Origin of the sequence: Streptomyces mangrovi (assembly GCF_900114215.1) — a bacterium.
GTDB classification, from domain to species: domain Bacteria; phylum Actinomycetota; class Actinomycetes; order Streptomycetales; family Streptomycetaceae; genus Streptomyces; species Streptomyces barkulensis.
The window spans coordinates 227459-282678 of the sequence record NZ_FOSG01000006.1 but is presented as its reverse complement, the minus strand read 5'-3'; the positions used below and the strand labels follow the sequence as shown (position 1 = coordinate 282678).

The following is a 55220-nucleotide window of genomic DNA, read 5'->3' as shown; positions in this document are numbered from 1 at the left end:
CACTCCCGTAGCCGAGGACCCGGCGCCCCGTACGCCGGAACCGGAACCGGAACCGAAGCCGGAGCCTGCCGTCGAGAAGATCGACGAGGCCGTGCCGTCCGCGCCCGCAGCCGCGGAGCCCGTCACGGTACCCGCCGGGGGCGTCGACAACACCGCCCCGGAGCCCGGGCCGGCCGCCGAGGACTCCTCCGAGGAACCTGGCCGGGCGCCCGCCGCGCGCATCGTGAAGCAGGCGGCCCCGTCGGACGAGGAGACCGAGGCCGCCGAGGCGCCTGCCGCGGCCGCCGAGCCGCCCGCCGAGCCCGGACCGGCCGAATCCGAGTCCGAATCCGGCGCCGAGTCCGCCGGCGGTCCGTTCGCCCGGCAGGCGGAGGCCGCCGGAATGGACGCCGGGACGCTCCGCGAGATCGCACAGGCCGTCGTCACCGAGCAGAACGCCAGCATGGTCTACGTGCAGCAGCGCTTCTCCCTCTCCCGTACGGCCGCCCGGCGCGCCCTGGACGCTCTCGAGGAGCTCGAAGTGGTCTCGGCTCCGGCCAAGAACGGGCGGCGCAAGGCCCTGGCCACGTCCCTGGACCACCTCGCCCCGGCGGGCAAGCACTGATCCGGACACTGATCCGCGCACTGCGGCACGACGGAATCCGCAGGCCACACGGGGTACGGCGGCTTCCATAACGCGGTGGGGGGAGGAGAGTTGACAGCTCCTCCCCCCACCGCGTCCGCGTCTACGGTTTCGGTCACCCCGACGAAACCGAGGAGAACCACATGCTCCACAGACGCGTCGCAGGCGCGTGCGCGGCCGCCGTGGCGGCCGGCGCACTCGCCCTGACCGGACTGCTGCCGGGCACCGCGACGGCCGACCCCGCCGCGTCCGCCCCGCGGAAGGCGGACGCCCACCCTGCCTCGTCCGCCCTGTCCTCCGTGCCGCCCGGCCTGCTCAAGGCCATGCAGCGCGATCTCGGCCTCACCGCCGGCGAGGCGAAGGACCGGCTGGTGAACGAGAGCAGGGCCGGAGAGGCCGCCGGGAAACTGCGCCTGGCGCTCGGCGGCGACTTCGCCGGCGCCTGGGTGGCGGGCGACGACGCCGCGACCCTCACCGTCGCCACCACCGACGCCTCCGAGACCCGCGCGATCACCGCTCAGGGCGCCCGGGCCAAGGTCGTCGAGCACACCCTGGCCGAACTCGACGCCGCCAAGGCCGCGCTGGACCGGGCCGCCGAGAAGAACGCCACCACCGCCGCGCCCGTGTGGTACGTCGACGTCAAGACCAACTCCGTGGTCGTCCGCGCCTCCGACACCGCCGAGGCCCGCGCCTTCGCCGAGGCCGCGGGCGTGGCCGGCGGCCTGGTGCGCGTGGTGAAGTCCGACGAGCGGCCCCGCCCGCTGTACGACCTGCGCGGCGGCGACGCGTACTACATGGGCGGCTCCGGCCGCTGCTCGGTCGGCTTCCCCGTCACCAAGGGAAGTCAGCAGGGCTTCGCCACCGCCGGCCACTGCGGCCGTACCGGCACCAGCGTCTCGGGCTACAACCAGGTGGCGCTGGGTACCTTCCAGGGCTCGTCCTTCCCCGGCAACGACTACGCCTGGGTCGCGGCCAACTCCAACTGGACCGCCACCCCGTACGTGAAGACCTCCAGCGGCAACGTCCAGGTCGCGGGCTCCACGCAGGCGGCGGTGGGCGCGTCCATATGCCGCTCGGGCTCCACCACCGGCTGGCACTGCGGCACCATCCAGCAGCACAACACCAGCGTCACCTACCCCGAGGGCACCATCACCGGCGTGACCCGGACCACTGTGTGCGCCGAGCCCGGCGACTCCGGCGGCTCCTACATCTCCGGCAGCCAGGCCCAGGGCGTCACCTCCGGCGGCTCCGGCAACTGCCGCACCGGCGGCACCACCTACCACCAGCCGATCAACGAGATCCTCTCCGCCTACGGCCTGACGCTGAAGACCACCGGCGGCGGCCCCGACCCCGACCCCACCGACCCGCCCACCGACCCGCCGGGCGGCACCTGGCAGGCCGGCACCGTCTACTCGGCCGGCGACCAGGTGACCTACGGGGGCGCGACCTACCGCTGCCTCCAGGGCCACCAGGCGCAGCCGGGCTGGGAGCCGCCGAACACCCCGGCTCTGTGGCAGCGGGTGTGAGCACCGCCCTGACTCGAGCCGAAGTCCGATCCCGTTCCTGACCACCGCCGCGTGCCGCCCGGGTGCGCGGGCGGCACGAGGCCGGAGGGCGTCCCATGGGGGGAGCGCCCTCCGGCCGCGGTCGTGCGCCGCGCGCCGCGCGCCGCGCGCCGTCGCGAGGCCGAGGCCCGGCCCGTCCGGAGGAATCGCACCCACCCGGAGGAGTCGCACAGGAGAACGGTTTTTGATCAAGCCCTGGGCAACGGGCGCGTTCATCGGTATTTTTCGCCCCCTGCCGCCCGGAACGCGATGCGGCAGAGGTTCGGTGATGGGGGTGCCGTGCGCGATTTCAGCCTTCCGCCCGTGGTGGAGCCGATGCGGAAGGGAGGGCTGGCGGACTCGGTCCATGAACTGGCCGAACGCGACCCGCACTTCGCGCAGCTCGCCCGCCGTGCGGCACCGGCGGGCGGTGATCCGGCCGGTGGTGTTCCGGCGGGCGGTGAGTGGGCCACCGTCACCGCCGCCGCCTTCCGCGACGAGGTGAGGACCCTGGCCAAGGGCCTGCTGGCCGACGGCATACGGTTCGACGACCGGGTCGCGGTGATGGCCCGCACCCGCTACGAATGGACGCTGCTCAGCTACGCGCTGTGGACGATCGGCGCCCAGGTCGTGCCCGTCTACCCCACCTCCTCCGCCGAACAGGTGCGCTGGATTCTGGCCGACGCGCAGGTGGCGGCGGTCGTCGTCGAGCACGAGGAGCACGCCATGACGGTGGGCTCGGTGTGCGACGCGGCGCCGTCGCTGCGCCGCATCTGGCAGCTCGACACCGGCTGCCTGCGGGAGCTGACCGAGCTGGGGCGCGGCGTCCCCGACGATCTGGTGGACCGCCACCGCCTGGCGGTGACACCGCGCTCGGTCGCCGCCGTCACCTACACCTCCGGCACCACCGGCCGCCCCAAGGGCTGCGTGATCACCCACGCCAACCTCGCGGCCGAGTGCGACATCCTGCTCGCCGGCTGGCCCGGGCTCATCGCCGCGCAGGGCGAGCGGCCCGCCATCCTCGCCTTCCTGCCGCTGTCCCACATCTACGGCCTGATGGTGCAGGTCTTCTGCATCCGCAACGGCGTACTCCTGGGCCACCAGCCCGAGATCGCGCCCGCCGAGCTGCTGCCCGCGCTCGCGTCCTTCAGGCCGACGTTCGTCTTCGCCGTGCCCTACGTCTTCGAGAAGATCTACCGCAAGGCCCGGCAGGCCGCTCTGGAGGCCGGCAAGGGCGAGGTGTTCGACCGGGCGATGGACGTCGCGGTGCGCTACGCCGAGGCCGTGGAGCAGCACAACGCCGGCACGGGCCCCGGGCCCGGCCCCGTGCTCAGGGCCTCGCACGCGCTCTTCGACCGCACCGTGTACCGGAAACTGCGGGCGGTGCTGGGCGGGCAGGTGCGGTACGCGGTCTCGGGCGGCTCCACACTGCGCCGCGAACTCGGCCTGATCTTCGCCGGCGCCGGGATCACGGTCTACGACGGCTACGGGCTGACCGAGACCACCGCGGCGGTGACCGGCCAGCCGATGGGCCGCGTCAAGTTCGGCACGGTGGGCCGCCCGATGCCGGGCCACTCGATCCACATCGCCCGCGACGGGGAGATCTGGGTGCACGGCGACGTCGTCTTCGCCGGCTACCTCAACAACCCCGAGGCGACCGCCAGGGTGCTGCGGGACGGCTGGTTCGCCACCGGGGACGTCGGCCACCTGGACGACGAGGGCTATCTGGTCATCACCGGGCGCAAGAAGGACATCATCATCACCAGCGGCGGCAAGAGCGTCGCCCCGCAGGTCCTGGAGGACCGCGTCCGCGCCCATCCGCTGATCTCCCAGTGCCTGGTCGTCGGCGACGACCGCCCCTACGTGGCGGCGCTGGTCACCCTCGACCCCGAGGCGCTGGAGCACTGGTTCCGGCTGCGCGAGCGGGAGCCGCTGTCGCCCCGGGAGGTCCTGCGCGACGAGGAGCTGCACGCGGAGGTCCAGCGGGCGGTGTCCAAGGCCAACAACGCGGTGTCGCGTGCGGAGTCCATCCGGGCCTTCCGGATCCTGCCGGCGGAGTTCAGCATGCGGGAGGGGCTGGTCACCCCGTCGCTGAAGATGCGGCGAGCGGCGATCACGAAGATGTACGAGGCGGAGATCGAGGCCCTCTACTCCTCCTGAGCCCGGCGTCGGACCCGGGCCGGGGCGCGGCGCTCAGCCCGCCCGGGCGGCGGCGAGGCGGGCGTCCACCCCCGCGACCCCGTCGATGCCCTGGCACAGGGCCACGACCACCGGCACGAGACGCGCTTCCGGCACGTCCCCCCGAAGAGTGACGACGCCGTCCCGGACGTCGACCGCGACGGCGTCCTCGTCCAGGTCGAGGATGTCCCCCAGGACGTCCTGCTCGACCTCCTCGCGGATCTCGGCATCGGAGCGGATGAAGACGTCGAGCAGGTCGCTGCGGGTGACGATGCCGGCCAGGAGCCCGTCCTCGTCGACCACCGGCAGCTGCTTGACGTGCCGCCCGCGCAGTTCCCGCGCGACCCGGGGGATCGCCCAGTCGGCGCGGGCGGTGAAGACGGGGCTGCTCATGAGCGCGCCCGCGGTCCGGGCCCGGGCCTTGCCCCAGGGGCGCTCGTCGTCCCCGTCCTGGCCCTGCGGGTCGGGCATGCCGGTCTCGTGCCGCAGCACGTCGGAGGCGGAGACGACGCCGACGGGAGCGCCGTCGGCGTCGACGACCGGGGCCGAGACGATGTCGTTGGCGTCCAGCAGGGCGGCGACCTCCGACAGCGGCGTGTCGGGGCGGAAGGTGACCACGTCCTCGGTCATCACGTCACCGACCGTGTGGCGGTACAGCATGGCATCGGCCTCCTCCGCGTCACGGCGCCGGCCGCCGCGCCCTCGCCGGCCGGTCCGCGCCGTCGCCGTCCTCCCTCCCCATGACAACACCGCGCCGCTCCGGTGGCCAGTGCCGTTCGGCCCGCCGGGGAGGCCGACGGTCCCGTGACCAGGGAAGGCTGTCCTATCCTCGGCCGATGCGCTTACACCCCATCGACCGCCCGGCCGATCTCGACACGGTCCGTGAGTCCTACGACCGGGTGGCCGACAACTACGTTCACATGGTCCGGACGACGGGATGCGGCGACATCCGCACCCATCCCTGGCTCAAGGCCTCGATCGACGCCTTCGCCGACACCGTGCACGGCCTCGGGCCCGTCCTCGACGTCGGCTGCGGCCCCGGAACGGTGACCGCCTACCTCGCCGAACGCGGACTCGAGGTGTCCGGGGTCGACCTCTCCCCCCGCATGATCGAGAACGCGCGCCGCCTCTACCCGCACTGCCGCTTCGACGTCGCCTCCGCCACCGACCTCGACCTCGGCGAGGCGTCCCTGGGCGGCGTGCTCGGGTGGTGGTCGCTGTTCAACCTCCCCCGCGACGTCCTCCCCCAGGTCCTCGCCATGTTCGCGCGCGCCCTGAAGCCGGGCGGGCACCTCATCACGGCGACACACGTCGGCGACGAGGACATCGCGCGCACCGAGGCATACGGAGGCGTGCCCGTCCGCTGGACGACGCACCAGTGGCGGCCGGAGCAGCTCGTGGAGCTGATCGAGCGGGCCGGCCTGCACCCGGTCGCCGAGCTCCGCCTCCCCGCCGAGGAGCAGACCGGCCCGGGCGTGGTCGTCATGGCCAAACGCCCCGGCTGAGGCACGGACGCTGGGCGCCGGGCCCCGCCGCCCGGCGCCTGCCGCCGCCGTCCGTCCGGGTGCTCCCCGATCCTCAGCCGAGGGCGGCGAGCAGTTCGCGCTCGCGCCGGGCGCCGAGGCCGGCGCGTCGCGCCTGTTGTGCCATGTCAGCTCGGGGACGCGGGCCTGCGACGGCCGGGGGTGCGGGTGAGCAGGTCGGCGACGCGGGCAACCATCCGGCTCTCCTCACCGGTGCGGAAAGTCGTGGGGTGATAGGCGAGCACGAAGCGGCGCCGCCGATCGCGGGTGGAGAACGCGGCGGTCTTGTAGCCGTAGGTCTCGCCGGTCTTGCCCCAGAGGGTGGTGCCGTTGACGGTGGCCCGCTGCAGCCCGGTGCTGTAACGGGCCGGGGAACCGTCCACCATGCGCACGTCTCCCGGTGGCAGGGTGAACATCAGCCGGAGCAGGTCGGGTGGGAGCAGTACGCCGGAGAACAATGCGACAAGCATCCGGTCGAGGTCGTCGGTGGTGGAGATCATGTCGCCTTCGCCCCGGCCGGCGGACTGGTCGTGGACGGTGATGTCCCGCAGGCGGCCGTCGGACATGGCCAGGTAGCCGTGCACGTGCCGGCCGTGGATGTGCGGATCGCCGCCGCCGGGCACGGCAGTGCGTGGCAGGCTCAGGGGGCGCAGGATGCGGGATGCGACGGCCTGTCCGTACGGACGGCCGGTCACCTCCTCGATGACCAGTGCGGCCAGGGTGTAGTTGATACCGCGGTACTCCTGCCGGGTGCCCGGGGCGAACCTCAGCGGACCGTGCGTCGCCGTGGCCACCCACTCCCGTGGCGTCCAGTGGTCGAAGCGGTGGCGGAACACCTCCTCCGCGGTCTGCGGCTCCGGGATGCCGACGTGGTCGGGCAGCCCGCTGGTGTGGTTCAGCAGGTGCGCCACGGTGACGGCCCCGAACCGGGCCGGCAGCAGCCCCGGCAGGACGCGCCGCACCGGCGTATCCAGGGCGATGCGTCCCTGCGCCACCAGTTGCAGCACCACCGTGGCGACGAAGACCTTGGTGACGCTGCCGATCCGGATCCTGTCGCGCGCTGTCACCGACCGCCGCGTCATGATGTCGGCCACCCCCGAGGTGCCGTACCAGGAGCCGGCCGTGCCGCCGACGCGCAGCTGGGCCGCGGTCGCCGGGGGGTGCTCCAGGTCGCCGATCGCCGCCCGCAGAGCGGCGGGACTCAGTGGCGGGAGCGGCGCGGGCGAGGCGGCGGCACGGCGTACGGGCAGCACAGCGGGGACTGCCAGCGCAGCCGCCCCTGACAGAGCAGCGCCCGCAAAGGCTCTCCGGGAGGTACGAGGTGAAATCATGTCTCCCACACTGCCGACGGATCCACGTCCGGACATCGGGGGCCACCCTGGAACGGACCCCGGTTTCACCCTGCCCCGTCCCGCACGCAGATGGCCTCCCCGGCACCTGGCGTATCGGCCACTCCATGAACCTCGGCACAGCTCAGGTCACCGGGCACCGGGCGCCGGTGAACTCGAACCGTACGCGGACTTCCCCTGGTCACGCCCTGATCCGGCCCCGTGGCAAGGGATGCGGACTTCCGGGTCGGCGACGTACTGTCCATCACCTGTCCGTTCACCGAGCCCCGGGCAACGGACTTCGGACTTCGGACTTCGGACTGGATCACCTGGCTCTGGAATGGCCGTGGTGGCAGCCCGATCCCCGTCTGGTGGTCTCGGTGCTCCCCAGAGGTCTGTCGTACCGGGAGGTTCCGGTGGACAGCCATGACGACGGCACCGGCCCCGTTTCGGGGATGATCTACGGGAGGACGTCCGAGGAGAGCCTGGAGAGAGGAAGCACATGACCACCACACCGCACGAACGCACCGTCCCGCCGGCGCGCGCCGACGAACGGACCACGCTGGAGGGCTGGCTGGACTTCCACCGCGAGACCCTGGTGCTGAAGTGCTCGGGGCTGGACGACCGCGGCCTCCGTACCGCCCCGCTGGAGCCGTCGTCGATGACGCTGCTGGGCCTGGTCCAGCACCTGGCGGAGATCGAACGCAACTGGTTCCAGCGGATCTTCGCCGGTCTCGATGTGCCCCCGGTCCACGCGGATGCGGGCCGGGACGGTTTCGGGCTCACCCCCGAGCGCGGCATCGACGAGGCGCTGGCCGCCTGGCGCGCCGAGGTCGCGCGGGGACGCGAGCTGACCGCCGGCGCCTCGCTGGATGCGACCGGCAGGCTCTCCGAGCAGGAAGCCGCGCACCTGGGCAGCGAGGAGGTATCGCTGCGCTGGATCCTGGTCCACCTGATCGAGGAGTACGCGCGCCACAACGGCCACGCGGACCTGCTGCGGGAACGCATAGACGGCACTACCGGCCCCTGAGCGGCACCCGCGCGCCGCGGAGGTGACCGGGGCGTGCGGGGGCCTGCCCGCCGATGCACTGAGGCATGAGCATCCTGTTTGTCCGATGTCCCCGGATGCCACGCAGAACCCTCCGGGGCATAGTGGTGGGTACGCCGACAGCCGATCGCGCGACAGGAGCACGGGATGCTGCTGATCGAGGTGTACGTGCCCAGGGGCTCGCTGAGTGAGGAGGAGCGGCAGGCGCTGGGGCGCCGGATCGTCGACACGCTCATGGTCGAGGACGACAGCCACGCCGTCGAGGTCATCGACGCCCAGCGCGCCATCACCCAGGTCCTCGTGCACGAGCCCGCCACCTGGGTGCTCGGCCAGAGGCCTGCATCGGATCCGGCGGACCCACCGCGCTACCTGGTACGGGTCACCGTCCCGGCATCGTGGCGCAAGGACGTGAGCGGCCACACCGTGGAGATCATCACCGACGTCCTGGCCGAGACCGAACGGGCCGCCGGCCGCGACCCCGAGCGGGTACGGCGCGAGCCGCACGCGGTCATCCTCGTGGACGGCGTCTCCGAGGGCGGCATTGGGGTCCACGGGAGGGCCGTGAGCAGCCTGGATCTCATGGAACTCGTCTCCCGGCCGTACCGTGACAGCGCCACCGGTCGCCAGGCCCAGGCTCAGGCCCCGGACCCGGGCTCCCGGCAGGGCAGGCTGGTCGACCCGGTCTGCGGCATGAGTGTGGAGCTCGACGACTCCACGCTCACACTGGTGCACGAAGGGACCCTGTACGGCTTCTGCCATGGCCTGTGCCGACGGACCTTCGCCGACGAGCACGGGATTCCGCTCAACCGGTAGTCGCCACCTCCGCCCAGACCGTCTTGCCGACGGGGTCGCGCGGGACCGCGCCCCAGCGGGTGGCGAGGATGTCCACCAGGAGCAGGCCGCGCCCCGACTCCTCGTCGGCGGACGGTGAGGGCGGGGCGGCCGGAGGCGGGATGGGGGAGGCGTCCGCGACCTCGATACGGATCGCCTCCCCTCGCACTTCGAGCGCGAGACGGAAGTCGCGTCCGGGCACGCGGCCGTGCCGCACCGCGTTGGCGGCCAGCTCGCCCACCAGCAGGGAGACGGTGCACGAGGTGTCCGACGCGGCCGGCCACCCCCACTCCTCCATGCGCCGCACGGCGAGCTTCCGGGCCAGCCGCGCCCCCTTGGCGGATGACGTGAACCGCATGGTGAACAGCCGGGGTTCGGGACCTCCCGGGTGTGCCGCGCCCGGCTGCGGTTCCTCGTCGGGCGTGGTCGTCGTCATCAGCACGAAAGCCGTCCTTCGCTTCCTCGTTCGATCCGCAACGTAGGCGGATCATTACGTTCCGTGCTTCAGGATCGACCGGCGAGCCTAGGCTCGGAAGGGGAGGAAGCCTTACCTTCCAGCACGTAAGAAACGGAAGTGATGTTTTGGCCAAGGATGTTGATCCCGGAGCGTCGATGGCAGCCCTGTTCGGCTCGCGGGTGCGCAGACTCCGCGTCGCCGCCGGGCTGACCCAGGCGGAACTGGGCGAGAAGGCGCATGTGGTCGCCAGCCGGATCACCCAGGTCGAGCGGGCCTCCGGGGCGAGACCGACGCTTGAGCTGGCGCGCACGCTGGACGACGCCCTCGGAGCGGACGACCTGCTGGTCGACCTGTGGCCGTACGTCTACCGCGAGACGTTCCCGAACTGGTCGCGCAGGTTCATGGAGTACGCGGAACGGGCCTCGGTCATCATGCAGTACGCGGCACATGTGGTGCCCGGCCTGCTCCAGACCGAGGAGTACGCGCGGGCCCTGCTGAGCGTCGGCCGGACGCTCAGCGGCAAGGAACAGTTGGAGGAACGCGTCGCGGCCCGGATCGGGCGGCAGGCAAGGCTCTGGTCACCTGGCACCCCGGAGTTGTGGGTGATCCTGGACGAGTCGGTGCTGCGGCGTCCGATCGGAGGCCGAGCCGTCATGCGGGACCAGTTGGCGAGCCTCCTCGAAGCGGCCGAGGAGCGTCACATCACCGTGCAGGTGCTGCCGTTCGACCAGGGCGAGCATGGCGCACTGGGCGGGTCCCTGACCCTGCTGACGATGCCGGACGGCTCGGAGACGGTCTACACGGAAGGCGCCGACTACGGCCAACTCGTCGAGGAACCGGCGGAGATCAGGCCGTACAGGGAGACATACGATCGACTGCGGGCGGCAGCCCTGCCCCCACTCATGTCGCTCGACATGATCCGATCCGCGCTGGAGGACAACCGTGAAGCGAGTGTCCCGTCCCGATCTCAGCGGCGCCGAGTGGCGCAAGAGCAGCTACAGCAACCAGGAGGGTGGCGACTGCGTGGAGGTGGCCGACGGCTTCCCCGGCATCGTCCCCATCCGTGACAGCAAGGCCCCGCACGGGCCGGTGCTGGCATTCCCGCCGGCGTCCTGGGCTTCCTTCATAGGCGAGTTGAAGGCCGACCGCCGCGCCTGAGCGATCCGGGGGCCGGTGTGCGTCGGCTCCCTGGTCCCGCCGGACCCTCGCCCACGAGGGTCCGGCGGGCCACGAACTCCCCTAAAGAACCGGGAGAAAGAACCTCCCACCCACCCACCCTTTCCCCTCGTCACCCGTACGGGTGGCGAGCTTGCAGGTTCGAAAAGCGGGTGGTTACGTTCACCGAGACAACCGCAAAAAGTTGCGGCCCCCGGCCGGGACTGGCATCCCGATCGAGGGCCTCACCGATCAGGAAGCAGAGACCTTCCCGATGGCTGACTCGCAGTTTAGCGCGCGTTCGCGCGCCCGCGCCGGTACGCCGACATCCGGCGTGATCCACGTACGCACCCGCCTCACCGCCAACTTCACCGTCCTCGCCAACGCGCTCGCCCAGCGGCCCGGCAGCGCGGTCACCATCGGGGTCGCGGCCTACATCGCATCCCTGCCGGACGGTGCTCCGGTGAGCATCACCGCGCTGTGCGAGCACTTCTCCGAGGGCGAGATCCTGATCTCCCGGGCCCTGCGGGAGCTGGAGGCGTCCGGGCACCTGGAGCGGCGGCGCGAGCGCGGGCCGGACGGCCGGGTCCGCACCCGCACCTACTTCCACGACGTACCGCCGGGCGACGACGACCCGGACCCGACCCCACCACCCGGCCGCCGACCCCGTCCCGCGCCCGTCCGCGTGCCCGCGCCGCGTACGGCCTCCGACCCGGCGTCTCTGCCGTCTGCTCCAGCTCCGGCCGCCGCTCCCCCGGACCCGCTCCCGGCCGTGGTGCGGTCGCCGCAGGCTCCACCTGCTCCACTCGGCGAGGCCGATCCGGACGCGGTGCGGGTCCTGGCCTCCCTCCGCGCCGCCGATCCCCGGCTGATCCTCTCCGAGAGCGAGGCCGCCCGGCTCGCCCCGGACGTGGCCCGGTGGCTCGCGGCAGGCGTGTCCCCCGCCCGGATCACCGAGACGCTCACCGCCGGCCTGCCCGAACGGCTCCTGGCCCGCCCGGCCCGCATCCTGGCCTTCCGCCTCGGCGAGCCGCCCCTGCCCGCGCCCGCCTTGGCCCCGTCGCCCGCCAAGCCCGCCGTCCTGCCCCTCCAGACCTGCGACGGCTGCGAACGCGCCATCCGCGCGGCCCGGCCCGGCCAGTTGTGCCGCGACTGCCGCATGGAGCGCGAGGAACTCCGTGCGACCGGCTGATTCACCGGGCACGAGGCCCCGCACGGCAGCCGAGAAGGTCACCGTGATGATCCCGGAAGACCTCCTGGAGGAGCTCCGGCCCAAAGCAGCCGAGCGCGGCCTGTCGGCGTACTTCACCGAGGCGCTGCGCCTGAAGCGGGAGCAGGACCGGGAGCAGGGCCGGTTCCGGAAGCTGGTCGACTGGCTGGAGGATGAACACGGGCCGGTCACCGAGGGCGAGCGCGCTGCGGCGCTGCGGGAACTGGAAGACCTCGACACCGAGCACGACCGCCGCCGCACGACCGCACGGAACCACCCCGGAGAAGCTGCGCGAGGCTGATGCACGTAACGGTGCGAGGCCTGACGACAACGGGAGGTCGATCATGGTCGACAGGTTCACGGACGGACTGCTGACGCCTGCGGAAACCTCTTCCTGCCTGGAGATTCCGTCATCGACCCTCGCGTCCTGGCTGAAGGGGAAGGCCGCCGGCGCCCCTCTGGTGCACCAGGTGGAACCGGTACGGAGGGGGCAGCCCTCGGTACCGTTCGTCGCCGTGGCCGAAGCTCACGTCCTGCGGTCCCTGCGCTCGCTCGGCCTGCGGATGAGCGGGATCAGGGAGGCCGCGGCGGCCGTGCGGAACGCCTTCGCCACCCCCTACGGCCTGGTGTCGAAGCGGATCGCCACGGACGGTGTGGACATTTTCGTCGAGCACGGTTTCGGGGATCTGCGCAGGGCTCGGGACGGGCAGGCCCCGATTCACGAGGCCGTGTCCGACCACCTCCGCTGTCTCTCGTGGGACGCCGACGACGACTTCCCCACGAGTCTGCGGCCGAGGCAGTATCCGCAGACCGTTCCCGTCGTGATCGATCCGCGATTCGGTCACGGCCGGCCTGTCGTCGCGGCGAATCGTGTCCCGGTCAAGTCCATCACCGATCTGTGGGAGGCCGGGGAGTCGGTCGAGGACATCGCCTACGACTTCGACATGTCCCCCGAGCAGGTCGACGCCCTGTGTCATGCCGTGGTGTGTCTTGCGGCCTGAGTTCTTCCTCGTGTGAGCGCGGGCCGTCCTGGCCCGCATAGGGTGACGGCCATGGCATGCCGCATCAGTGAACTCGTCGTCGACGCCACCGACCCCGAACGGCTGGCCGCGTTCTGGAGCGAGGTCCTCGGCTACGTCGAGCTCGGCCGGGACGACGACGGAAGCATCGAGATCGGCCCGCCCGGCACCGGATTCGGCGGCCCGCAACCCACCCTCGTCATCAGCCCCACCAGTGACCCCCGCCCGGGGAAGCTCCGGCTGCACATCGACGTCAACGCCACCGACCGCGACCAGGACGCCGAGCTGGAACGGCTGCTCGCCCTCGGCGCCCGGCCCGTCGACGTCGGCCAGACCGGCACCGAGAGCTGGCACGTGCTGTCCGATCCCGAGGGCAACGAGTTCTGCCTCCTGCGCACCCGCCTCAAGCCCCTGTGACGGTTGGGGCATACGTCGAGGGAGAGAGATCACCAAGCGGCCGGGGACTGACAGATCGTCGCCGGTGTGGTTACGATGCCGCCGATGAAGAACTTCTCCTCTTGTGGATTGGGGGAATCGTGTCCGCAAGGTGAGTGCTGATGGCGCATCACCTCGTGAACACGATTCCGTCCCGCCTTCTGATGTGGCGGCGCGTACGCCAGTACGCCGTGCCACCGTCCATGATCGAGACCGCGACCACGCGCCGTGCGGCCGGTGACTGGGCGGGGGCCTGCGCCGCCGCCCGCATCGACGTCGAGCTCGATCTGCGCGCCGTGCGCGAACGCCACGGCACCGAACTGACCACCCGTCTCCGTGCGGATCTGCGCCGGCTGGCGCCGGATCTGCTGCGCTGGCACATGCCCCGGATCGCCCCCGACGGGCGGCTCCGGCCCGGTCTGACCGTCTGCCTGGCCCGTTATCCGGCATCATCCGGCACCGCGTCGCCGCAACTGGTGGTGCGGACGCCTCCGGCCTGGGCGGACGCCGGGCAGCGGATGTCCCTGGCCCTGTGGGAGGGGCCCGGGAGCGAGTCTCCGGAGCACCATCCGCATCCGCACCCCGACCGGCGTTTCCGGCTCGACCTGCACCGGCATCTGTGGGATGCCGGGCGGAGTGCCGAACTGGCTTGTCGATGCGGTGTGTTGGGAGCGGGCGGGGTGCCGTCCATGGAGCCGTGCTCGCCCGGTGGGCTCGCTGTTCCCGACTCGCCCCGGGCGGTGGGACGTTGGGCCGCCGAGGCGGAGTTGCTGCTGCGGGCCGAGGGGCGCTCTCGCGGGGCGTTCACCGTGCGGCTCGGTGCGCGCAGCCGCGCCGTGCTCGAACTCTTCGCCCCCGACGACAGCCATGTTCCGGCCCTCCGGCCGCTGCGGGAGCCGTTGCCGCCGCAGGAGGTCGCGGCGCTTCCGGTGCTGCCGGAGGCGGCGGCCCGGGTCCTCCCGGACCTGGAGTTGCTGCGGGCCGGGCTGGTCGCGCCCAGTCGGCTGCATCCGCTCGTCGCCGCGGCGCTGACGGAATCCGGTGCGGCGCCCGTGGCCGACGCGGCATTCGTGCTCGGCTCGGATGCCGGGCCCGGTGATCCGCACCGGGTGGAGTGCCGGGGCGAGGTCCACCGGATCGCGCTGCGGGACGGGGTACTGACGGCGGTCGACCACGACCCGGCCCAACTGCGGCGCGAGGAGCTGCTGGTGGCGCTCGGCGGGCCGCCGCTGCCCTGCCTGCGCGCGATCGACGCGGTGCACCGCAGCCCTCAGGAGCTGCCCGCGGTGCGGGAGCGACTGCGCCACGGTGACGTGGCCGGGGCACTGGCCGTGGTCGAGGGGCTGCTCGGCCCCGGTGCGGTCCTGCGCGACGGGCCGCTGCGGGAGGAGTTGCGGTCGGCCGCGGCACGCCGCATCGACCACGGTCTCTTCCGCGCGGGACTGGTCGCCGTGCACCCCGCCGCCGGTACGGAAGCCGCCGCTGCGGAGGCGGACCGTCGCCCCCGGCTGAACCGCCACACACCTCCCGCGATCCGCCGCAAGCGGGCCGACCGAGCCCGTCCCCGCACCGTCCTGACCCGCTGACCGGCTGCTCGGCCGTTCCCGCCGAGGTCACTTCTCCGCGCAGCACACCCCAACACGTCCGGGGCGGGTCGTCCCGCCCCCTGTCCCGATTCAGGTGATGCCCATGTCCTCCAGCGCCCTCCTGCCCACCGCTGCCCCGGCCGACGGTGCCGGCGACACCGACCGCGCAAGCGGCGCCCGTCTGGCCGTCGCCGACGACCTGCTGTCCCTGCTGCGGGCGACCACCACCGAACCGCGCGCCGACGAGCAGCTCGAAGCGCTCACCCTGGCCGTCGCGGCCGATCTGCCCGTACTGCTCTGGGGCGAGCCGGGCATCGGCAAGACCGCCGCCCTCACGCAGCTCGCCGCCTCCCTCGACCTGCCGCTGACGACCGTGATCGCCAGCGTCCACGAGCCGTCCGACTTCTCCGGACTGCCCGTCGTGGGCGACGACCCGGCCGTGCAGGGCGTGCCGATGGCGCCGCCGCAGTGGGCCGTGGAACTCGTGCGGGCCGGGCGGGGGCTGCTCTTCCTGGACGAGCTCTCCACCGCCACCCCGGCGGTCCAGGCCGCGCTGCTGCGGGTCGTACTGGAACGTAAGGTCGGTGCGCTGCGGCTGCCGCCCGGGGTCCGGATCGTGGCGGCCGCCAATCCGCCCGCGTCGGCGGCGGACGGATGGGATCTGAGCGCGCCGCTGGCCAACCGTTTCGTGCATCTGCACTGGACGCACGACCGGGAGGTGGTGGTGCGCGGGCTGGGCGGGGTCTGGCCCCGGGCCGAGCTGCCCCGGCTGGCGCCGGAGCGACTGCCGGAGGCCGTCGCCTTCGCCCGGCGCGCGGTCTGCGGCTTCCTGGAGGCCCGGCCGACGCTGGTCCACCGGCTGCCGGGCAGCGAGACGCGGCGCGGCGGCGCCTGGCCATCGCCCCGGAGCTGGGAGGCTGCGCTGACCCTGCTGGCCTTCGGTACGGCGGCCTCCGCCTCGCGTGAGGTGCTGGCGCTGCTGGTGCGGGGCGCGGTGGGAGAAGGACCGGGGCTCGAACTCCTGGCCCATCTGGACCGGATGGAGCTCCCGGACCCCGAGTCGCTGCTGGCCGATCCGGCCGCCGCCGAGCTTCCGGAGCGGGGCGATCTGCGCCAGGCGGCGCTGGAGGCGGTGGTGGCGGCCGTGGGGGCGCGGCCGGAGCGCAAGCGGTGGGAGGCGGGCTGGGCGGTACTGGTGAGGGCGATGGAGACCGGCGCCCCGGATCTGCTGGTCTCCCCGGCGAAGACGCTGGCCGCGCTGCGGCGCGACGACTGGGAGGTGCCGGGGGCGGTGGAGCGGCTGGCCGGGGTGGTCGGCCTGGCCCGGCGGGCGGAGCGGTCGGTGGAGCGGGTGGCGGAACGGGCGGCGGCCGGGGCCGGGCGTACGGCGGAGGCGGGCCGATGAGGGGCGACGCGGAGCATCCGCTGCCGCGCCCGGCGCGGGCCACGGTTCCGGTGCGGCGGCCCGCGCCGGAGCCGGCCGGCCGGGCCGGACTCGCCCTGGACATGGAGAAGTTGCTGGCCGCCCGGCTGCATGCGGTGAAGGTCCGCCCCTATCTGGCCGACGCGCTGTTCGCGCTGCGGGTGGTGGAGGACCGCTCGGTGCCGACGATGGCGGTGGACGCGCACTGGCGCGTCTACGTCTCCCCCGGTTTCGTGGCGCGCACCCCGCTGGAGGAGCTGGCGGGCGTCTGGGTTCACGAGGTCTCCCATCTGCTCCGGGACCACCACTGGCGCAGCGAGGCGTACGCGCGGGAGCACGGGGAGTACGGGCCGGGCGAGTCGCTGCGGCGGAACATCGCCGCCGACTTCGAGATCAACGACGACATCTACGGTGACGGGCTGCCGCAGCCGGCCGGTACGGTGCTGCCGTCGCTGCTGGGGCTGTCCGACGGGCTGCTGATGGAGGAGTACCTGCGGACGGCCTCGATGTCGGGGCTCGCCGCCGACCTGGCCTGGTTGGACTGCGGAAGCGGCGCCGACGGGCGGAAGCGGCCGTGGGAGCTGGGGCCCGGCGGGGCGTACGGGCTGAGCAGACAGCAGCGGGACGCGGTCCGCTTCCGGGTCGCCGAGGGGATCAAAGGACGGCCGGGCGAGGCGCCGGAGGGCTGGCGCCGGTGGGCCGAGGAGGCGTTCCATCCGCCGCAGCCGTGGCGGCGGCTGCTGGGGTCGGCGATCCGCTCGGCGGCGGGCGCGCCGGGGGCGGGCGAGAACCACAGCTACCGGCGGCCCTCCCGGCGTTCGGCCGGGGTCCCCGGCGTGGTGCTGCCGAGCTTGCGCCGTACGCCGCCCCGGGTCCGCGTCGTGATCGACACCTCCGGTTCGGTGAGCGACGCCGAGCTGGGCAGCGCGCTGCTGGAGGTGGTGGCGATCTCGCGGGCGGTGGGCGGGCGGCGTGACCTGGTCTCGGTGATCTCCTGCGACGCGGCGGCCGGGGTCGCCGTACCCCTGTGCCGGGCCGAGGACGTGGAGTTGGTCGGCGGCGGCGGGACGGACCTGCGCTCCGGCTTCGAGCGGGCGCTGCGCTGCGGGCCCCGTCCGGACGTGATCGTGGCCCTGACCGACGGCCAGACGCCGTGGCCCTCCGCCCAGCCGCCCTGCCGTACCGTCGTCGGCCTCTTCCCGCGCCCCGCCCGCGCCGTGGACGAGGAAGACCCCCACTACGTCCCGGACGCCCCGCCGCCCTGGGCACGCGTGGTCACCATCGGCTGAGAGCCCGCCCGCGAGCCGGCCCGGTCCTTCCGGGCCGGACTCAGTGGCCCGAACCGGTGGCCGCGGGCGAGGAGGCGGCGTCCTGCCCGCACAAGAGGCGGTGCAGAATGCGGGACATGGCGCACCCCACAGTGGACTGGTCGCGGCTCAGGCACGCGTACGGACCGGCGGACGACGTACCCGGTCTCTTCGACCGCCTCACCGGCGGCCGGGAGGACGAGAGGGTGTGGCACGACCTCTGGTCGGCGCTGTGCCACCAGGGCACGGTGTACGAGGCGAGCTACGCCGCCCTGCCGCTCCTCGCGGACATCGCGGCCGGCCGTGCGCCCGGCGACCGGAGGCAGGCTGTGCTCATGGCGGGCCTGATCGTCGCCGAAGCCGACGCGGCGCGGCGTTCCCACCACGCCTCCCGGATCACCGAGTTGGCGTCCGTGGCCCACGCCTGTCTGTCCGATGTCCCGGCCGCAGAGCCGGAGACCTTCGTGTACCTCGCACAGAGCCTGCTGGCGTTCGAGGGCGTGCCGGTCTGGTCCAGCCGACTCGACCTGCTGCTGGAGGAGTTCGAGGTCGAATGTCCCGAGTGCGAGGCGGCCGTCTGCGTTCTGCCGGGCGAGTACGCGGACGAGTGCGACACCGAGCTGCACCCTGCGAGTCCGGACGGACTGACCGGCATCGGCGCCCGGGTCCACGCCATGGCGCTCGGTGCCGGCCGGCGTGAGGTCGCGGACTGGGCGACCCGTCTGTTCGGGCATGCGACATGCCCGGAGTGCGAGACGAGGTTCGGCATCTCCGAGAACGTCATCGGCCAGGCCGCTCCCTGACAGGTCGCGGAACCGAACAGACCTCGGTGAGGCGGTGAGACGGTGGTGGGCGGATGTTCTACGAGGATCTCAGCGAGTACACCTACCAGGAGGAGGACGCTTTCACGGACAGGGAGTCGGGCTTCCACGCCCTCTGGTACCGCCCGGCGTACACCCGCCTGAACATCGGGTGGCTGGAGGTCGGCAGACCGTACCCGTTGGGGACGGTCCCCGAGGCTTTCACGGAGCGGCTGAGAGCCGTTCAGGACGTCCAGCGGATGAACGTCTGCCTGGGAACGCACGAGTGCGACCTGTGCCCCGAGGGCGAGGCCCCGGAGGGGAACGGGGAGGTACGGATCCCGGGTGCGCCCGGCATCGCCTACGCGGCTCCGTTCCTCGTCACGCACTACGTCACCGCTCACGGCTACCGTCCGCCGCAGGTCTTCGTCGATGCCGTTCTCGCCGTCGATCTCGGCGCGTGGGCGTCCGTGCGGTGGCCGGACGTCCCCTTCCCCTGGGTCCCGGACGACGTGGAACGCCTGGCGGAGTGACCACGCACCGGCCTCGGACGGCATTGACGCCTCGCCGTGCCTGCCGCTCAGGTGGCGTCCGGCGGTTCGAGGTCACGGACCCGCCGGGCCAGCACTTGCCCCGGCCAGGAATCTGACAGAAAGCGGCTGGTGGGGGTGAAACCGTTGCGTTCGTAGAACGCAACCAGTTCACCCCCGCCGCCCGCCCAGCAGTCGACCCGCAGCAACTCCACGCCGGCCCGCCGGGTTTCCCCGACGGCATGGGCCAGCAGTGCCGCCCCGATCCCCAGACCGGCATACCGCCGGTCGGAGACCAGCAACCGGACGTACCGCTCGGGCTCCCCGGCCGGCGCGATCGGCATCTGCGGACTGGGCCCTAAGTCCAGCACCATCGCTCCGACGGGGTGTCCGTCCAACTCCGCGATGTACGGGGCGTTCTCGGTCGTGTACCGCTCGACACGCGCCACCCCGCCGGGCTTCTGCGAGTAAGGCGTCGTGCCCCACTGCTCTGTGTTGCCGCGCTCGTTCATCCAGACCACCGCGGAGTCGAGCATGTCCAGAATGGCCGGTGCGTCGGCCAGGCTGCCCGGCCTGATCCGTATGCCATGCGTGATGTCGTTCACGGCGGAAGCCTAGAGCTCCTGACGCGATGCGGTTCGGAGACGGCACCGGCAGATCAGCGCACGGCCGGGCCATGTGAGGGCCTCGTGCCCGGTACTCCAGGCGGAGCCGGTGCGGAGGGGGGAGCCCTCGGGGGCGTGGCTGGGGCTGGGAAAAGGGCTGGAGGCGGCGCGGGCGCGGGTGGAAGCGTGGGCCCGTGAACACGATCGACGACGTCATAGCCCTGGCCGCCGTCCACGGCCTGCACCTGTCCGCGCGGGACGCCACCGTGAACGAGGCGGGCCTGGACTACCGGGTCGTCATGGCCTTCGACACGAGCGGCCGCAGGTGGGTGCTGCGCGTGCCGCGCCGCGCCGATGTCTCCGAGGGCATGGCCGCCGAGAGGCACATCCTCGACCTGGTCGCCCCCGTCCTGGCCGAGGACGGCGTCGCGGTCCCCGACTGGCAGGTCCGCTCCCCCGAACTGATCGCGTACCCGGCCCTGCCCGGCGTCCCGGGCCTGACCCTGACCGACGCCGGGGAGCCCGACTGGCACATGGACCCCGCCGACCCGGGCTACGCCGAGCGTCTGGGGCGCCTGCTGGCCCGTCTGCACTCCATCGCCCCGGAGCGGGCCGGGGCCGCGGGTGTCGAGGTCCGCACCCCGGCCCGGGTACGTCAGGCGTGGCGGGACGACATCGCCCGCGTGAGCGAGGCCTTCACCGTCTCCCCCGCCCTGGCCGAGGCCTGGCGGGCCTGGCTCGACGACGACACCTGCTGGCCCGAGCGGACCGTGATGACCCACGGCGAGATCTACCCCGCGCACGTGCTGCTGGACGAGGAGGGCACGATCACCGGAGTCCTGGACTGGACCACCGCCCGCGTGGACGACCCCGCCCGTGACCTGTCCTTCCAGTACGGCGCCGCGGGCGAGGAGATGCTGCAAGCCACCCTCACCGCGTACGAGAGGGCGGGCGGGCACGTCCACCCCGGCCTGGCGGCCCAGGCGAAGCACCTGTGGGACTCCTCCCCGATCGGGTACGCCCTGTACGCGCTGACCACCGGCGCCGAGACCGACCGGGCCACCGCGGCGGCGATGCTGAACCCCGAGGCCTGAGGCCCCGCCCGGTCCTGCGGCGGTGCTCCCGGAGAACCGTGGGCCGATCGGCGCCGGGTCCGGCTGAGGAACTCAGCCGGACCCGGCGCCGATCGGCCATCCCAACACTTAGCCCTTGCGCTAACTATCACCCCGCGCAATACTTAGCCACATGGCTAAGTATTCGGCGGAGCTGGACGGCGTGTTCGTCGCCCTCGCCGACCCGACCCGGCGTGCGGTCGTCCGGCACCTCGGCCACGGGCCCAGAAGCGTCGGCGACCTCGCCCGCGAGTTCCCGATGACCCTCCCCTCGTTCATGAAGCACGTGCGGACGCTCGAGTCGAGCGGGCTCATACACACGGTCAAGTCCGGCCGGGTGCGCAGCTGCGTGCTCAACCGCGAGCGGCTCGCCCTCGTCGACGACTGGCTCGCACAGCAGCGCCGGATCTGGGAGGAGCGCACCGACCGACTCGAGCAGTTCGTCACCGACCCGGAGGAGAACAGGCAGTGAACCCCGACCCCGGCCCCGGCTTCGACCCCGGCCCCCGCTTCGACCCCGACCTCGATCTCGCCCTGGAGCGGATCATCCGCGCGCCGCGCGAGACCGTCTGGCGCGCCTGGACCGACCCCTCCCGGCTCGAACGGTGGTGGGTCCCCGCCCCGGCCCGCTGCCGGGTGGACCATCTGGAGCCCAGGCCCGGCGGTGCGTTCGTGACGCGGCTGAGCGAGGACGGCGCCGGGTTCGTCCCGCACCTGGACGCGTGCTTCCTCGCCGTCGACGAGCTCCACCGGATCGTGTTCACCAACGCGGTCGACAGCGCCTGGCGCCCCGCCGATCCCGCCCCGGTCGCGATGACCGCCACGATCACACTGGCCGACCACCCGGAGGGCACGGACTACCGGATGGTCGTGCGGCACGGCGACCCGGAGGCCCGCGCCCGCCACGCCAAGCTCGGCTTCGCCGAGGGCTGGGGTTCGGTCGCCGACCAGCTGGCCGCCCTCGCCGAGAGCACGGCCACGCGACGGGCTGCGCGATGAGGATCGCCATCACCGCCTTCACCACGCTCGACGGGGTCAGCCAGGGGCCCGGCTCGCCGGAGGAGGACACCAGCGGCGGTTTCGGCCGCGGCGGCTGGCTCGTGCCCCACATGGACGGGACGTTCGTGCGGCGCGCCTCCGCGTGGCTCGACCTCGCCGACGGCCTGCTGCTGGGCCGGCGCACCTACGAGGCGTTCGCACGCGACTGGCCGGCGATCACCGACCCGGCCGACCCATTCGCCGAGCGGATGAACACACTGCCGAAGTACGTCGTCTCCAACACCCTCACCGAGGGGTCCTGGCACCCCACGACCGTGCTCGGGGGCGATCCGGTCGGCGCGGTCGCCGAGCTCAGGGCTCGGCCGGGGCGGGAGATCCAGATCCACGGCAGCGCCCGCCTGGGGGACGCGCTGTTGGCCGCCGGCCTGGTCGACACGCTCCGCCTCGTGGTCGCGCCCACGGTGCTCAGGGCCGGCCGCCGCCTGATGTCCGGCCCCGGCGCCCCCTGCGGTCTCCGGCTGGTCCGCCACGAGGCGACGCCGAACGGACTGCTGCTCCTGGAGTACGAGACGACGGGCGAGGCGTCACAGGGCACGTACGAGGGCGTCACCGCCTTCGTCCGGTAGCCCGGCGGGCCGCCCGGATCCACTCCATGGCGTGTGACGCCGGCCGGGGTGAGGTCGTGGACTGGGCGACCCACCTCTTCGGGCATGCGGCATACCCGGAGATGGCCAAGCGTTCCGTTTCCCTGGGTTCCGGACGACGCGGAACGCATGGCGCAGTGATCGGGTGCCCGTCTCGGACGGTGGGCGATGCCCTGCCGTGCCTGCCGCCCGGGACTTGTCCGGCCGGTCATGCGACGGAGGCAGATGGAGACGGCGGTCTTGCGCCGCCGGTCAGTGAGCTGTCGCAAGCCGCTGGTACACCGTCACCCGGCGGCCACGAATCTGCTCGCCGGCCACCGGCGTGAAGTACTCCTTCAGCACGGTGGTTTTCATGTTGTCCCGCTCGGCCGTCACCGGTTTCGCCACCCGCGTCGCGTCCGTCACCAGCAGTATCCGTTGCTGGGCCAGCATCGCAGCACGTATGTGATCCGGGCTCGCCTCCACGCCTTTCAGGGTCCCGGACCTCTCCGGGCTCTCCGCGAGAGCTATGTCCCGCAGTCCGGCAAAGGCGTTTGGTGAGACGGACTTGGTGTCCCTGCGCGCTGACGGGACGAAGAGCACCGCACTCCCGGTTTCTTTCATCCGCCGCACCTCCGACGCCACCGCCAGGACATCGTCCACCCTGCTTGCCGGGGACCGCTTGGCCAGTGTCTGCGGCAGCAGTGCCACCACCGCCACGGCAACCACTGCAGGGAGAATCCACTTCGATGCTCTTGGGAGCCGGGGCCTGACCGCCTGGATCGCCGAGCCGACGGCAGTGCCGATCAGCAGTGCCAGCCCCAGCATGCTGTAGAGGATGTACCGGTCCAGGAACAACGGCTGAATCAGGGAAAGGGCGATGAGGCCGATCTGCGGCACCGCCAGCAGCGGTAACCCGACGGCTGCCACCGACAGCCGGCCTGCTCGGGGCCGGTCCAGTAGCGCGCCGACGCCACCGATGGCCAGCAGAACCGCTGGGCCGATCAACATGTGCCAGGACAGCGGCGGTATCCATGACACCTGTGCGGACTGGCCCCGGCTGAAGAGGATCAACGGCAGCACACAGGCCGTGGCGGCCGCGGAGGCTGTCATCCAGCGTGTCCAAACTTCGCGCCCGGCTCGTGTCCACAGGAGAGTTCCCAGGTGTGCCGCGCAGATCACAAGTGAGAGCCAGTTCAGCAGCCCCATCAGACAAACGGTGCCGCCGTATGCGGCCCAGCACAGCCTCCGGCCACGCCCGCGAAGCGCAGTCACGAGGAGCAGTGTGGAGATCCCGGCACCGGCGGCGACCATCGCGTAGGGCCGCCCCTCCTGGAGGTAGAACTGCACAGCGGGCAGCAGCCCGAACGCCATACCCCCTGCCAAGCCCACCCACACGCCGGCCAGCCTGTGACCGATGACCGCCACGCAGGCCGCCGCGACTCCCATGGCCAGCACCGAGGGCAGCCGCAGGGTTGTGGTGCCGGCCCCGAAGCAGTCGAACAGCACGTGCATCAGCAGGTAGTAACACCCGTGCACGACGTCGACGTTACCCAGCATGTGCCAAATCTCGGCTGTGGAGCGTTCGGCCACCTGCCAGGTCGCGGCCTCGTCCCGCCACACGCTGTCCTGCCGCGACAGCCCCCACAGGCCGAGGGAGACAGTCCACAGCACCGGAAGCAGCCAGATGAGAACGGCGCGACGCAGGGGGGCGGCTTCTGCCGCGAACGTCGCCTCGGCCTCCAGGTGGCGAGGCGACAAACGTAACTTGCGGTCAATCGACATCGAGGAGGGCTTCCGGATCGGTCGTTGAAGAGGGCGGGCGGTCAGGCGTCACTCATTGATCACGAACGTATGCACCCTAGTACTCCAGTACGAGCGTGGGGCCGCACGGCCGGATCACGGTGAACCGGGGGTGGACCACGCCGACATCACCGCCGCGTTGAGCCTCGTCCCGCTGGTCCGCGGGGAAATGGCCCGGAGTCGCGGCACGACCTGGCAGGAGATCGCCTTCGGGCTCGGGCTCGGCACCCCGCAGGCGGCCAGGCAGCGATACGAACGTCCGGCCGGCCGCGTCGCGGCCGATGCGGCCGACGCGGAAGGCCCGCAGTAGGAGGCCCCGTACCGGATGCGCCTACCGGTCAGGGGCCGATCGTCCGGGGCTGCGGCCTCCAGACGCATGCCGGTCTTCCACGCCTTGGAAGAGATCTCCGGGAATCCGGCCGACGACGACTACAGCGGGGCCGCGTCGCGCGAGGGGGCGGCGGTGCTGGCGCGGACGGTGAGGGTGGGGTCGGGGGCGCGGCGGTGTTCGACGCGGTGGCCGGCTACGACGTCCCGGAGCCGGCGGGCGGCCAGGGCGCCGTAGGCGGCGATGTCGCGGTGCAGCGCGGTCAGCCCGGGGTGGACCAGCCGGCACAGCGGTGAGTCGTCCCAGGCCACCAGGGAGACGTCGGCGGGGACGCGGACGCCCAGGCTCTGCGCGGCGCTCAGGCCGGAGACGGCCATCACGTCGTTGTCGTAGAGGATCGCGGTGGGGCGGTCCTCGCCCTCCAGCAGGGCGCGGGTGGCGGAGCAGCCCTGTTCGCCGCTGTAGTCGGCCTCCACGCTCCGGCCGGTGACGCCCCGCTCGGCGGTGGCGGCGGCGAACGCCTCGGTGCGCAGGAGGGTGTGCCGCAGGGCGGCGGGCCCGGTGACGTGGGCGATGGAGCGGTGCCCGAGGTCGGCGAGGTGGGTGACGGCGGTGCGCACCCCCGCCGCGTCGTCGCTCCACACCGCGGGCAGGCTTCCGGTGCCGACGGGTGCGCCGATCACCACGGCGGGCAGGCGCAGCTCCTCCAGGGCGCGTATCCGGGGGTCGTCCACCCGCAGGTCGACCAGGAAGACGCCGTCGACCTTGCGCTGCGCCCACCAGGCCCGGTAGGTGGCCGTCTCGGCGTCCGCGTCGGGCGCGACGGTGAACAGCAGGGAGGTGCCGTCCCCGGACAACTCGCTCTGGATACCGGAGACCAGCTGCATGAAGAACGGCTCGATGCCCAGGGAGCGGGCCGGGCGGTCCACCACCAGTCCGAAGGCCCCGGCCCGGCCGTCCGAGAGGGCCCTGGCGGCGCTGTTGGGCTGCCAGCCCAGCTCCTGCGCGATGGCGAGCACTCTGGCGCGGGTCGCCTCCGACACCCCCGGGCGGCCGTTGAGCGCGAAGGACACCGCGCTCTTGGTGACCCCCGCACGGCGGGCGATGTCCACCATCGTGGGACGCTTCACCGCTTCTCCCTCCCGCCCGCGGTCGCCGGCGAACCGGGGCTCATCCTAGAGCGGACCGCTCACGCCCGGAACACGCGTTCCGAAGGCCACCCGAAGGCCACCCGAAGGCCGCGGCCCGGCCCCGGGGAGGGCCCGTACATCACCCGCGCCCGCCGGGGTAGGAGGCGAAGAGGACAACCGAGCGCAAAGGGTGCGGCTCGCCGCGGCGGGCACCCGTGAACAGCTGGAGGAACCGTGCCGGGCATTCTGAGCAAGATCGCCATGTTCGCCCGAACCCCGCAGGGTCGCCGTCTGACCCGGCAGGCCAAGAGGGCGGCCTCCGACCCCAGGAAGCGGGCCCAGGCCAAGCAGGCCCTGAGCAGGCTGCGCGGCCGGGGGCAGGGGCGCCACTGAGGCGCGCCGCCCCTGCCCGGCCCGCCGGCCCCGGGTACGGCTTCACCCCCGAGCACCCCCGAGCACCGCCGCCCGCCGCCGTGGAGAGACGGCGGCGGGCGGCGGTGTGCTGCCAGGATGGGCGCATGACCGGTATCAGGATCGGGGACGGCGGTGGTTTCGGCGGGATCACCCTCGTCCACACGGCGGATCTGGACGCCTCCGTACGCGCTGCGGCCCGGTCCCTGCTCGACGAGGTGTTCGAGGGGGACATGACCGACCAGGACTGGGAGCACGCCCTGGGCGGTGTGCACGCGCTGGCCTGGGACGGTCCGGAGCTGGTGGGCCACGCCTCGCTGGTGCAGCGGCGGCTGCTGCACGGCGGCCGGGCGCTGCGCGCCGGCTATGTGGAGGGTGTGGGGGTCCGCTCCGACCGGCGCGGGCGCGGGTACGGGGCGGCGCTGATGGGGTCACTGGAGCGGGTGGTGCGCGGCGCGTACGACCTGGGGGCGCTGGCCTCCACCGACGAGGCGCTGGGTTTCTACGCGGCGCGCGGCTGGCTGCTGTGGCGGGGGCCCGTCTCGGCGCTCACTCCCTCGGGCGCCGTGCGTACGGAGGAGGACGACGGGTGCGTCCACGTGCTGCCGGTGGCGGGCGGTGCGGAGCTGGACGCCTCCGGTGAGCTGGTCTGCGACTGGCGCGAGGGCGATCTCTGGTAGTCGGCCGGCTCCGCCGGCGGGGCCGGGCGCCCGGCGTGGCGCGGTGTCGGGGCGGGCCCGCAGGAGGCGCGGCGGCCTCCCGCCGGGGCGCTCGGGGGCGTCGCGGCCGTTTCGGCGGCGATCCCGCGCAGACGGATTGTCTGCGGATGCCATGGGTGTCATGCTCACAACGCCTGTCGGTAAACCGGCGGTAACCCCCTACTGCACCGTGAGGAGCCGCACGTGAGCGATCCCCGAACCCAGCGGCGCACACCGCCCGGCACCACCTCGGACGCACCGGCCGCCCAGGACGCCTCGGACGCCCCCGCCCGCGCACCGGGCAGCAGCCGCCGCGGCGTCCTGCGCGCCGCCGCCGCGACGGCCGGGCTCGGCATCGCCGGGCTCCCCACGGCCGCGGCCCACGCCGCCGATGACACCACCGCCGCCCGTACCGCCGCCGGGCAGGCCGATGCCGCGGGGACCGGCTCCTATCTGGTGGGGCGCGGCATCGCGGACGCCACCGGCGAGGTGGCCGAGGTCGGCATGATGGGCTACGGGCGCACCGACCAGCAGGCCCAGGGCCTGCACAACCGGCTGCGGGCCCGCGCCTTCGTCATCGCCGACCGGGCCGGGGACGGGAGCGCCGGGGAGCGGGTGGCCCTCGTCGTGGTCGACTCCCCCATGATCTTCTCCAGCGTGCACCAGGCGGTGCTGCGCGCCCTGGACGAGCGGTACGGCGGCCTCTACAACGCCCGCAACACCATGATCACCGCCACCCACACCCACGCCGGTCCGGGCGGCTACTCCCACCACCTGCTCTACAACATCACCACGCTCGGCTTCCACGCCAAGACCTTCGACGCGGTCGTGCGCGGCATCGTGGAGGCCGTGGGCCGGGCCCACGCCGATCTGGCGCCTTCCGAACTGTCGCTCTCCCGGGGGGAGTTGCGCGGAGCCAGCGTCAACCGCTCCCGTACCGCCTTCGACCGCAACCCGGCCGACGTCAAAGCCCACTTCCCCGACGCGATCGACCCGCTCACCACGCTGCTGCGGATCGAGCGGCAGGGGCGGCTGGTGGGCGCGGTCAACTGGTTCGCCACCCACTGCACCAGCATGTCCGGCGACAACCGGCTCATCAGCGCGGACAACAAGGGATACGCCGCCTACCACTGGGAGCGGGAGGTGGCGGGCGCGGACTACCTGGCCGACGGCGCGCCCGAGGTGATCGCCGCCTTCGCGCAGACCAACGCCGGTGACATGTCCCCCAACCTCGACCTGGAGCCGCCGACCACGCCGGAGGACTTCGAGCACACCCGGGCCAACGGTCTGCGCCAGTACCGGGCCGCCGCACGGCAGTTGGAGCGGCCCGGCACCCGGCTGTCGGGCGGCGTGGACTCCCGGCTGGTGTACGTGGACCTCTCGGACGTCACCGTGGGGCCGGAGTTCACCGGCGACGGGCGCACCCACAGGACGGCCAAACCGGCCGTCGGCGCGGCCATGGCGGCGGGCAGCACGGAGGACGGGCCGGCCTTCCCCGGCTTCTCCGAGGGCGAGAACCCCTTCTGGGACGCCATCTCCCACTCAGTGGTCTACACCGTCTCGCCGGAGCTGCGCGACGCCCACGCGCCCAAGGCGATCGCCGTGCCCATCGGGGAGATGAACCGGGTCTACCCCTGGGTGCAGGAGATCGTCCCCGTGCAGCTGGTGCGGATCGGCCGGCTGTACCTGATCGGCGTCCCCGGCGAGGTCACCATCGCGGCGGGGCTGCGGCTGCGGCGCACCGTCGCGCAGGCCACCGGCGCGGATCTGGACGACGTGCTGGTGGCGGGCTACGCCAACTCCTACTTCCACTACCTGACCACCCCCGAGGAGTACGACGCCCAGCACTACGAGGGCGGCAGCACCCTCTTCGGCCGCTGGCAACTGCCCGCGATCCAGCAGGTCTCGGCACAGCTGGCCCGTGCGATGCGCGAGGGGCGGGCGCTGCCGACCGGCCCGGAGCCGCCCGACCTGTCCGCCGCGCCGCTCGCCCTCCAGCCGCCGATCGTGCTGGACGCCCCGCAGATCGGGCGCTCCTTCGGGGACGTGCTGAGCCAGCCGCGCGAGGGCTACCGGGCCGGCGAGCGGGTCACGGCGGTGTTCGCCGGCGCCCATCCCGGCAACGACCTGCACCGGGGCAGCACCTATCTGCGGGTGGAGCGGTACGAGGGCGGGGTGTGGCGCACGGTCGCCGACGACGGTGACTGGTCGACGGCCCTCCGCTGGGAGCGCGACGGGATCGCCGCCTCGAAGGTGACCGTCACCTGGGACGTGCCCGCCGACGCCACCCCCGGCCGCTACCGCGTCCGCTACCACGGCGACGCCAAGCCCCTGGTGGGCGGCGCCCGTTCCTTCTCCGGCACCACGCGCACGTTCACCGTGTCGGCCTGATCCTTCCCGGCGGCCGGGCGTCCCGCACTATGCTCCACCGGGCCGCCCGGCCCGCCGGGGAGGTGGGGTGAGTGACGTACGAGCCGGTACCGCTGCACCGGCTGGAGGTGCCCGCGCCGAACGCGCTGCCGTTCGCCATCGGCTCCTTCGACACCATCGGGCCGCTGTCGCGCGCCGGCTTCCCGCACCGGCACGTCTTCCACGAGGTCGTGTACGTCACCAGCGGCAGCGGCACGCACGTGGTGGACGCGGTGCCGTGGCCGCTGAGCCCGCCGAACCTCTGCGCGGTCGCTCCCGGTCAGGTGCACCACTGGCGCGGGGTCTCGGGCCTGAACGGCTGGGTGGTGCTGTTCACCGACGACTTCCTGCTGGAGCACCCGGAGGACCGCGAGACGCTGCGGGGGCTGCGGGAGCGGCCGTGGCTGCGGCCGCCGCGCGACGAGGCGGTGCGGCTCTCGGCGCTGCTGCGGGAGATGGACCGGGAGTACCGCGCCCGGGGCGAGGGATTCGCCTCCGTCCTCCAGTCCTATCTGCACGTCCTCCTCGTCCGCGCGAGCCGGCTGTCCGGCGGCGGCCCGCCCGCCGCCGCGGCCGGGCCGGAGGGCGGACGGGTGTCCAAGGCGGCCCGGGACTTCGGACGGCTGCTGGAGGAACCGGAGGCCGGACGGCTGTCGGTGCGCGAGTGCGCGGCACGGCTGGGGGTGTCGGCCGGCCATCTGAACGAGACGGTCAGGCGGGCCACCGGGCGCACCCCGGGACAGCTCCTGCGCCGGGCGCGGGTACTGGAGGCCAAGCGGCTGCTGACGGGGACGGGGATGACGGTGGGCCAGGTGGCCCGGCAGGCGGGCTTCTCCGATCCGGCGTACTTCTGCCGCTTCTTCCGCCGGGAGACCGGTGTCACCCCGGGCGCCTTCCGCAGCGGTGCCCGGGAGGGCGGCGGAACGGGCGCGGACGGCGGGACGGAGCGGGGCGGGACGGAGCGGGGCGGGACCGGAACGAATCACCACGACCGCTGAATCCTGTCCATCGCCTCCGCCCGGGCACCCGCATAGGTTCAGACCTGCTCGCGAAAGGTCCATACCACCTTCCCCGACAGCAGGAGAAACCGTGGAAGACCACACCACCCCCCGCCCCGGAGCCGGCTCCGAACCGGCCTCCGGGACCGGCTCCGGGCCGCGCCCCATCAGCCGCAAGAGCCTGCTCAAGGGGGCGCTGCTGGCCGCTCCCCTGCCGCTGCTCGTCGGCGGTGCGCCGGCCCTGGCCCGCAACCTGCGGCCGTCGTCCGCCGGCGAGCAGCTCCCGCTCACCCCGTACTGCGACGACGGGGACGACCCCACACCACCGCAGATGGAGGGCCCGTACTTCAAGCCGAACTCGCCGCGCCGCACCTCACTGGTCGACGCGGGCACCCAGGGCACACGGCTGACCGTCAGCGGGTACGTGTTCGGCCGGGCCTGCCAGCCGATCGCGGACGTACTGCTGGACTTCTGGCAGGCGGACGCGGGTGGCGCCTACGACAACACCGGCTACCGGTTCCGCGGCCACCAGTACACCGACGCACAGGGGGCGTTCGAACTCACCACGATCGTCCCCGGCCTGTATCCGGGCCGCACCCGGCACATCCACGTCAAGGCGCAGGCGCCGGGCCGTCCCGTGCTGACCACCCAGCTCTACTTCCCGGGCGAGCCGCGCAACGGCACCGACGCGATCTTCGACCCCGCGCTGCTGATGAACGTGCGGACGGTCGGCTCGGCGAAGGAGGCGACGTTCGACTTCGTCCTCGACGTCTCCCAGACGCCGCCGCCCACCCCGCCCCCGGACGGCCCCGGCGGCACCTGGCGCGCGGGGGTGAACTACGGGGCCGGTGACCGGGTTGAGTACGGCGGAGCCTCCTACACCTGCCTCCAGGCGCATCTGTCCCAGGCCGGCTGGGAGCCGCCGAACACCCCGGCCCTGTGGCGGCGGGCCTGACACCCGCCGCCTGATCCCCGCCTGCCGGGTCTCGTCGCCCGGGCCACGCCACCCGGGCCCGCCATCGAAATACGGTGGCGGGCCCGGGCGGGGTCAGTCGGCCGCCGCGGCCCCGGCCTGCGGGCCCCGGTGGGAGCCGAGGCAGGCCAGGAGTCCGTCGCGGTGCAGCCCGGCGACCGGCGCCATCAGGTCGGGGTGCCGCAGCAGGGGCGCGGCCTGCCGGTCGAGCCCGTCGGGCGCGGCCAGCCTGCGGAAGTCCACCGCCAGCCCCCGCGCGTGCTCGCTGCGCAGGGCACCGGCCACCGCCTCCTCCACCAGGTCCGGCGAGGTCAGCAGGCAGGCCGCCCAGCTGGCGAGGACCTCGTCCACCCAGGTGCGCCAGGCGCTCCCCGTCTCGCCGGGTTCGCGGGGCACGGGGATCCACGGCAGTCCGGCGGACGCGCCGTCGGGACCGTCGTGGCTGCCGGAGCTGTCGGGTTCGCCCGGGCCGGCCGGCTCCGGGGCCGCCGCGCCGGTGATCCGGTCCAGCCGCAGGGCGCCCCCCGGCCCGGCGACCGCCACCAGCGCGGCGTCCAGCGGCGTCGGATAGCGCAGCCAGGCCGCGACCGTGACCGCCTGGCGCGCCTGCGCCTCGGCCAGGGAGGCGCTGAGCACGCCGCCGGCGGTCGGGTAGGAGCGGACCAGCCACCGGGTGGTGGCGGCTATGACGGAGGAGAGATCAGCAGACACCTTGGTCCCGCATTTCGGAAGAGCGGATTCCGGTATTCGGTACCTCGATGGTAACGAGACCCGCCCGGACCGCCGGGGTGAGTTGCGCCACCGGACGTCCGCGGGATCCCGGCGCGGCGCGATCGCCGCACGGCGGGGTGTCAGACCTTCCCGATGCCGAGCGTGTTCTCGCGGGGCAGCATTCCCGAGCCGAGCACCTCCAGCCAGAGGGGGCCGAGGAGTTCGGCGAGGCGCGCGGTGTCCTCGGCTCCGAGGGCGCGCCAGGGTGCGGCGGCCAGTTCGTCGGTGCGGCGCTCGACCTCGGCGCGCAGGGCGCGGCCCGCATCGGTCGCGGCGCCGCCGGCGTCCAGCAGTCCCCGCGCGCGGAGCCGTTCGCGGGCATCCGCCCACTCGCGCTCGCTCCAGCCTCGGCTCGCGAAGACCCCGGCCGGCGCCGCGCCGATCGCGGCGAAGGAGACCAGCGCCTCCACCGGGTCGAGGTCCGCGGTCAGGAGGGCGGCGACATGGCCGTCACCGCGGTGCTCGCGCAGGATCGTCGCGGCCTGCCAGAGCACCAGATGCGGCTTCCGCGGCCAGGGCAGCTCGGCGTTGGCGGCGGCGAGCGGACGGCCCTCGGTGCGCGCGGCCTCGGCCGCCCGGCGGGCGAGCGCGGCGGCCTCGGCGAGATCGGGGGCGTTTGTCCGCTCGCCGACGAGCGCGCGGTACGTCCGGTCGACGCCGCGCATCCGGGCCGCGACCACCTCCTCCGGTGCGGCGACCTCCCAGGCGGCGGGGACGTGGACGGCGACCGCGCGCGGACTGAAGCTGTAGAACGCGGAGGCCACCTGTCGGGGGCCGGGGGCCCCCAGCGGTGCCGCCCGCAGGGCGAAGTAGCCCGGCCAGCGCTCGCCGGTGTCGTAACCGAGCGCCCCGACCTCCTCGAACACCTGCGGCGCGTAGTACAGGACGGCGTGCAGGGGCTCCAGGAGGTGCCACATCTGCCGTACGCGCCCGCCGTCTTCGCCCATGACCGCCCTCTTCCCACAACCCACGACCCAGCATCTTGACAGTGACTAGATTGCCTCCGGCGACCGGGCCTGTCAACGCGCGGACCGCGCTAGCCTGCCTGTCATGACCACCGGACGCGCCTACCACCACGGGGACCTGCGGCGGACCGTGCTCACCGCCGCCCTCGACGTCATCACCACCGAGGGACCGGCGGCCCTGTCCCTGCGCGACCTCGCCCGCCGCGCGGGCGTGTCCCACGCCGCGCCCGCACACCACTTCGGGGACCGCGCCGGCCTCCTCACCGCCATCGCGACCGAAGGCTACGGTCTGCTGGCCGCCGCCCTCGGCGAGACGGGGGACCTGCGGGACCTGGGCGTCCGGTACGTGCGCTTCGCCACCTCCCACCCGGCGCACTTCCAGACCATGTTCCGACCCGAACTCCTGCGCCCGGACGCCCCGGAACTCCTCGCGGCGCGCGAGCGGACGCGGAGCCGGCTGCGCACGGCGGTGGAGGGCTACGGGGAGGACCCGGCCATCGGCTTCATGGCGGCCTGGTCGCTGGCCCACGGCTTCGCGACGCTGCTGCTCTCCCGCAACCTGGACGACCCGCTGGACGGGCGGGACCCCGAGGAGGCCTTCCGGGCGCTGACGGGCGAGATGTTCCGGGCGACCGGAAGCCCGCCGCGGCGGACCGGCCGGTGAGCGCGGGGCGGGAGGCGTCACCGGGGCCCCGGGCGGCGCCCCGGATCCCGCGGGGGCGACGCCGGTTCGCGTGCCGCTCCGTCAACCGCGCCGCACGGCCGGGGACATGGGCGTGAAGATCCACGGTGCCCGGCGCGGCGCGCGGGAACGGACGCCGCGCCGGAAGGAGGAGGGCGGACGCGGGCACGGGGTCTCGCCACCGCTCCGCACGCCGGGCTACGGTGACGTGTGACAGCCGCGCCTTCGGTGGTGACCGCACCGGCGGCGCGGGCGGACCCGGCGGGACACGGCGGAAGGGGAACTGCCGTTGAACTGCACCACATGTGGAGCCACCGTCATCCAGGGCCCCGACGGGCGCTGGTCCTGCGGCAACTGCGGAGCGACCGGATGACCCCATCACACTCCGACGTCCCGGCGCCCGACGTGGCCGTGATGCACTGCGCGCAGTGCGGCTGGGCGGTCCAGGAGGGGCCGCGCGGCGGCTATGTGTGCACCCAGTGCTTCCACACCGTCGAGCCGCCGCTGGACTTCGGCAGGGGCTGATCCGGGGCCGCCCGCCCGCGTCCCGCCCGTGTACGCCTCAGCCGCCCCCGCGCGCCCGGGGCACGCCCGGCGCGGTGGTGTGCGGAGCGGGCCGCCGTGCGGCGCGGAGCCGGCCGGGCACCGCGGCCAGGACGTGCTCCGGCGGTCCGTCCGCGCCGGACGGCGCGGGGCCGCCCTCCGGCGGGGGGAGCAGCGGACTACCGTGACGCAGCAACCACCAGCGGTAGGCGGGGCTGGCCCAGGCGACCTCGGCGTAGGCGGCCATGAGGTCGGCGTGGAGACCGCCGACCTCCGCCGCCGACGGGCTGTCCGACCGGCAGGCCAGTAACAGCCGTACCGCCAGCGGGTCGTCGCGCAGCGGGCGGATGACCATTCCCTGGCGCTGCTGGGAGACGGGCTGGCACACGCTCACCGCCTCGCCCCCGGCGATCAGCGCCGCGGCGGTGGTGTTGTCGGGCACGTGGACCATGCGCGGGTTCAGTCCGGCGGTCGCGAAGGCGCGGCGCGTGGCGGCCCACTCCCCGTCCGCCGTGAAGTCGACGATCCACTGGTCGTCGGCGAGGTCGGCCATGTCGACCACCCGTCGGCCGGCCTGGGGGTGGGTCTGGGGCAGGGCGATGAACTGCGGTTCCCTGTCGATCAGGACGTGCTGTTCCACCCCCGGGGGGAAACGCAGCGGAAAGCCCTCCGGCTCGTGGACGAACGCCACGTCCACCTGCCCGTCGGCGACCGTCTGGAGCAGCGAGTTGGCCGAGACGTCGATATGGATCCCGGTCTCGGCACCGGGGTAGCGCTCCCGGAGCCTGCGCACCCATCCGGCCACGGCGCGGCTGGCCGTGCTGCCGATCCGCAGCCGCGCCCCTCCGGCCAGGGCCGCCGCGCTCCTCGCCTCGCTCACCAGGGCCGCCATCTCGGCGACGATCGGACGTGCGCGGCAGAGCACGGACCGCCCCAGGGCCGTGGGGCGGCTGCCCGTACGCTCCCGGGTGAACAGCCGTCCGCCGATGGCGTTCTCGATACGGCGCAGCTGCGTGGTCAGGGAGGGCTGGCTCATGCCCAGGCGCAGCGCCGCCTTGCGGACACTGCCGGCGTCGGCGATGGCGCACAGCACACGCAGATGCCTCACGTCGAGCTCCACCCCTGGAGGATAACGACGCCCCAACAGGCGGCACCAGCCGTCCAAACGGCACCGAAACGGCATGCCCGGCGTTCCCGGCGCACGACTTGGGCCGTCCCCGGCCGTTCCGGTGGTCCTCGGCGCGCCTCTTCCGGCCGGGGCCGAGCGGTGCGATCACGGGCGATAGCCCGGCACTATCGCCTGTTGGCATCATCCCGGCGGCGCGGAGGTCGAACACAATCCTGACTGACCGAAGTTCCTCCGCCGGACCCGGCCCCCACAGGTTCCGCATCAGGTTCCGCACCCGGGTTCACCGACGAGAAGGAGACCCCCCACATGAAGTTCTCCAGAGCCGCCCTGGCCGCGGCGCTCGGTCTGGGCACGGCCCTGAGCCTGACCGCGGTTCCGGCCTCCGCGGCCCCCTCCCAGGCCGACCGGCTCCCCGCCTCGGTCGCCGCCTACTCCGGCTCCGCCGCCGACCAGGCCAACACCAGGGCCTTCTTCGAGGCCGTGATGGAGTCCGCGCTGTCCAAGCAGCGGGCCACGGGCGCGCAGGCCGTCACGGTCGTCTACGACGCCAGCCGGGCGCCCTCGTTCGCCACCGAGATATCCCGCAGCGCACAGATCTGGAACTCCTCGGTCAGCAACGTGCGCCTGGTCTCGGGCAGCAACGCCGACTTCCGGTACTACGAGGGCAACGACTCGCGCGGCTCCTACGCCAGCACCGACGGCCGCGGCAACGGCTACATCTTCCTGGACTACCGGCAGAACCAGGTCTACAACTCCACCCGCGTCACCTCGCACGAGACCGGCCATGTGCTGGGCCTGCGGGACAACTACTCCGGGCCGTGCAGCGAGCTGATGTCCGGCGGCGGCCCCGGCCCGTCCTGCACCAACGCCTACCCCAACTCCGCCGAGCGCAGCCGGGTCAACCAGATCTGGGCGTACGGCCTGAGCGCCTTCCAGAAGGAGTCCACCGCCAAGGCCCGCTGACGACAGGGCGGTTCTTCGGTGAGCCGGCTCACCGGAGGGCCGCCGACCGGCGCGGCCGCCCGCCGGCCCGGCGTTTTCTCCCCCCACGGACGCCGGTCCGGCGGCCCCACTCCGGCGCCGGGCAGGAGAGACGAGACCCTGCCCGGCGCCGGCGCCCATCTTTCGCACGACCCGTGCCGCCGCCCCGCCGCCGCCTCAACGACGCCTCAACGGTGCCGCGTCACGGGCGCAGGATCAGCCGGACCGGGTTGCCCTCCTTGCGCAGCAGCCGGTCCACCGCCTCCCGCGCCTCCGCCAGCGGCAGCACCCCGCTGACCGACCGCGAGAAGTCCAGCCGGTGCCGCCGCACCAGTTCGACGAGCTGCACCACATGCTCGTCGGACGAGCCGTAGTGGCCCAGCACCTGCTGCTGGAAGTAGCTGAAGGCGGTGCCGTCGGTGATGGTCAGCGGCTGGTCGGTGAGCCCCACCAGCACCAGCCTGCCGCCCGGTCCCAGGCAACGCACCGCCTGCTCCCGCACCGCCGGCACCCCGGCGAAGTCGAAGGCGAAGGCCAGCCCGGCCCCGCCGGTCTCCCCCCGCACCCGGGCCGGCAGCTCGGGGTCGTCCGGGGGGAAGACCAGGTCGGCACCGAAGGCCAGGGCCCGCTCGCGCGCCTCGGGCAGGGGGTCGACCGCGATGATCGGCGCGGCGCCCACCAGGCGCAGCAGTTGCACACCGTGCACGCCCAGACCGCCCGCGCCCCAGACGCCGGCCGGGCGCGCGGGCTCGGTGCGGGCGGTGGCGGTGATGGCGGCCCACGGGGTGGACACCGCGTCCGGGATGATCGCGGCCTGCTCGAAGGGCAGCTCGTCCGGGATCTCCACCAGCGTCGACCCGGTCGCCACCGCGTACTCGGCCCAGCCGCCGTCGTAGTCCACGCCGCGGGTCCACACCACCCCGTCCCGCTCCTCCCCGGCCTGGAGCAGGACGCGCTGCCCCGGCCGCCACCGGGTCACGCCCGCGCCCGGTTCGGCGACGACGCCCGCGACCTCGTGGCCGAGGGTGACGGTGTCCCCGGACAGGTACAGCGGGGTGAGCGTGCCGTCGATCAGGTGCACGTCCGACAGGCAGACCCCCGCGGCCTCCACCTTGACCAGCGCCTCCCCCGGCCCCGGGCGCGGGGTGGGCACCTCCTCCACCGAGAAGGCGCGCGTCTTCACGTCCAGCCGTCCGGCGAGCACGGTGACCACCCGTTTCCCACATCGGTGCCTGCGATCGTCCTGAGTCCCCGCCGCAGTACCCGCACAGGCCCCGGGGAACCCGGCCAGGCGCCCGGTTTCACGCCCCGCCGACGCCACTTCCGGATCCGGCGCCGGTCCGGCCCGGGGCGGGGATCTCCTCCGCCGCGGGCGGCGGGCCGGGCGGGGTCCCGTCGCCGAAGGGCCGCCCGCCCAGCTCCTCGCGGTGGTGCGGGGTCAGCCACCCGGACGGGTCCGGGCCCAGCGGCACGATCTGGGTGGGGTTGATGTCGGTGTGCACCTGGTAGTAGTGGCGCTTGATGTGGTCGAAGTCGACCGTGTCGCCGAAGCCGGGGGTCTGGAAGAGGTCGCGGGCGTAGGCCCACAGCACCGGGTCCTCGGTCAGCTTGTTGCGGTTGCACTTGAAGTGGTTGTGGTAGACCGCGTCGAAGCGCACCAGGGTGGTGAACAGCCGCACGTCGGCCTCGGTGATGGTGTCCCCCACCAGGTAACGGCGGCCGGCCAGGCGCTCGGAGAGCCGGTCCCAGCAGGCGAAGAGGTCGCGGTAGGCGCGTTCGTAGGCCCGCTCGCTCTTGGCGAACCCGGCCAGGTACACGCCGTTGTTCAGATTGCGGTAGACGTCCTCCATCACCGCGTCGATCTCGTCGCGCAGCGGCTCGGGGTACAGGTCGGGCGCGCCGTCGCGGTGCAGCGCGGTCCACTCGGTGGCCAGGTCGAGCGTGATGCGCGGATAGTCGTTGGTGACGAGCGCGCCGCTGGGGACGTCGACGACCGCCGGAACGCTGATGCCGCCGTCGTAGCCGGGCTCGCGGGCGGCGTACGCCTCGCCGAGGAAGGCGATGCCCAGCACCGGGTCCCGGCCGTCCGGGTCCAGGGTGAAGCGCCAGCTCCGCTCGTCCTGCAGGGGGTCGGTGACCGCCAGGGAGATCGCGTCCTCCAGGCCGAGCAGCCGCCGCACCACCAGGGCCCGGCTCGCCCAGGGACAGGCCCGGCTGACCACCAGCCGGTACCGTCCGGCCTCGACCGGCCAGCCGTCGGCGCCGTCGGCCGTGATGCGGTCGGTGAAGTGGCTCGGGGACCTCTTGTACTCGGCTGTCGTGCTGCCGGGGTTGCCGACGCTGGTCGTCATGGGGGCTGTCTTCCTCTCGGGCGCCTGGGGCTCGGGCACCCCGGCCGTCCGGTTCGCCGACTCGCCGGCTCTCGGTTCACCGGCTCCCGGGCGACGGGGCGCGGGAACCGGACGCCTACCCGCTTCCGCGCCCCGGCACCCGTACGCCCGGCGGCCCCGCCCGCCTCCTCGGGGCCGCCGGGGCGCGGGCGGATCAGTCCAGACCGAGGGCGGCCAGGTGCCGGGCGAAGGGGACGACGGTCTCCGTCCGCCCGCTCCCGTCGGCCACGCCGGCCGTCTCGGTCGCGTCGGTCGCGTCGTTGACGTCGTCCGTACCCGCCGCGGCGGCCCTCGCGGCGGGCCTCGGCCGGACCCCGGCCAATTCCGCCAGCTCCTCCCCCGCCCGCTCGATGCGGGCCGACAGCTCGCCCACCCTCTCGTCCACACCGCCCCAGTCCTCGGAGGCGGCGTAGACGGCGGTGGGGACGGTGACCGCCCGCAGGTAGGCGAACATCGGGCGCATGGCGTGCTCGATGACCAGGGAGTGCCGCGGCGTGCCGCCGGTCGCGGCCATCAGGACCGGCTTGCCGTGCAGCGCGGTGTTGTCGATGACGTCGAAGAAGGACTTGAACAGGCCGCTGTAGGAGGCGGTGAAGACGGGGGTGACCGCTATCAGGCCGTCCGCCCCCGTCACCGCCCCGACCGCCTCGGCCAGGGCGGGACCGGGGAAGCCGGTGACCAGGTTGTGGGCGATGTCGGTGGCCAGGTCGCGCAGTTCCACCACCCGTACCTCCACCGGGCGCTCCCCGCCCTCCAGATGCCGCCGGACCGCCTGCGCCAGCCGGTCGGCGAGCAGGCGGGTGGAGGAGGGGCGGCCGAGACCGGCGGAGACGGCCGTGATCCGGATGGGTTCCATGGTTGTGCTCCTACGAGTCCTGTACGGGGGCGTCCGGTGTGCCCGGCGGGGTCCGGAAGGGGTGCGGTGGCCGTGCCAGGCCGTGTCAGGCCGTGGCGCCGGGGGCCGCGGCTTCCGCTCCCGCCTCGGCCCCCGTCTCACGGCGGGCGAGGAGGGAGGCGTGCGTGGGGGCGTCCGGCACCTGCGCGGGACGCCTGGCGGCGAACTCCTCGCGCAGCACGGGCACGACCTCCTCGCCGAGCATGTCGATCTGCTCCAGCACCGTCTTCAGCGGCAGCCCGGCGTGGTCCATCAGGAAGAGCTGGCGCTGGTAGTCGCCGGCGTAGTCGCGGAAGGCGAGGGTCTTCTCGACGACCTGCTGCGGGCTGCCCACCGTCAGCGGGGTCTGCTCGGTGAACTCCTCCAGCGACGGCCCGTGTCCGTAGACGGGCGCGTTGTCGAAGTAGGGGCGGAACTCGCGGACGGCGTCCTGGGAGTTGCGCCGCATGAACACCTGGCCGCCGAGGCCGACGATCGCCTGCTCGGCGGTGCCGTGGCCGTAGTGGGCGTAGCGCTCCCGGTACAGGGAGACCATGCGCTGGGTGTGCTCCTTGTTCCAGAAGATGTTGTTGTGGAAGAAGCCGTCGCCGTAGTAGGCGGCCTGCTCGGCGATCTCCGGGGAGCGGATGGAGCCGTGCCAGACGAACGGCGGGGCGCCGTCGAGCGGACGCGGGGTGGAGGTGAAGCCCTGCAGGGGGGTGCGGAAGCGGCCCTGCCAGTCCACCACGTCCTCGCGCCACAGCTTGTGCAGCAGCGCGTAGTTCTCGATCGCCAGCGGGATGCCCTGACGGATGTCCTGCCCGAACCAGGGATAGACCGGTCCGGTGTTGCCCCGTCCCAGCATCACGTCCACGCGCCCGTCGGCCAGGTGCTGGAGCATCGCGAAGTCCTCCGCGATCTTGACCGGGTCGTTGGTGGTGATCAGGGTGGTGGAGGTGGACAGGATCAGGCGCTCGGTGCGGGCGGCGATCCAGCCGAGCATGGTCGTCGGCGAGGAGGGCACGAAGGGCGGGTTGTGGTGCTCGCCGGTGGCGAAGACGTCCAGGCCCACCTCCTCGGCCTTGAGCGCGATGGCGACCATGGCCTTGATGCGTTCGTGCTCGGTGGGCGTCCGGCCCGTGGTCGGGTCCGGGGTGACGTCGCCCACGGTGAAGATTCCGAACTGCACTGCGCTCACATCCCGATGGTTGATTGTTCAATTACTTTACCGAACAGCCGGGCTTCCCTCCCTATTCCGGCTCCCCCCTCCCGCTGCTCCCCACCCGGCAGGCATGGACACCCGGGAGCGGGGAACCGCGTAGCGCGCAAAGCCCACAACGGGCTGCTCGTACAGCCCACACGTACGGCCCGCACGGGCAGCCCGTACGAGGCAGGGAGCGAGGCACCATGTTCAAACGCCGCCACAAGGAAGAGCAGCACGAGAAGGACAGGCGACTCAGGCAGGTCGCCAGGGAGCACGTCCGCCATCTGTCCGGCGAGACCGCCAAGGGGCGGGTCGATCCGGCCACGACCGGGCGCGCCGGGCGCACCTGGCGGAAGAAGGGCTCCACCGGCAAGGACGACACATCCCGCTGAGGACCGCTCCGGACCGTCGCGGTGGGTCCCGGCCCGCCCGGCCGGGACCCACCGCGCTCACTCCAGGATCTTCAGGCCCACGACACCGGCGACGATCAGCACCAGGCAGAGCACACGCCCGGCGGAGACGGGATCGCCCAGCGCGACCATCCCGTACAGCGCCGTGCACACGGCCCCGATCCCGACCCACACCGCGTACCCGGTGCCGATGGGGATGCCGCGCATCGCGTAGGCCAGGCCGCCCATGCTGAGGGCGAGGGCGACGACGAACAGCACACTGGGCCTGAGCCGGGTCAGGCCCTGCGACGCCGAGAGCGCCGCGGCCCACACCGCCTCCAGGAGCCCCGATACGACCAGTACGACCCACGCCATGACGTGACCTCCGCAGATGATGCCGCTTTGCTGCGTATGACCTGCGCCGTCTTGTCCTGCCGGGTACGACGCGCTCGTCCGGGGCGCGGGGGCGCCACGGCCAACCTAGCACCGGCCCGCACCGCGCCCGGCCCGCGGCCCCGTCCGCGCCCCTGCGCACCCCCTGGGCGCCTTCCGTCATGCCGCCGCGCTTCCCGGGCACGCGTGGATACATGCGCTACTACGCCGACCTGCACGTGCACTCCCGGTACAGCAGGGCGTGCAGCCGCAACAGCGATCTGCCTCACCTGGCCTGGTGGGCGCGGCGCAAGGGCATCACCGTGCTGGGCACCGGCGACTTCCTCCACCCCGTGTGGGCAAAGGCGCTGCGCGAGTCGCTGGTGCCCGCGGAGCCGGGACTGTTCCGGCTGCGCGACGACCTCGACCGCGAGGTGCTGGAGGACCTGCCACCGGTCTGCCGCGGCCCGCTGCGCTTCCTGCTCCAGGTGGAGGTCGCCACCAACTACCGGCGCGGCGGCCGGGGCCGCAGGATCCACCACCTGTGCTACGCGCCGGACTTCGACGCGGCCGGGCGCCTGGCCCGCACCCTGTCCCCGTACGGCGACCTCGCCTCGGACGGGCGGCCGGCCCTGGCGGTGGACTCCCGCGACCTGCTGGAGGCCGTCCTGTCCTGCGGCGAGGGCGCCTACCTGGTCCCCGCGCACGCCTGGACGCCCTGGTTCGGCGTCCTCGGCTCGAAGTCCGGCTTCGACGGCGTGGACGAGTGCTACGGCGACCTGGCCGGCCACGTCTTCGCCCTGGAGACGGGTCTGTCCTCGGATCCGGAGATGAACTGGCGGGTCTCCTCGCTGGACCGCCTGCGGCTGGTCAGCCACTCGGACGCGCACTCCCCGCCCGTCCTGGGCCGCAACGCCACCGTGTTCAACACCGAGGTGGACTACTTCGCGATCCGCCGCGCCCTGGAGACCGGCCAGGGGTACGCCGGCACCGTGGACCTGTACCCGGAGGCGGGCAAGTACCACCTGGACGGGCACCGCGCCTGCGGGGTGCGGCTGGAACCGGCCGAGACCAGGGCGCGCGGCGGCAGGTGCCCGGTGTGCGGCAGGAAACCGACCGTCGGTGTGCTCCACCGGGTCGAGGAGCTGGCCGACCGCACCCCCGGGCGGAGGCCGTCCACCGGCGGCGAGGCCCTGAAGATCGTCCCGCTGCCGGAGATCGCGGGCGAGGTCCTCGGGGTCGGGCCGAAGACCAGGACCGTCGAACGCGCCCTGGAGAGCCTGACCGCCGCACTGGGACCCGAGCTGCCGCTGCTGCTCCAGATGCCGGTGGACCGGGTGCGCCAGGCGGGCGAGCCGGAGACGGCCGAGGCGATCGAGCGGCTGCGCGCCCACCGGGTACGGCGCGAGTCCGGCTACGACGGCCGGTACGGCTCGATCTCGCTGTTCGGCCCCGAGGACGCCGGGGAGACCGGGCAGCCGCGAGAAGAACGGGAGCCGGCGGGCGGAGCGCGCCGGTAGGGCGCGGGGACCCGCCGGGGGCGCGCCGCCCCGCTCCCGGACGCATACCGCCGCGGCCGGCGGGTACCCCGGCGGCGCACCGATCCCCACAGCACGGGAGGCGGCCGATGATTCCCCGGACACCGAGGATCCCGACCGACGCAGGAGCCGCCCTGACCGGGGACCTCACCGTGCCCGACGGGGCCCGCGGCGTCGTGGCCTTCGCCCACGGCAGCGGCAGCTCCCGGCACAGCCCGCGCAACCGGGCGGTGGCCGGGGTCCTGCGGGACGCCGGACTGGGCACGCTGCTGTTCGACCTGCTCACCGAGGACGAGGAGCGGACGGACACGGTCACCGCCGAGTACCGCTTCGACATCCCCCTCCTCGCGCGTCGCCTGGCGGCGGCCGTCGACTGGCTCGGCGGCCGCCCGGACACCGCCCGGCTGCCGATCGGCCTGTTCGGGGCCAGCACCGGCGCCGCCGCGGCCCTGGTGGCCGCGGCCGAGCAGCCCGGTCGGGTGCGGGCCGTGGTCTCCCGGGGCGGCAGGCCCGACCTCGCGGGCGGTGCCCTGGACCGGGTCTCCGCGCCCGTCCTGCTGATCGTCGGCGGCGAGGACCACGAGGTGCTGCGGCTGAACGAGCAGGCGGCCTCACGGCTGTCGGCCCCGTGCACGGTGCACGTGGTGCCCGACGCCACCCATCTGTTCGAGGAGCCCGGCACCCTCGACCGGGCCGCCGCCGCGGCCCGCGACTGGTTCGTCCGGATGACCCGGGAGACGGTGCCCCGGTGACCCCTCCCGCCGCCGCCGTACCGCTGCCGCACCGGCCTCCGGTCTCCGCGCGGCAGGGACGCAGGGAAGCGAAGGGAGACGGATCATGCGCTTCCACGACCGCACGCAGGCGGGCCGGATGCTCGCCGAGCCGCTGCGGGACCTCCGGCGCGCCGGGGAGATCGGCGACCCGCTGGTGCTGGCCCTCCCCCGGGGCGGCGTCCCCGTCGGCGAGGAGGTCGCCCGCGCGCTGCACGCGCCGCTGGACGTACTGGTCGCCCGCAAGATCGGCGCGCCGTTCAACCCGGAGTTCGGCATCGGGGCGATAGCGGGCGAGGGACCACCGCTGTTCGACGAGCAGTCCCTGCGGATGCTCGGCCTGACGCCTGGGGACCTGACCGGGCAGGTCGAGCGGGAGCGGGCGGAGCTGCGCCGCCGCGAGCACCTGTACCGCGGCGGCCGTCCCGCCCTGGAGCTGCGGGGCCGCACGGTGATCGTCGTCGACGACGGGCTGGCCACCGGCGTCACCGCGCGCGCCGCGCTGCACGCCGCCCGCATCCTGGAGCCGAAGCTGCTGATCCTGGCCGTCCCGGTCTCCTCCGTGCAGGCGGCAGCGGCGCTGGAGCAGGTGACCGACCGCCTGGTGTGCCTGGAGACGCCGCCGTCCTTCCAGGGGGTCGGGCAGTGGTACGAGGACTTCCACCAGGTCGGCGACGAGGAGGTGATCGCCGCCCTGAGGTCCTCGGCCGCCGCGCGCTGAGGGCGCGGCGGCCCGGGCCGGAAGCGCGGGGGCCGGGGCGCCGAGTCGCGTTCACCGACTGGCGGCCAGTACTGCCGCGAGGCCTTCTCGCGGGTCTTCGACGAAATACCCGGGAACCTCCGGCGACGGGAAATGCCCGCCGTTTCCGGGCGACCTCCATCGGACGATCCGCCGGTACCGCTCCTGCGCCCAGGGACGCGGGCACTTCTCGATGTCACGGGGATACATGGTCAGCGCCTACCGCGCCCGCCGCGCAGCGGGGTGTGATCCGGCTCGCCCGCCCCGGGGGCGGGCGAGCCGGGCGGCAGGGGCTCAGGCGTCGAGGCCCAGGTCGGGTCCGAAGGACTCGTAGTGGATGCGGGAGGCGGGGACGCCGCTCTCCAGCAGCTGGGTGCGCACCGAGCGCATGAACGGCACCGGCCCGCACAGGTAGGCGCGGACTCCCTCGGGGATCTCGACGCCCGACAGGTCCACCAGTCCGGTGCGCTCGGCCGGCCACCGGCCCTCGGGGCGCTCGTACCAGACGTGGAGGGCGGCGTCGGGCAGCTTGGCGGTCAGCAGTCGCGTCTGCTCGCGGAAGGCGTGGGAGGACTCGGTGCGGTCGCCGTGCACCACGGTGGTGCGGCGCGGGGAGCCGGTGGCGGCCAGATGGGCCAGCATGCTGACCATCGGGGTGCAGCCGATGCCCGCCGAGGCGAGCAGGACCGGGCCGTCGCCGTCCTCCAGCGCCACGTCGCCGAAGGGCGCGCCGACGGTGAGCACATCGCCCTCGCGGACGTTCTCGTGCAGCCAGTTGGAGACCTCGCCGGCCGGGTCGCCGCCGACGCGCTTGACCGATATCCAGCGGTCGTCGCCGTCGGGGGCACAGGAGAGGCTGTACTGGCGGATCTGCCGCGCCCCGTCGGGCAGGGTGACCTGGACGGAGACGTACTGCCCCGGCCGGAAGGGCGGCACCGGGCCGTCGTCGGCCGGGCGGAGCATGAAGGTCGCCACCTCGGCGGTCTCCTCCATGCGGCCGACCACCTTCCAGGGCCGCCACACGTCCCCGTCGCCGAGGCCGCTCGCGGCGTACAGCCGCGCCTCCATGGCGATCAGGGCACCGGCCATCAGCCAGTACACCTCGTCCCACGCCTCGGCCACCTCGGGGGTGACCGCCTCGCCCAGGACCTCGGCGATGGCGGCGAACAGATGGCGGTGGACGATCGTGTACTGGTCGGCGGTGATGCCCAGGGCCGCGTGCTTGTGGGCGATGCGGGCCAGCATCGCGTCGGGGCGCCGGTCGGGGTTCTCCAGCAGCATGGTGGCGAAGACGGCGATGGAGCCGGCCAGTGCGCGGCTCTGGGTGCCGTTGGCCTGGTTGCCCCGGTTGAACAGGTCGCGCAGCAGCTCGGGGTGGGCGGCGAACATCCTGCGGTAGAAGACCGGGGTGATGTCGTCGATGGCGGCTCCGATGACCGGCAGGGTGGCGCGTACGACGGCGGTGGACTTCTCGGACAGCATCACTGTCTCCTTAATTCGCATTGCATATGCGAGTTTTAGGGCGCGCGGAACCACTCCACGGCACCTCGGTCGGTTCGCGGCCGGCTCGGATACGGGTCGGGCCGGGCGGCTACGTGGGGGACGGCGGGCCGGTGAGCAGGCGGAGCATCACGGGCCCCGCCGATCCGCCCACCAGATCCCGCACCGTCAGCGGGTCGAGCGTCGCGTAGAACGCCTCCTGGGCCTCGTGCAGCGCGGACCGCAGGCGGCACGCGCCGCGCAGCGGGCACGGCGCGGACGGGTCCTCGCAGCCCACCACGTCACCGGCGCCCTCCAGCTGGCGGACGAGCCGGCCGACGGATGCCTCCCGGCCGCGGGAGGTCAGCTCCAGCCCGCCACCCCTGCCCCGCCGGGCCTCCAGCACACCCATGTGCTGGAGGCGGCTCACCACCTTGGACACGTGCGTGTAAGGCGCGGCCACCGATTCGGCGACCTCCCGGGAGGTGGGGACCTCGCCCTCGTCCATCACCGCCAGGCGCATCACCACACGCAGCGCCAGATCGGTGAACTTCGTCAGCCGCATGCCATGACGGTATCAATGCGCATCTCGGATGCGAATTTGGGGGTCGTGTGAAGGTCCGGTCCCGGCCACGTGGAGCCGTACGGGCGCCGGGCCGCCCCAGGGCCGCGGCAGAGGTCCGCCCAGACCCGGTGTGATCGATCCCAGCACCCGGGCGTGGCGCGCGCCGGTGCAGGCCGGGACCGTGCCGGGCAGGCCGAGGACCGTGAGGAAGCCCAGCAGCGCGAAGGCGTACGCCTCCTTGGCGCCGGAGGGCAGACCGAGCCCGTCGGACACGCGAACCGGGATCCCGTCCAGGGCACGGGCCAGCCGGGTCAGCAGCGCGGGGTTGCGGGTGCCGCCGCCCGAGGCGATCACCTCGGTGCCGCCGGCCGCCCGTACGGCGTCGGCGACGGTGCGGGCCGTCAGCTCGGTGAGGGTGGCCAGCACGTCCTCGGCCGGAAGATGCCCGAAACCGGCCAGGGCGGTGCGCAGATAGGCGGCGTCGAACAGCTCCCGGCCGGTGGTCTTCGGCGCGCTCCGGGCGTAGTACGGCTCGGCCAGCAGTCTGTCCAGCAGCGGCCGGCGGACGGCGCCCGCGGCGGCCAGCGCGCCGTCCGCGTCGTGGTCGGCGCGCCCCCCGGTCAGCTCCCGCACGGCCGTGTCCAGCAGCACGTTGGCGGGCCCGGTGTCGTACGCCAGTGGACCGTCCGCCCCGTGCGCCACCGTGATGTTGGCGATGCCGCCCAGGTTGAGCGCGACGGGCGTCCCCGGCCGGTCGCGCAGCCACATCACGTCCAGGGCGCTCACCAGCGGCGCGCCCTGCCCGCCGGCGGCCACGTCGCGCGGGCGCAGGTCGGAGACGACCGCGCGGCCGGTGCGCTCGGCGATCCAGGCGGGCCGGCCGAGCTGGAGGGTGCCGCGCACCCGGCCGCCCTCCGTCCAGTGGTAGACGGTCTGCCCGTGGGAGACGACCAACTCCGCTGCTCCGGAACACAGTTCGTGGTCGGCGCGGTCGGCCGCCGCCGCGAGGGCCTGCCCGAGGAGGGTGTCGAGCCGGCAGACCGCGGCCATGGTGGTGGACGACGGCGGGAGCGCCGCGAGCAGTTCGCGGCGCAGCCCGCCGGGGAAGGCGCACTCCAGGTCGCCCAGCGGGGTCAGGACGACCGTGTCGCCCTCGATCTCCAGATCGGCGGCCGCCGCGTCGATCGCGTCGCAGGACGTTCCCGACATCAGTCCGATCACCCTCATGCCCGTGCCCTCCTCGTTCTTCGCGTCGTCCTCGCCGGTGCGCGCCGTTCGTGCCGTTCGTGCCGTCGCGCCGTCGTGCCGTCCGTGTCCGGTCAGTCCCGCAGCGCGCGCCGGTGGTCGTCGCCGCGCAGCGCGAGCAGCGCGGGCAGGCCCACCGCGCAGACGGCCACCACGTACACCGCGGGGATGTCGGCGTCGCCGGTGCGCTTGATCAGTTCGGTGATGATGAGCCCGGCCGAGCCGGAGAACACCGCGTTGGACAGCGAGTACGCCAGCCCCAGCCCGGTGTAGCGGACGGTGGTGGGGAACATCTCGGCGAGCATCGCCGGGCCGGGCCCGGCCAGCAGCCCCACCGCCGCGCCGGCCGCGAACACCGCCGCCGCCCTGGCCGCCCGGGAGGCGTCCGGGTCCTGGAGGAGGCCGAGCAGGGGGAAGGCGAGGACGATCAGCGCGACCGTGCCCGCGACCATCACGGCCCGCCGTCCGATCCGGTCGCTGAGCGCCCCGGCGGGGAGGATGGCCAGCGCGAAGCCCGCGTTGGCCACGACCGTGGCCAGCAGCGCCTGCTGGAAGGAGGCCCCCAGGGTGCTCTGGAGGTAGGAGGGCATCACGACGAGGAAGGTGTATCCGGCCGCGGACCAGCCCATCAGGCGGCCGACCCCCAGCCCGATGGCACGCCAGGTCGCGGTGGCGGGCGGCGGGGAGGCCACGGCGGGGGCGGCCTTCGCGCCGGAGGCGCGGCGGAAGGAGGGCGTCTCCTCCAGCCGCAGCCGCAGCCACAGCGCGGCCAGCCCCATCGGCACGGCCAGCAGGAACGGCAGCCGCCACCCCCACCCCTGGAGGTCGGCCTCGTCCAGCACCGTGGCCAGCAGGGCGGCCAGGCCGGCGCCGGCGAGCAGGCCGAGCGCCACCGTGAACGACTGCCAGGCCCCGTACAGCCCGCGCCGGCCGGGCGGCGCGAACTCCGTCATCACCGACACCGCACCGCCGAACTCCCCGCCCGCCGACAGCCCCTGGAGGACACGAGCGAGGGTGAGCAGCCACGGCGCGGCGGCGCCCACGGTGGCGTACGTCGGCAGCAGGCCGATGGCCGCCGTGGCGGCGGTCATCAGCGAGACCACCAGGATCAGGGTGGGGCGGCGGCCGATCCGGTCGCCGATCCGGCCGAACAGGGCCGCGCCCACCGGACGGAAGAAGAAGGCCAGCGCGAAGGAGGCGTAGGTCTTCACCAGGGCCTCGACGTCGCTCGCGCCCTCGGGGGTGAAGAACCGTGCGGCGATGATCGTCGCGAAGTACCCGTAGACCCCGAACTCGTACCACTCGATGAAGTTGCCGACCGATCCCGCCACCAGCGCGCGCCGTGACGCGGGCGGCGTGCCTTTCCCGTTTCCGGCCTCGCCGTCCCCGGACTCTCCGCCCCTGGCCTCCGCGGTCGCCGTCATCGTCTCGTCCTCCCGGTCCGCCGGTGCGCGCCCTGCCGGGCCCCGCCGTGGGTGTCACGGCCAGTCATGCCCCGCCGGCGGAGAAGAGATGTCCGGAACCCGGGTCGCATTGTCGGGGGCACGTCATATCGATCACGTCGCGACGCCCCGGCACGTCGGCCGGGCGGGTGGTGGCGGTGCGCCGGTCGGAGCCCGGCCGCCGCGTCGCGGAGGGGTCCGGCGGGCGCCCGACGCCATCCTTGCCGCTGACCCACCCAGCGGACGACCGGCGGAAGGAGCACATGTCATGAGCGTGTGCGAGGTGTGCGGCAACGACTACGAGATGGCCTTCGAGGTGCGCGCGGCGGGCGCCGTCCATGTCTTCGACAGCCTGGAGTGCGCGGCGCACCGGATGGCGCCCATCTGCGAGAACTGCCAGTGCCGCATCCTGGGCCACGGTTCGCAGTCGGCGGACGGACGCTTCTTCTGCTCCGCCCACTGCGCGCGGACGCAGGGGCACGTGGAACTGGTCGACCACGGCTGAGCGGCCGGACGGCCGGGCAGCCGGGCAGCCGGGCAGCCGGGCAGCCGGGCAGCCGGGCCGTAGTACCCCGGCGCGGGGCCGGTGTGAGACCGTGGCGGCGTGAGACATGACGTCGTGACGACCGTGCCGCGGACCGTGTCGGGAGCGGCTGCCGGAGGTGGCCGGGCATGAGGCTCACCGTGCTGGGCGGCGGCGGATTCCGGGTGCCGCTGGTGCACCGGGCGCTGCTGGAGGACCCCGGGGACCGGGCCGGCCGCGTCACCGAACTCGTCCTGTACGACACCGACCGCGACCGGCTGGACGCGATCGGCGCGGTCCTCGCCCACCAGCGCGCACGGCACACCGGCCCGGCCCCCGCGCTGCGCGCCGCCACCGACCTCGACGACGCGCTGCGCGGCGCCGACTTCGTCTTCTCCGCCATCCGGGTCGGAGGCCTGGCCGGCCGGGTGCGCGACGAGCGGATCCCCCTGGCCGAGCGGGTGCTGGGCCAGGAGACGGTGGGCGCGGGAGGCGTGCTGTACGGCCTGCGCACCCTGCCGGTGGCCGTACGCGTCGCCGAGCGGATCGCCGAGCTCGCCCCCGAGGCGTGGACCATCAACTTCACCAACCCCGCGGGGATGGTGACCGAGGCGATGGCCGCCGTCCTGCGCGAACGCGGCCTGGGCGAGCGTGTCATCGGCATCTGCGACTCGCCCGTCGGCCTGTGCCGCCGCGCCGCGCGCGCCCTGGGCGCCGACCCGGACCGCGCCGGCTACGACTACGTGGGCCTGAACCACCTGGGCTGGCTGCGCCGCCTCACGGTGGACGGCCGCGACCGGCTGCCCGAACTGCTGGCCGACCCCGCCGCGCTCGCCTCCTTCGAAGAGGGCAGGCTGTTCGGCGCAGACTGGCTGCGGACGCTGGGCGCGCTGCCCAACGAGTACCTGCACTACTACTACTTCAACCGCGAGGCGGTGGCCGCCGTCCGCGGAGCCCGGGAGACGCGCGGCGAGTTCCTGCGCGGCCAGCAGTCCCGCTTCTACGAGCTGGCGCGGCCGGACGACCCCGCGCAGGCGTACGGCGAGTGGGAGCGCACCCGCCGCGAGCGCGAGGAGACCTATCTGGCCGAGAGCCGCGAGGCCTCCGGCGGCTGGGAGCGCGACAGCTGCGACCTGGAGGGCGGGGGCTACGACCGGGTGGCGCTGGCCCTGATGCGGGCGATCGCCCGGGACGAGCGCACCACTTTGATCCTGAACGTCCCCGGCCGCGGCGCCGTCCCCGGACTGGACGGCGACGCGGTGGTCGAGGTGCCGTGCCTGGTCGACGCCTCCGGCGCGCATCCGCTGGCGGCCGGCGCCGTGGCGGCCGACCAGCTCGGGCTGATGCTCACGCTCAAGGCCGTCGAGCGGGCCGCGATCGAGGCGGCGCGCACCGGTTCGCGCGGGGCGGCGCTGCGGGCGCTGGCGCTGCACCCGCTGGTGGACTCGGTCGGGGTCGCCGGACGGATCCTGGACGCGGCGGGCGGATTCGGCTGACCGGACCGGCGGGGGACGCGGGGGATTCCCGGTCCGGACGGGGGTACCCGGCACCGGGTCCGATGCCGTTCGACCCGAAGGTGAGATCCGGTGAGCGAGTACGAGCGTTCCCGCACCATGCCCGCCCTGCCCGAGCTGGTCTTCGACCAGATCAGCGACCTGGAGCGGCTGGACCGCTGGCTTCCGTCGGACCTCCACGCCCACGTGGGGGACCCCCCGGCCGTGACCGTGCACGAGGACCGCACCGGGCACGACGTGCGGGCCCTGTTCCGCACCCGGCCCGAGCAGCTGCGGGCGGAGTGGGGCACCCGTGACGAGGGCGCGTACGCCGGCTGGCTCCAGGTGGCGGGCATCGGCAGCGGAGCCAGCGAGGTGACCGTGCACCTGTCCTTCTTCGACGAGAGCCACGCGCCCTCCCGGGAGGAGATCGACACCTCCCTCGACCGGAGCCTGGAGAGGCTGGCCGAGGAGGTGCGGATGCGCACCGAGGACGCGGGCTGACGCGAGGCCCCGGCGCGAAGGCCCGGCGCGAGGACCCGGCGAGAGAGCCCGCGGGAAGCGGGCCGGCGCCCGCGAGGCGTCACGCGTTCGGGGGCGCCTCCCGCCGGAGCGCGCGGGTAGACCTTCCCCCATGGCCCCAACCCAACAGGATCTGTACACCGCCCAGGCCCGCTCCCTGCACGGCACCGGCCGGGTGGACGTCTCCGGGAGGGCCGGCCTCCCGGTCGGCGCCCCCAGCGAGCTGGGCGGCAGCGGGCACGGGTACGACCCCGAGCAGCTGTACGCGGCCGCGCTGGCCACCTGTCTGCACCAGGCGCTGGTCATCGCGGCCACCGAGACCGGTGTGGACCCCTCCGGCAGCGAGGTGACCGCCCGCGTCCGGCTCAGCAACGGCGGCGCCCAGCACTACCGCTTCGACGCCACCGCCGACGTCTCGCTGCCCTCCGCCGAGGGGGACCGGCGCAGCCGTGTCATCGAGCAGGCCCTGCGCCTCTGCCCGATCAGCGACCAGCTCGATCCCCCTCCGGCCTGACGGGCCGGGCCCGGACCGCTTCTCCCGCGTCACTTCCCCGGAGCGCCTCCCACCCCGCGCCACCCCTCGCCTCAGCCGCGGGGCGAGAGGACCGTGACGAAGACCGGGTCGCCGTTGGAGGCGAGCTTCAGGATCGGCACCGCCTTGTCGTGCGCGTCGCCGTTCTCCTCGAACGTCAGCGTGCCGCTCGCCCCCCTGACCTGGGCGCTGTCCTCCATGAGCTGGAACATCCTGCCGACCGCCCGGCCGGTGACGCGCGTCCCCCTGCTCGCCATCTGCGCGCCACGGGCCGCGGTCAGCACCGCGTCGTGCGCCATCATCGCCTGGCCGTCGATGTGCCGCTCCCTGCCGAACCACTGCTCCAGCACGCCGCCCTTGCGGAAGGCCGCCTGCACCGCCCCGGGCGCGCCGTCCGGTTCGTCCTTCCACATCTCCGGGTGGGCCAGCCCGGTGTAGAAGACCTGCACTCCGCTGTCGGCGGCCTTTCTGACCTGGTCGTCGGTGAGGTTGGTGGTGTCGTCGCCGGTCATCACGGTGAAGTCCCACTCGGTGCAGAACCGCTCGGCCAGCGCGTCGAGGAAGTGGGTGAGATGCCGTCCCCTCCCGGCGAAGTAGACGGCCTCGGGCCGGTGGAAGCACAACTGGTTCGACAGGATCTGCAGTTCGTTCCTCCAGCTGTCCTCCAGGGAGGAGTCGAACTGCTTGCGTTCGGCGACCAGTTCGTACTCCTTCCCGCCCCGGGGGAACTCCGCGGTGAAGGCGTCGCCCAGGGTGTCGGCGTACAGGTTTCCCTCCGCCACGTCCTGGACCACCATGGCCGTGCGGATCTTCTTCTGTCTGAGGTACCGGGCCGCCACCCTGGCCTCGTCGACATTGGTGGGGGCGACGCGGACGAAGCCCTCCATGCCGCCGATGCCGGTGGCGGTCATCGTGCTGGCCACCGTCGCCAGGCCCGCGTCGGACAGCCTCCTGAGGGCGGCCAGGTTGCGGTCCGTGCTCGGCCCCAGGCCGGTGACCGCCACCAGCGGCTCGCCGCCGTCCCTGAGCCCGATCAACCCGTCGACGGTGTGCCGCCAGTGCGCGGAGCCGCTGCCGGTGTTGGCGATCAGCAGCCTGATCTTCGGGGTGAAGCGCTCGTTGTGCCGCTGCTGCGCCAGATGGGCGCCCTGGAGCTCGTGCCGCACCGACTCCTCGGGGTTGCTGTCGTTCTCACCGACCGTGACGGAGGTCATGTACGCCACGGTGACGTACTTCCCGTCCCCCGCGGTGACCTCCCGGTTCGCCTGCTCGATCCTCCCGCTCACCGCGGCCAGGTGCTCGGCGAAGACGTACGAGCCGTCGGTGGTCCCGACGCACTCCGCTCTCGGCTCCTCCATCCTCGTCACGCCCTGCGCGCACAGGTCGTCGCGGTGGACGTACCAGTCGTGGACGAACAGCGACACCCCGGCCAGGACCGCCAGCACCACGGCGGCGGTGACGGAGCGCTTGACGGTCAGCAGGGAGATCCGGTGTCCGGCCACGACCATCACCCCTCGTCCGCGAGCGTCAGCGGATGGCGCCAGTGCCGGTAGCGCTCGGCCTCGTCGTACAGGGCCACGATCTCACTCCCCCTCAGTTCGGACAGCCGGTCGTACTTGGCCGCTATCACGCTGTTCAGCCGCAGCCCGGGGTCGCCGAGCGGGTCGCTCCACAGCCAGCGCGCGCAGACCAGCCCCCGGATCACCGAGACGTCGGTGATCGAGTGGGTGGGCGCCTCGGGGGCGAGTTCTCCCAGCAGTTCCAGCGGCGAGCGGTCGGCGGGCAGCCGGTTGGGCGCGGAGGTGACCGCGTTGAACAGCCGGATCCAGCGTGCGGCACTCAACTCGCGGAAGTGGCCCGCCATCTGTTCCACCACGTCCTCGACACGGTGCGCCGCCAGCCGGTGGTACATCGTCTCCTCAAACCGGCCCTCCGCCTCGAAGTGGTCCGCCATCAGCTCGTGGACGGCATCCCACTCGCCGGGGTCGGCGGCCAGCCGCCACAGCAGCAGCCTGCGCAGCCACGGGTGCAGGCGCGGCTGCGCGTGCCCGGGTTCCAGCAGCCAGCGCGAGCGCACCTCGTTGAACAGCGACTCCCCGGCGCCGCCCGGGCTCACCGCACCGAGGACCCTGCTGCCCATGGACAGGTCGCGGGCCGCCGCGCACCGCACCAGCGCTTCGCGCTGAGTCTGCGGGAAGTCCTCCAGAAGGTGGTCCAGCGCCACGTCGGCCAGGGTGCCGTGCGGTGCGCGGCGCATCCTCCGGCCGGGCAGGGAGCGCAGCCACAGGTCGAACTCGCCGCTGCCCCGACGGGGCGTGTTGGTCAGGTCCAGGACGTCCATCACCTGCCGTACCGCCACCGGCAGGCCGCGCGTCAGCCGGTACACGAAGGGGGCGAGGCCGGAGTGGCGGGGCGAGGCCAGCTCGATGCCGGTACGCACCTCGTCGAGCGTCAGATCGCGCAGCCGCAGCGGGTACCACCAGGAGTCGTCGCTGTCGTGGGCCGGACGGCGCTCGCGCCAGTCGGCGAGACGGGCCCGGTCCGGGCCGCGCAGCCGCCAGGGCCACTGGTCCCCGGCGGACGAACCCCAGTTCTCCAGCCAGCGGTTGGAGCTGCCCACCACCGTCAGGGGGTCGCAGACGGCCCCGGTCAGGGCGGCGTCGCGGCGGGCGCCGGTGAGCAGCTCCAGGAACAGCCGGCCCTGGTCGGTGTGGCAGTTGTCCAGCAGCAGTAGATAGGAGCCGGGGGCGAACCAGCGGGTGGTGTCGTGGCGGAGGTCGTCGAGGAAAGCGGCGAACAGGACGCGGTCGAGGATCCGCTTCTCCTGCTCGCTGCCGCTGTGCCGCCACATGTTGAGTTCCAGCAGGGCGTCCCAGGCGTCCCGGGAGGGCACCAGCGGGTGGTCGCCGAACCACTGCGGGGCGCCGGCGAAGACCCTCCCCGGCAGTCTGCGACCACCGCGCGCGGCGGCGTCCCGCAGGAGGGCC

The 55220-nt window shown here is 73.6% G+C and carries 57 protein-coding genes, 2 pseudogenes and 1 riboswitch (2 of these 60 running past the window's edge); of the genes and pseudogenes, 38 read left to right on the top strand and 21 right to left on the bottom strand.

The window, feature by feature from the left end; genetic code table 11:
- The 3 genes from BM237_RS11395 to BM237_RS11385 all read left to right on the top strand — a co-directional run.
- Positions 1 to 604, top strand: partial view of a DNA translocase FtsK gene (locus BM237_RS11395; RefSeq protein ID WP_139238091.1) — the final stretch only. 1028 nt of this gene lie to the left of the window's left edge; the window shows 604 of its 1632 coding nt (coding positions 1029–1632); its start codon lies off the left edge, out of view; its stop codon occupies positions 602 to 604.
- Between the two features lie 161 nt (positions 605 to 765).
- Entirely contained in the window at positions 766 to 2148 is a 1383-nt protein-coding gene (locus BM237_RS11390; RefSeq protein ID WP_175540970.1) for an alpha-lytic protease prodomain-containing protein, read from the top strand.
- A 318-nt stretch (positions 2149 to 2466) separates the two neighbouring features.
- Positions 2467 to 4326, top strand: coding sequence for an AMP-dependent synthetase/ligase (locus BM237_RS11385; protein WP_093849450.1), 1860 nt, complete (start codon positions 2467 to 2469; stop codon positions 4324 to 4326).
- Positions 4327 to 4359: 33 nt separating this feature from the next.
- Here BM237_RS11385 and BM237_RS11380 read toward each other — a convergent pair whose 3' ends face one another.
- Complete coding sequence (locus BM237_RS11380) at positions 4360 to 5004, bottom strand: CBS domain-containing protein (RefSeq protein WP_093849449.1); 645 nt, start codon at positions 5002 to 5004, stop codon at positions 4360 to 4362.
- A gap of 176 nt (positions 5005 to 5180) precedes the next feature.
- Between BM237_RS11380 and BM237_RS11375 the strand changes: the two genes are divergently transcribed.
- Positions 5181 to 5849, top strand: a complete 669-nt coding sequence (locus BM237_RS11375) for a class I SAM-dependent methyltransferase (protein WP_093849448.1) — start codon at positions 5181 to 5183, stop codon at positions 5847 to 5849.
- A gap of 146 nt (positions 5850 to 5995) precedes the next feature.
- Here BM237_RS11375 and BM237_RS11370 read toward each other — a convergent pair whose 3' ends face one another.
- Entirely contained in the window at positions 5996 to 7198 is a 1203-nt protein-coding gene (locus BM237_RS11370) for a serine hydrolase domain-containing protein (protein WP_093849447.1), read from the bottom strand.
- Between the two features lie 499 nt (positions 7199 to 7697).
- On the opposite strand from BM237_RS11370, the gene BM237_RS11365 reads away from it, so the two are divergent.
- Both BM237_RS11365 and BM237_RS11360 read left to right on the top strand, forming a co-directional pair.
- Entirely contained in the window at positions 7698 to 8225 is a 528-nt protein-coding gene (locus tag BM237_RS11365; protein WP_093849446.1) for a DinB family protein, read from the top strand.
- 165 nt (positions 8226 to 8390) lie between these two features.
- Complete coding sequence (locus BM237_RS11360) at positions 8391 to 9056, top strand: YHS domain-containing protein (protein ID WP_093849445.1); 666 nt, start codon at positions 8391 to 8393, stop codon at positions 9054 to 9056.
- Here the strand turns inward: BM237_RS11360 and BM237_RS11355 are convergent.
- Positions 9046 to 9510: an ATP-binding protein gene (locus tag BM237_RS11355; RefSeq protein WP_093849512.1), complete on the bottom strand. Its 465-nt coding sequence runs from the start codon at positions 9508 to 9510 to the stop codon at positions 9046 to 9048. The two genes, BM237_RS11360 and BM237_RS11355, sit on opposite strands and share 11 nt — an antisense overlap.
- 176 nt (positions 9511 to 9686) lie before the next feature.
- Between BM237_RS11355 and BM237_RS11350 the strand changes: the two genes are divergently transcribed.
- The 11 genes from BM237_RS11350 (at position 9687) to BM237_RS11300 (ending at position 18999) form a co-directional block, all read left to right on the top strand.
- Positions 9687 to 10598 carry a helix-turn-helix domain-containing protein gene (locus BM237_RS11350; protein ID WP_093849444.1) on the top strand — a complete coding sequence of 304 codons (912 nt, stop codon included), beginning with the start codon at positions 9687 to 9689 and terminating at the stop codon, positions 10596 to 10598.
- Positions 10555 to 10689 carry a DUF397 domain-containing protein gene (locus tag BM237_RS29860; RefSeq protein WP_093849443.1) on the top strand — a complete coding sequence of 45 codons (135 nt, stop codon included), beginning with the start codon at positions 10555 to 10557 and terminating at the stop codon, positions 10687 to 10689. Before BM237_RS11350 ends, BM237_RS29860 begins: the two co-directional genes overlap by 44 nt.
- Before the next feature lie 271 nt (positions 10690 to 10960).
- The gene (locus BM237_RS11340; RefSeq protein ID WP_093849442.1) at positions 10961 to 11878 is read left to right on the top strand and encodes a hypothetical protein; all 918 of its coding nucleotides are present in this window, start codon (positions 10961 to 10963) and stop codon (positions 11876 to 11878) included.
- 46 nt (positions 11879 to 11924) lie between these two features.
- Positions 11925 to 12197 (top strand): CopG family transcriptional regulator, encoded by a 273-nt coding sequence (locus BM237_RS11335; protein ID WP_093849441.1) that lies wholly within the window; start codon positions 11925 to 11927, stop codon positions 12195 to 12197.
- 43 nt (positions 12198 to 12240) lie between these two features.
- Positions 12241 to 12897: a DUF433 domain-containing protein gene (locus BM237_RS11330; protein WP_093849440.1), complete on the top strand. Its 657-nt coding sequence runs from the start codon at positions 12241 to 12243 to the stop codon at positions 12895 to 12897.
- Positions 12898 to 12948: 51 nt separating this feature from the next.
- Positions 12949 to 13332, top strand: a complete 384-nt coding sequence (locus tag BM237_RS11325; protein ID WP_093849439.1) for a VOC family protein — start codon at positions 12949 to 12951, stop codon at positions 13330 to 13332.
- A gap of 140 nt (positions 13333 to 13472) precedes the next feature.
- Complete coding sequence (locus BM237_RS11320) at positions 13473 to 14936, top strand: hypothetical protein (RefSeq protein WP_093849438.1); 1464 nt, start codon at positions 13473 to 13475, stop codon at positions 14934 to 14936.
- 97 nt (positions 14937 to 15033) lie between these two features.
- The gene (locus BM237_RS11315; RefSeq protein ID WP_425443679.1) at positions 15034 to 16341 is read left to right on the top strand and encodes an AAA family ATPase; all 1308 of its coding nucleotides are present in this window, start codon (positions 15034 to 15036) and stop codon (positions 16339 to 16341) included.
- Between the two features lie 101 nt (positions 16342 to 16442).
- The gene (locus BM237_RS11310; protein WP_093849511.1) at positions 16443 to 17648 is read left to right on the top strand and encodes a vWA domain-containing protein; all 1206 of its coding nucleotides are present in this window, start codon (positions 16443 to 16445) and stop codon (positions 17646 to 17648) included.
- 116 nt (positions 17649 to 17764) lie between these two features.
- The gene (locus BM237_RS11305) at positions 17765 to 18469 is read left to right on the top strand and encodes a hypothetical protein (RefSeq protein ID WP_139238089.1); all 705 of its coding nucleotides are present in this window, start codon (positions 17765 to 17767) and stop codon (positions 18467 to 18469) included.
- A gap of 53 nt (positions 18470 to 18522) precedes the next feature.
- Positions 18523 to 18999, top strand: coding sequence for a DUF7919 family protein (locus tag BM237_RS11300; protein WP_093849435.1), 477 nt, complete (start codon positions 18523 to 18525; stop codon positions 18997 to 18999).
- 47 nt (positions 19000 to 19046) lie between these two features.
- On the opposite strand, the gene BM237_RS11295 is transcribed toward BM237_RS11300, so the two are convergent.
- The gene (locus BM237_RS11295) at positions 19047 to 19601 is read right to left on the bottom strand and encodes a GNAT family N-acetyltransferase (protein WP_093849434.1); all 555 of its coding nucleotides are present in this window, start codon (positions 19599 to 19601) and stop codon (positions 19047 to 19049) included.
- A 194-nt stretch (positions 19602 to 19795) separates the two neighbouring features.
- Between BM237_RS11295 and BM237_RS11290 the strand changes: the two genes are divergently transcribed.
- From BM237_RS11290 to BM237_RS11275, 4 genes are all read left to right on the top strand, one after another.
- Complete coding sequence (locus BM237_RS11290; RefSeq protein WP_093849433.1) at positions 19796 to 20695, top strand: macrolide 2'-phosphotransferase; 900 nt, start codon at positions 19796 to 19798, stop codon at positions 20693 to 20695.
- A gap of 151 nt (positions 20696 to 20846) precedes the next feature.
- The gene (locus BM237_RS11285) at positions 20847 to 21185 is read left to right on the top strand and encodes an ArsR/SmtB family transcription factor (protein ID WP_093849432.1); all 339 of its coding nucleotides are present in this window, start codon (positions 20847 to 20849) and stop codon (positions 21183 to 21185) included.
- Complete coding sequence (locus BM237_RS11280; protein ID WP_093849431.1) at positions 21182 to 21712, top strand: SRPBCC domain-containing protein; 531 nt, start codon at positions 21182 to 21184, stop codon at positions 21710 to 21712. Before BM237_RS11285 ends, BM237_RS11280 begins: the two co-directional genes overlap by 4 nt.
- A complete protein-coding gene (locus tag BM237_RS11275) occupies positions 21709 to 22338 on the top strand; it encodes a dihydrofolate reductase family protein (protein WP_093849430.1) in 630 nt (209 codons plus the stop codon). Before BM237_RS11280 ends, BM237_RS11275 begins: the two co-directional genes overlap by 4 nt.
- A gap of 270 nt (positions 22339 to 22608) precedes the next feature.
- Here BM237_RS11275 and BM237_RS11270 read toward each other — a convergent pair whose 3' ends face one another.
- Positions 22609 to 24120, bottom strand: a complete 1512-nt coding sequence (locus BM237_RS11270) for a glycosyltransferase family 39 protein (RefSeq protein ID WP_240957878.1) — start codon at positions 24118 to 24120, stop codon at positions 22609 to 22611.
- 97 nt (positions 24121 to 24217) lie between these two features.
- On the opposite strand from BM237_RS11270, the pseudogene BM237_RS11265 reads away from it, so the two are divergent.
- Positions 24218 to 24448: pseudogene (locus BM237_RS11265) on the top strand (DNA-binding protein); the annotation flags it as partial.
- A gap of 119 nt (positions 24449 to 24567) precedes the next feature.
- On the opposite strand, the gene BM237_RS11260 reads toward BM237_RS11265, so the two are convergent.
- Positions 24568 to 25596 carry a LacI family DNA-binding transcriptional regulator gene (locus tag BM237_RS11260; RefSeq protein ID WP_093849429.1) on the bottom strand — a complete coding sequence of 343 codons (1029 nt, stop codon included), beginning with the start codon at positions 25594 to 25596 and terminating at the stop codon, positions 24568 to 24570.
- A 234-nt stretch (positions 25597 to 25830) separates the two neighbouring features.
- On the opposite strand from BM237_RS11260, the gene BM237_RS29260 reads away from it, so the two are divergent.
- The 5 genes from BM237_RS29260 to BM237_RS11240 all read left to right on the top strand — a co-directional run bounded on the left by BM237_RS29260 (position 25831) and on the right by BM237_RS11240 (position 31067).
- Positions 25831 to 25989, top strand: a complete 159-nt coding sequence (locus BM237_RS29260; RefSeq protein WP_165869445.1) for a hypothetical protein — start codon at positions 25831 to 25833, stop codon at positions 25987 to 25989.
- 125 nt (positions 25990 to 26114) lie between these two features.
- Complete coding sequence (locus BM237_RS11255; RefSeq protein WP_093849428.1) at positions 26115 to 26687, top strand: GNAT family N-acetyltransferase; 573 nt, start codon at positions 26115 to 26117, stop codon at positions 26685 to 26687.
- Positions 26688 to 27026: 339 nt separating this feature from the next.
- Positions 27027 to 29096, top strand: a complete 2070-nt coding sequence (locus tag BM237_RS11250; RefSeq protein ID WP_093849509.1) for a neutral/alkaline ceramidase — start codon at positions 27027 to 27029, stop codon at positions 29094 to 29096.
- A gap of 71 nt (positions 29097 to 29167) precedes the next feature.
- Positions 29168 to 30112 carry an AraC family transcriptional regulator gene (locus tag BM237_RS11245; RefSeq protein ID WP_245793548.1) on the top strand — a complete coding sequence of 315 codons (945 nt, stop codon included), beginning with the start codon at positions 29168 to 29170 and terminating at the stop codon, positions 30110 to 30112.
- Positions 30113 to 30203: 91 nt separating this feature from the next.
- Positions 30204 to 31067, top strand: a complete 864-nt coding sequence (locus tag BM237_RS11240) for a dioxygenase family protein (RefSeq protein ID WP_093849427.1) — start codon at positions 30204 to 30206, stop codon at positions 31065 to 31067.
- A 93-nt stretch (positions 31068 to 31160) separates the two neighbouring features.
- Here BM237_RS11240 and BM237_RS11235 read toward each other — a convergent pair whose 3' ends face one another.
- Together BM237_RS11235 and BM237_RS11230 are read right to left on the bottom strand one after the other, a co-directional pair.
- A complete protein-coding gene (locus BM237_RS11235; protein ID WP_093849426.1) occupies positions 31161 to 31796 on the bottom strand; it encodes a hypothetical protein in 636 nt (211 codons plus the stop codon).
- 140 nt (positions 31797 to 31936) lie between these two features.
- Positions 31937 to 32803, bottom strand: a complete 867-nt coding sequence (locus BM237_RS11230; RefSeq protein ID WP_093849425.1) for an SCO6745 family protein — start codon at positions 32801 to 32803, stop codon at positions 31937 to 31939.
- Positions 32804 to 32906: 103 nt separating this feature from the next.
- Here BM237_RS11230 and BM237_RS11225 point away from each other — a divergent pair, with 103 nt between their 5' ends.
- Together BM237_RS11225 and BM237_RS29255 are read left to right on the top strand one after the other, a co-directional pair.
- Entirely contained in the window at positions 32907 to 33485 is a 579-nt protein-coding gene (locus tag BM237_RS11225) for a TetR/AcrR family transcriptional regulator (protein ID WP_093849424.1), read from the top strand.
- 387 nt (positions 33486 to 33872) lie between these two features.
- Entirely contained in the window at positions 33873 to 34028 is a 156-nt protein-coding gene (locus BM237_RS29255; RefSeq protein WP_158238998.1) for a hypothetical protein, read from the top strand.
- A 37-nt stretch (positions 34029 to 34065) separates the two neighbouring features.
- On the opposite strand, the gene BM237_RS11220 is transcribed toward BM237_RS29255, so the two are convergent.
- Positions 34066 to 35166: a LysR family transcriptional regulator gene (locus BM237_RS11220; RefSeq protein ID WP_245793547.1), complete on the bottom strand. Its 1101-nt coding sequence runs from the start codon at positions 35164 to 35166 to the stop codon at positions 34066 to 34068.
- 315 nt (positions 35167 to 35481) lie between these two features.
- Here BM237_RS11220 and snpA point away from each other — a divergent pair, with 315 nt between their 5' ends.
- The gene (gene snpA / locus BM237_RS11215; protein WP_093849422.1) at positions 35482 to 36138 is read left to right on the top strand and encodes a snapalysin; all 657 of its coding nucleotides are present in this window, start codon (positions 35482 to 35484) and stop codon (positions 36136 to 36138) included.
- Positions 36139 to 36358: 220 nt separating this feature from the next.
- Here snpA and BM237_RS11210 read toward each other — a convergent pair whose 3' ends face one another.
- From BM237_RS11210 to BM237_RS11195, 4 genes are all read right to left on the bottom strand, one after another.
- On the bottom strand, positions 36359 to 37369 hold the full coding sequence (locus BM237_RS11210) for a zinc-binding dehydrogenase (RefSeq protein WP_093849421.1): 1011 nt from the start codon (positions 37367 to 37369) through the stop codon (positions 36359 to 36361).
- Positions 37370 to 37457: 88 nt separating this feature from the next.
- Positions 37458 to 38507: a glutathione S-transferase family protein gene (locus tag BM237_RS11205; RefSeq protein WP_093849420.1), complete on the bottom strand. Its 1050-nt coding sequence runs from the start codon at positions 38505 to 38507 to the stop codon at positions 37458 to 37460.
- 193 nt (positions 38508 to 38700) lie between these two features.
- Positions 38701 to 39402, bottom strand: a complete 702-nt coding sequence (locus tag BM237_RS11200) for an FMN reductase (protein WP_093849419.1) — start codon at positions 39400 to 39402, stop codon at positions 38701 to 38703.
- An 85-nt stretch (positions 39403 to 39487) separates the two neighbouring features.
- Positions 39488 to 40609 carry an LLM class flavin-dependent oxidoreductase gene (locus tag BM237_RS11195; protein ID WP_093849418.1) on the bottom strand — a complete coding sequence of 374 codons (1122 nt, stop codon included), beginning with the start codon at positions 40607 to 40609 and terminating at the stop codon, positions 39488 to 39490.
- Positions 40610 to 40827: 218 nt separating this feature from the next.
- On the opposite strand from BM237_RS11195, the gene BM237_RS11190 reads away from it, so the two are divergent.
- The gene (locus tag BM237_RS11190) at positions 40828 to 41016 is read left to right on the top strand and encodes a hypothetical protein (protein WP_093849417.1); all 189 of its coding nucleotides are present in this window, start codon (positions 40828 to 40830) and stop codon (positions 41014 to 41016) included.
- Between the two features lie 57 nt (positions 41017 to 41073).
- Here BM237_RS11190 and BM237_RS11185 read toward each other — a convergent pair whose 3' ends face one another.
- Positions 41074 to 41388: a DMT family transporter gene (locus BM237_RS11185; protein ID WP_093849416.1), complete on the bottom strand. Its 315-nt coding sequence runs from the start codon at positions 41386 to 41388 to the stop codon at positions 41074 to 41076.
- Positions 41389 to 41428: 40 nt separating this feature from the next.
- Positions 41429 to 41492: riboswitch (guanidine-III (ykkC-III) riboswitch) on the bottom strand.
- Between the two features lie 108 nt (positions 41493 to 41600).
- Between BM237_RS11185 and BM237_RS11180 the strand changes: the two genes are divergently transcribed.
- The 3 genes from BM237_RS11180 (at position 41601) to BM237_RS11170 (ending at position 44414) form a co-directional block, all read left to right on the top strand.
- On the top strand, positions 41601 to 42905 hold the full coding sequence (locus tag BM237_RS11180) for an endonuclease Q family protein (protein WP_175540969.1): 1305 nt from the start codon (positions 41601 to 41603) through the stop codon (positions 42903 to 42905).
- A 107-nt stretch (positions 42906 to 43012) separates the two neighbouring features.
- Positions 43013 to 43675: a dienelactone hydrolase family protein gene (locus BM237_RS11175; protein WP_093849415.1), complete on the top strand. Its 663-nt coding sequence runs from the start codon at positions 43013 to 43015 to the stop codon at positions 43673 to 43675.
- Positions 43676 to 43760: 85 nt separating this feature from the next.
- The gene (locus tag BM237_RS11170) at positions 43761 to 44414 is read left to right on the top strand and encodes a phosphoribosyltransferase (RefSeq protein ID WP_093849414.1); all 654 of its coding nucleotides are present in this window, start codon (positions 43761 to 43763) and stop codon (positions 44412 to 44414) included.
- 51 nt (positions 44415 to 44465) lie between these two features.
- On the opposite strand, the pseudogene BM237_RS29570 reads toward BM237_RS11170, so the two are convergent.
- The 5 genes and pseudogenes from BM237_RS29570 to BM237_RS11145 all read right to left on the bottom strand — a co-directional run.
- A pseudogene (locus tag BM237_RS29570) lies at positions 44466 to 44651 on the bottom strand (epoxide hydrolase); the annotation flags it as partial.
- 75 nt (positions 44652 to 44726) lie between these two features.
- The gene (locus tag BM237_RS11160; RefSeq protein WP_093849413.1) at positions 44727 to 45914 is read right to left on the bottom strand and encodes a globin domain-containing protein; all 1188 of its coding nucleotides are present in this window, start codon (positions 45912 to 45914) and stop codon (positions 44727 to 44729) included.
- Between the two features lie 109 nt (positions 45915 to 46023).
- The gene (locus tag BM237_RS11155) at positions 46024 to 46476 is read right to left on the bottom strand and encodes an RrF2 family transcriptional regulator (RefSeq protein ID WP_093849412.1); all 453 of its coding nucleotides are present in this window, start codon (positions 46474 to 46476) and stop codon (positions 46024 to 46026) included.
- A gap of 12 nt (positions 46477 to 46488) precedes the next feature.
- The gene (locus BM237_RS11150; protein WP_093849411.1) at positions 46489 to 47703 is read right to left on the bottom strand and encodes an anhydro-N-acetylmuramic acid kinase; all 1215 of its coding nucleotides are present in this window, start codon (positions 47701 to 47703) and stop codon (positions 46489 to 46491) included.
- Positions 47704 to 47795: 92 nt separating this feature from the next.
- On the bottom strand, positions 47796 to 49145 hold the full coding sequence (locus tag BM237_RS11145; RefSeq protein ID WP_093849410.1) for an MFS transporter: 1350 nt from the start codon (positions 49143 to 49145) through the stop codon (positions 47796 to 47798).
- A gap of 286 nt (positions 49146 to 49431) precedes the next feature.
- Here BM237_RS11145 and BM237_RS11140 point away from each other — a divergent pair, with 286 nt between their 5' ends.
- The 4 genes from BM237_RS11140 (at position 49432) to BM237_RS11125 (ending at position 52215) form a co-directional block, all read left to right on the top strand.
- Entirely contained in the window at positions 49432 to 49668 is a 237-nt protein-coding gene (locus BM237_RS11140; protein WP_093849409.1) for a hypothetical protein, read from the top strand.
- Between the two features lie 167 nt (positions 49669 to 49835).
- Positions 49836 to 51182, top strand: coding sequence for a 6-phospho-beta-glucosidase (locus BM237_RS11135; RefSeq protein ID WP_093849408.1), 1347 nt, complete (start codon positions 49836 to 49838; stop codon positions 51180 to 51182).
- Positions 51183 to 51272: 90 nt separating this feature from the next.
- Entirely contained in the window at positions 51273 to 51683 is a 411-nt protein-coding gene (locus tag BM237_RS11130; RefSeq protein WP_093849407.1) for an SRPBCC family protein, read from the top strand.
- Between the two features lie 130 nt (positions 51684 to 51813).
- Positions 51814 to 52215 carry an OsmC family protein gene (locus tag BM237_RS11125; RefSeq protein ID WP_093849406.1) on the top strand — a complete coding sequence of 134 codons (402 nt, stop codon included), beginning with the start codon at positions 51814 to 51816 and terminating at the stop codon, positions 52213 to 52215.
- A 71-nt stretch (positions 52216 to 52286) separates the two neighbouring features.
- On the opposite strand, the gene BM237_RS11120 is transcribed toward BM237_RS11125, so the two are convergent.
- Together BM237_RS11120 and BM237_RS11115 are read right to left on the bottom strand one after the other, a co-directional pair.
- Positions 52287 to 53735 carry a type 1 periplasmic-binding domain-containing protein gene (locus BM237_RS11120; RefSeq protein WP_245793546.1) on the bottom strand — a complete coding sequence of 483 codons (1449 nt, stop codon included), beginning with the start codon at positions 53733 to 53735 and terminating at the stop codon, positions 52287 to 52289.
- 5 nt (positions 53736 to 53740) lie between these two features.
- Positions 53741 to 55220, bottom strand: the 3' portion of a protein-coding gene (locus BM237_RS11115) for a hypothetical protein (RefSeq protein ID WP_093849404.1). The gene runs 494 nt beyond the window's last position; 1480 of the gene's 1974 nt are visible here — the last part of the coding sequence; its start codon lies off the right edge, out of view; it ends in the stop codon at positions 53741 to 53743.

Bases quoted from the DNA above. Each gene is read 5' to 3' on its own strand.
- BM237_RS11390 (WP_175540970.1), top strand. From the start codon at position 766: ATGCTCCACAGACGCGTCGCAGGCGCGTGCGCGGCCGCCGTGGCGGCC.
- BM237_RS11380 (WP_093849449.1), bottom strand. From the start codon at position 5,004: ATGCTGTACCGCCACACGGTCGGTGACGTGATGACCGAGGACGTGGTC.
- BM237_RS11375 (WP_093849448.1), top strand. From the start codon at position 5,181: ATGCGCTTACACCCCATCGACCGCCCGGCCGATCTCGACACGGTCCGT.
- BM237_RS11370 (WP_093849447.1), bottom strand. From the start codon at position 7,198: ATGATTTCACCTCGTACCTCCCGGAGAGCCTTTGCGGGCGCTGCTCTG.
- BM237_RS11365 (WP_093849446.1), top strand. From the start codon at position 7,698: ATGACCACCACACCGCACGAACGCACCGTCCCGCCGGCGCGCGCCGAC.
- BM237_RS11360 (WP_093849445.1), top strand. From the start codon at position 8,391: ATGCTGCTGATCGAGGTGTACGTGCCCAGGGGCTCGCTGAGTGAGGAG.
- BM237_RS11355 (WP_093849512.1), bottom strand. From the start codon at position 9,510: ATGACGACGACCACGCCCGACGAGGAACCGCAGCCGGGCGCGGCACAC.
- BM237_RS11350 (WP_093849444.1), top strand. From the start codon at position 9,687: ATGGCAGCCCTGTTCGGCTCGCGGGTGCGCAGACTCCGCGTCGCCGCC.
- BM237_RS11340 (WP_093849442.1), top strand. From the start codon at position 10,961: ATGGCTGACTCGCAGTTTAGCGCGCGTTCGCGCGCCCGCGCCGGTACG.
- BM237_RS11335 (WP_093849441.1), top strand. From the start codon at position 11,925: ATGATCCCGGAAGACCTCCTGGAGGAGCTCCGGCCCAAAGCAGCCGAG.
- BM237_RS11330 (WP_093849440.1), top strand. From the start codon at position 12,241: ATGGTCGACAGGTTCACGGACGGACTGCTGACGCCTGCGGAAACCTCT.
- BM237_RS11325 (WP_093849439.1), top strand. From the start codon at position 12,949: ATGGCATGCCGCATCAGTGAACTCGTCGTCGACGCCACCGACCCCGAA.
- BM237_RS11320 (WP_093849438.1), top strand. From the start codon at position 13,473: ATGGCGCATCACCTCGTGAACACGATTCCGTCCCGCCTTCTGATGTGG.
- BM237_RS11315 (WP_425443679.1), top strand. From the start codon at position 15,034: ATGCCCATGTCCTCCAGCGCCCTCCTGCCCACCGCTGCCCCGGCCGAC.
- BM237_RS11310 (WP_093849511.1), top strand. From the start codon at position 16,443: ATGGAGAAGTTGCTGGCCGCCCGGCTGCATGCGGTGAAGGTCCGCCCC.
- BM237_RS11305 (WP_139238089.1), top strand. From the start codon at position 17,765: ATGGCGCACCCCACAGTGGACTGGTCGCGGCTCAGGCACGCGTACGGA.
- BM237_RS11300 (WP_093849435.1), top strand. From the start codon at position 18,523: ATGTTCTACGAGGATCTCAGCGAGTACACCTACCAGGAGGAGGACGCT.
- BM237_RS11285 (WP_093849432.1), top strand. From the start codon at position 20,847: ATGGCTAAGTATTCGGCGGAGCTGGACGGCGTGTTCGTCGCCCTCGCC.
- BM237_RS11275 (WP_093849430.1), top strand. From the start codon at position 21,709: ATGAGGATCGCCATCACCGCCTTCACCACGCTCGACGGGGTCAGCCAG.
- BM237_RS11270 (WP_240957878.1), bottom strand. From the start codon at position 24,120: ATGTCGATTGACCGCAAGTTACGTTTGTCGCCTCGCCACCTGGAGGCC.
- BM237_RS11255 (WP_093849428.1), top strand. From the start codon at position 26,115: ATGACCGGTATCAGGATCGGGGACGGCGGTGGTTTCGGCGGGATCACC.
- BM237_RS11230 (WP_093849425.1), bottom strand. From the start codon at position 32,803: ATGGGCGAAGACGGCGGGCGCGTACGGCAGATGTGGCACCTCCTGGAG.
- BM237_RS11225 (WP_093849424.1), top strand. From the start codon at position 32,907: ATGACCACCGGACGCGCCTACCACCACGGGGACCTGCGGCGGACCGTG.
- BM237_RS29255 (WP_158238998.1), top strand. From the start codon at position 33,873: ATGACCCCATCACACTCCGACGTCCCGGCGCCCGACGTGGCCGTGATG.
- snpA (WP_093849422.1), top strand. From the start codon at position 35,482: ATGAAGTTCTCCAGAGCCGCCCTGGCCGCGGCGCTCGGTCTGGGCACG.
- BM237_RS11205 (WP_093849420.1), bottom strand. From the start codon at position 38,507: ATGACGACCAGCGTCGGCAACCCCGGCAGCACGACAGCCGAGTACAAG.
- BM237_RS11200 (WP_093849419.1), bottom strand. From the start codon at position 39,402: ATGGAACCCATCCGGATCACGGCCGTCTCCGCCGGTCTCGGCCGCCCC.
- BM237_RS11190 (WP_093849417.1), top strand. From the start codon at position 40,828: ATGTTCAAACGCCGCCACAAGGAAGAGCAGCACGAGAAGGACAGGCGA.
- BM237_RS11185 (WP_093849416.1), bottom strand. From the start codon at position 41,388: ATGGCGTGGGTCGTACTGGTCGTATCGGGGCTCCTGGAGGCGGTGTGG.
- BM237_RS11180 (WP_175540969.1), top strand. From the start codon at position 41,601: ATGCGCTACTACGCCGACCTGCACGTGCACTCCCGGTACAGCAGGGCG.
- BM237_RS11175 (WP_093849415.1), top strand. From the start codon at position 43,013: ATGATTCCCCGGACACCGAGGATCCCGACCGACGCAGGAGCCGCCCTG.
- BM237_RS11170 (WP_093849414.1), top strand. From the start codon at position 43,761: ATGCGCTTCCACGACCGCACGCAGGCGGGCCGGATGCTCGCCGAGCCG.
- BM237_RS11160 (WP_093849413.1), bottom strand. From the start codon at position 45,914: ATGCTGTCCGAGAAGTCCACCGCCGTCGTACGCGCCACCCTGCCGGTC.
- BM237_RS11155 (WP_093849412.1), bottom strand. From the start codon at position 46,476: ATGCGGCTGACGAAGTTCACCGATCTGGCGCTGCGTGTGGTGATGCGC.
- BM237_RS11150 (WP_093849411.1), bottom strand. From the start codon at position 47,703: ATGAGGGTGATCGGACTGATGTCGGGAACGTCCTGCGACGCGATCGAC.
- BM237_RS11145 (WP_093849410.1), bottom strand. From the start codon at position 49,145: ATGACGGCGACCGCGGAGGCCAGGGGCGGAGAGTCCGGGGACGGCGAG.
- BM237_RS11140 (WP_093849409.1), top strand. From the start codon at position 49,432: ATGAGCGTGTGCGAGGTGTGCGGCAACGACTACGAGATGGCCTTCGAG.
- BM237_RS11135 (WP_093849408.1), top strand. From the start codon at position 49,836: ATGAGGCTCACCGTGCTGGGCGGCGGCGGATTCCGGGTGCCGCTGGTG.
- BM237_RS11125 (WP_093849406.1), top strand. From the start codon at position 51,814: ATGGCCCCAACCCAACAGGATCTGTACACCGCCCAGGCCCGCTCCCTG.